General features: G+C 63.2%; 49 protein-coding genes and 1 tRNA gene (1 of these 50 cut by a window edge). 26 read left to right on the top strand and 24 right to left on the bottom strand.

What is annotated here, in order from left to right:
* Positions 1-430 precede the first annotated feature (430 nt).
* Together GSQ88_RS36270 and GSQ88_RS36265 are read left to right on the top strand one after the other, a co-directional pair.
* Complete coding sequence (locus tag GSQ88_RS36270; protein WP_502706788.1) at positions 431-703, top strand: Imm42 family immunity protein; 273 nt, start codon at positions 431-433, stop codon at positions 701-703.
* Positions 704-760: 57 nt separating this feature from the next.
* Complete coding sequence (locus tag GSQ88_RS36265; RefSeq protein WP_159012553.1) at positions 761-946, top strand: hypothetical protein; 186 nt, start codon at positions 761-763, stop codon at positions 944-946.
* A 200-nt stretch (positions 947-1,146) separates the two neighbouring features.
* Here the strand turns inward: GSQ88_RS36265 and GSQ88_RS33675 are convergent, their stop codons facing one another.
* From GSQ88_RS33675 to chpT, 6 genes are all read right to left on the bottom strand, one after another.
* A complete protein-coding gene (locus GSQ88_RS33675) occupies positions 1,147-2,016 on the bottom strand; it encodes a CheR family methyltransferase (protein WP_159012552.1) in 870 nt (289 codons plus the stop codon).
* On the bottom strand, positions 2,013-3,170 hold the full coding sequence (locus tag GSQ88_RS33670; RefSeq protein ID WP_159012551.1) for a protein-glutamate methylesterase/protein-glutamine glutaminase: 1,158 nt from the start codon (positions 3,168-3,170) through the stop codon (positions 2,013-2,015). The genes GSQ88_RS33675 and GSQ88_RS33670 overlap by 4 nt, the downstream gene beginning before the upstream one ends.
* Positions 3,171-3,316: 146 nt before the next feature.
* The gene (locus GSQ88_RS33665) at positions 3,317-3,682 is read right to left on the bottom strand and encodes a response regulator (RefSeq protein ID WP_159012550.1); all 366 of its coding nucleotides are present in this window, start codon (positions 3,680-3,682) and stop codon (positions 3,317-3,319) included.
* Between the two features lie 76 nt (positions 3,683-3,758).
* Complete coding sequence (locus GSQ88_RS33660; protein ID WP_159012549.1) at positions 3,759-4,229, bottom strand: chemotaxis protein CheW; 471 nt, start codon at positions 4,227-4,229, stop codon at positions 3,759-3,761.
* Positions 4,230-4,247: 18 nt separating this feature from the next.
* Complete coding sequence (locus GSQ88_RS33655) at positions 4,248-6,998, bottom strand: hybrid sensor histidine kinase/response regulator (RefSeq protein WP_159012548.1); 2,751 nt, start codon at positions 6,996-6,998, stop codon at positions 4,248-4,250.
* 196 nt (positions 6,999-7,194) lie between these two features.
* Complete coding sequence (gene chpT / locus GSQ88_RS33650) at positions 7,195-7,842, bottom strand: histidine phosphotransferase ChpT (RefSeq protein WP_159012547.1); 648 nt, start codon at positions 7,840-7,842, stop codon at positions 7,195-7,197.
* A 209-nt stretch (positions 7,843-8,051) separates the two neighbouring features.
* Between chpT and GSQ88_RS33645 the strand changes: the two genes are divergently transcribed.
* Positions 8,052-8,882, top strand: coding sequence for a 3'(2'),5'-bisphosphate nucleotidase CysQ family protein (locus tag GSQ88_RS33645; RefSeq protein ID WP_159012546.1), 831 nt, complete (start codon positions 8,052-8,054; stop codon positions 8,880-8,882).
* Between the two features lie 8 nt (positions 8,883-8,890).
* Here GSQ88_RS33645 and GSQ88_RS33640 read toward each other — a convergent pair whose 3' ends face one another.
* A complete protein-coding gene (locus GSQ88_RS33640; protein WP_159012545.1) occupies positions 8,891-9,424 on the bottom strand; it encodes a YHS domain-containing (seleno)protein in 534 nt (177 codons plus the stop codon).
* Between the two features lie 111 nt (positions 9,425-9,535).
* On the opposite strand from GSQ88_RS33640, the gene GSQ88_RS33635 reads away from it, so the two are divergent.
* From GSQ88_RS33635 to GSQ88_RS33625, 3 genes are all read left to right on the top strand, one after another.
* The gene (locus tag GSQ88_RS33635; protein ID WP_159012544.1) at positions 9,536-10,219 is read left to right on the top strand and encodes a DUF1134 domain-containing protein; all 684 of its coding nucleotides are present in this window, start codon (positions 9,536-9,538) and stop codon (positions 10,217-10,219) included.
* 146 nt (positions 10,220-10,365) lie between these two features.
* Positions 10,366-11,667: a coiled-coil domain-containing protein gene (locus tag GSQ88_RS33630; RefSeq protein ID WP_159012543.1), complete on the top strand. Its 1,302-nt coding sequence runs from the start codon at positions 10,366-10,368 to the stop codon at positions 11,665-11,667.
* Positions 11,668-11,788: 121 nt separating this feature from the next.
* Positions 11,789-11,863: transfer RNA gene (locus tag GSQ88_RS33625), tRNA-Val, on the top strand.
* 171 nt (positions 11,864-12,034) lie between these two features.
* Here the strand turns inward: GSQ88_RS33625 and GSQ88_RS33620 are convergent.
* The 5 genes from GSQ88_RS33620 to GSQ88_RS33605 all read right to left on the bottom strand — a co-directional run bounded on the left by GSQ88_RS33620 (position 12,035) and on the right by GSQ88_RS33605 (position 16,160).
* Positions 12,035-12,778 (bottom strand): DUF5131 family protein, encoded by a 744-nt coding sequence (locus tag GSQ88_RS33620; protein WP_159012542.1) that lies wholly within the window; start codon positions 12,776-12,778, stop codon positions 12,035-12,037.
* A gap of 6 nt (positions 12,779-12,784) precedes the next feature.
* The gene (locus GSQ88_RS33615; protein WP_159012541.1) at positions 12,785-13,612 is read right to left on the bottom strand and encodes a three-Cys-motif partner protein TcmP; all 828 of its coding nucleotides are present in this window, start codon (positions 13,610-13,612) and stop codon (positions 12,785-12,787) included.
* A gap of 178 nt (positions 13,613-13,790) precedes the next feature.
* Complete coding sequence (locus GSQ88_RS35095) at positions 13,791-13,937, bottom strand: hypothetical protein (RefSeq protein ID WP_174248174.1); 147 nt, start codon at positions 13,935-13,937, stop codon at positions 13,791-13,793.
* 98 nt (positions 13,938-14,035) lie between these two features.
* Positions 14,036-14,551: a hypothetical protein gene (locus tag GSQ88_RS33610; RefSeq protein ID WP_174248188.1), complete on the bottom strand. Its 516-nt coding sequence runs from the start codon at positions 14,549-14,551 to the stop codon at positions 14,036-14,038.
* Between the two features lie 61 nt (positions 14,552-14,612).
* Positions 14,613-16,160, bottom strand: a complete 1,548-nt coding sequence (locus tag GSQ88_RS33605; protein WP_159012540.1) for an acetolactate synthase large subunit — start codon at positions 16,158-16,160, stop codon at positions 14,613-14,615.
* Between the two features lie 374 nt (positions 16,161-16,534).
* Here GSQ88_RS33605 and GSQ88_RS33600 point away from each other — a divergent pair, with 374 nt between their 5' ends.
* The 4 genes from GSQ88_RS33600 to GSQ88_RS33585 all read left to right on the top strand — a co-directional run bounded on the left by GSQ88_RS33600 (position 16,535) and on the right by GSQ88_RS33585 (position 21,178).
* Positions 16,535-17,101 (top strand): L,D-transpeptidase, encoded by a 567-nt coding sequence (locus GSQ88_RS33600; protein ID WP_159012539.1) that lies wholly within the window; start codon positions 16,535-16,537, stop codon positions 17,099-17,101.
* A 131-nt stretch (positions 17,102-17,232) separates the two neighbouring features.
* Entirely contained in the window at positions 17,233-18,045 is an 813-nt protein-coding gene (locus tag GSQ88_RS33595) for a DUF2927 domain-containing protein (RefSeq protein ID WP_159012538.1), read from the top strand.
* Between the two features lie 256 nt (positions 18,046-18,301).
* Complete coding sequence (locus GSQ88_RS33590) at positions 18,302-19,576, top strand: HlyD family secretion protein (protein WP_159012537.1); 1,275 nt, start codon at positions 18,302-18,304, stop codon at positions 19,574-19,576.
* 15 nt (positions 19,577-19,591) lie between these two features.
* Positions 19,592-21,178 carry a DHA2 family efflux MFS transporter permease subunit gene (locus GSQ88_RS33585; RefSeq protein ID WP_159012536.1) on the top strand — a complete coding sequence of 529 codons (1,587 nt, stop codon included), beginning with the start codon at positions 19,592-19,594 and terminating at the stop codon, positions 21,176-21,178.
* Between the two features lie 314 nt (positions 21,179-21,492).
* On the opposite strand, the gene dctA is transcribed toward GSQ88_RS33585, so the two are convergent.
* From dctA to GSQ88_RS33565, 4 genes are all read right to left on the bottom strand, one after another.
* On the bottom strand, positions 21,493-22,890 hold the full coding sequence (dctA, locus tag GSQ88_RS33580; RefSeq protein WP_159012535.1) for a C4-dicarboxylate transporter DctA: 1,398 nt from the start codon (positions 22,888-22,890) through the stop codon (positions 21,493-21,495).
* A 76-nt stretch (positions 22,891-22,966) separates the two neighbouring features.
* Entirely contained in the window at positions 22,967-24,133 is a 1,167-nt protein-coding gene (locus tag GSQ88_RS33575) for a zinc-dependent alcohol dehydrogenase (protein ID WP_159012534.1), read from the bottom strand.
* Positions 24,134-24,162: 29 nt separating this feature from the next.
* Entirely contained in the window at positions 24,163-25,026 is an 864-nt protein-coding gene (locus tag GSQ88_RS33570) for an IclR family transcriptional regulator (RefSeq protein WP_159012533.1), read from the bottom strand.
* A gap of 247 nt (positions 25,027-25,273) precedes the next feature.
* A complete protein-coding gene (locus GSQ88_RS33565; RefSeq protein ID WP_159012532.1) occupies positions 25,274-26,446 on the bottom strand; it encodes an isovaleryl-CoA dehydrogenase in 1,173 nt (390 codons plus the stop codon).
* Positions 26,447-26,754: 308 nt separating this feature from the next.
* Here GSQ88_RS33565 and GSQ88_RS33560 point away from each other — a divergent pair, with 308 nt between their 5' ends.
* From GSQ88_RS33560 to GSQ88_RS33545, 4 genes are all read left to right on the top strand, one after another.
* Positions 26,755-28,026, top strand: a complete 1,272-nt coding sequence (locus GSQ88_RS33560; RefSeq protein ID WP_159012531.1) for a cytochrome P450 — start codon at positions 26,755-26,757, stop codon at positions 28,024-28,026.
* 36 nt (positions 28,027-28,062) lie between these two features.
* Positions 28,063-29,334: a cytochrome P450 gene (locus GSQ88_RS33555; RefSeq protein WP_159012530.1), complete on the top strand. Its 1,272-nt coding sequence runs from the start codon at positions 28,063-28,065 to the stop codon at positions 29,332-29,334.
* 146 nt (positions 29,335-29,480) lie between these two features.
* Positions 29,481-30,050: a thiamine pyrophosphate-binding protein gene (locus GSQ88_RS33550; RefSeq protein WP_159012529.1), complete on the top strand. Its 570-nt coding sequence runs from the start codon at positions 29,481-29,483 to the stop codon at positions 30,048-30,050.
* The gene (locus GSQ88_RS33545; protein WP_246785193.1) at positions 30,050-30,643 is read left to right on the top strand and encodes a thiamine pyrophosphate-dependent enzyme; all 594 of its coding nucleotides are present in this window, start codon (positions 30,050-30,052) and stop codon (positions 30,641-30,643) included. Before GSQ88_RS33550 ends, GSQ88_RS33545 begins: the two co-directional genes overlap by 1 nt.
* A 216-nt stretch (positions 30,644-30,859) precedes the next feature.
* Here GSQ88_RS33545 and GSQ88_RS33540 read toward each other — a convergent pair whose 3' ends face one another.
* Positions 30,860-31,783 (bottom strand): LysR family transcriptional regulator, encoded by a 924-nt coding sequence (locus GSQ88_RS33540; RefSeq protein ID WP_159012527.1) that lies wholly within the window; start codon positions 31,781-31,783, stop codon positions 30,860-30,862.
* Positions 31,784-31,906: 123 nt separating this feature from the next.
* On the opposite strand from GSQ88_RS33540, the gene GSQ88_RS33535 reads away from it, so the two are divergent.
* The 4 genes from GSQ88_RS33535 to mdlC all read left to right on the top strand — a co-directional run bounded on the left by GSQ88_RS33535 (position 31,907) and on the right by mdlC (position 36,803).
* Positions 31,907-33,070, top strand: a complete 1,164-nt coding sequence (locus tag GSQ88_RS33535; RefSeq protein WP_159012526.1) for an acyl-CoA dehydrogenase family protein — start codon at positions 31,907-31,909, stop codon at positions 33,068-33,070.
* 26 nt (positions 33,071-33,096) lie between these two features.
* Entirely contained in the window at positions 33,097-34,209 is a 1,113-nt protein-coding gene (locus GSQ88_RS33530; RefSeq protein WP_159012525.1) for a CaiB/BaiF CoA transferase family protein, read from the top strand.
* Positions 34,210-34,214: 5 nt separating this feature from the next.
* Complete coding sequence (locus GSQ88_RS33525) at positions 34,215-35,069, top strand: HTD2 family dehydratase (protein WP_159012524.1); 855 nt, start codon at positions 34,215-34,217, stop codon at positions 35,067-35,069.
* Between the two features lie 114 nt (positions 35,070-35,183).
* Positions 35,184-36,803, top strand: coding sequence for a benzoylformate decarboxylase (gene mdlC, locus GSQ88_RS33520; protein WP_159012523.1), 1,620 nt, complete (start codon positions 35,184-35,186; stop codon positions 36,801-36,803).
* A 194-nt stretch (positions 36,804-36,997) separates the two neighbouring features.
* On the opposite strand, the gene GSQ88_RS33515 is transcribed toward mdlC, so the two are convergent.
* A complete protein-coding gene (locus tag GSQ88_RS33515) occupies positions 36,998-37,744 on the bottom strand; it encodes an SDR family NAD(P)-dependent oxidoreductase (protein WP_159012791.1) in 747 nt (248 codons plus the stop codon).
* Between the two features lie 163 nt (positions 37,745-37,907).
* Here GSQ88_RS33515 and GSQ88_RS33510 point away from each other — a divergent pair, with 163 nt between their 5' ends.
* The gene (locus tag GSQ88_RS33510) at positions 37,908-38,369 is read left to right on the top strand and encodes a MarR family winged helix-turn-helix transcriptional regulator (RefSeq protein WP_159012522.1); all 462 of its coding nucleotides are present in this window, start codon (positions 37,908-37,910) and stop codon (positions 38,367-38,369) included.
* Here the strand turns inward: GSQ88_RS33510 and GSQ88_RS33505 are convergent, their stop codons facing one another.
* The 4 genes from GSQ88_RS33505 to trhA form a co-directional block, all read right to left on the bottom strand.
* On the bottom strand, positions 38,370-39,722 hold the full coding sequence (locus GSQ88_RS33505; protein ID WP_159012521.1) for a nucleobase:cation symporter-2 family protein: 1,353 nt from the start codon (positions 39,720-39,722) through the stop codon (positions 38,370-38,372).
* 339 nt (positions 39,723-40,061) lie between these two features.
* On the bottom strand, positions 40,062-40,592 hold the full coding sequence (locus GSQ88_RS33500; protein WP_159012520.1) for a hypothetical protein: 531 nt from the start codon (positions 40,590-40,592) through the stop codon (positions 40,062-40,064).
* 79 nt (positions 40,593-40,671) lie between these two features.
* Positions 40,672-41,466 (bottom strand): SDR family oxidoreductase, encoded by a 795-nt coding sequence (locus GSQ88_RS33495; protein ID WP_159012519.1) that lies wholly within the window; start codon positions 41,464-41,466, stop codon positions 40,672-40,674.
* Positions 41,467-41,530: 64 nt separating this feature from the next.
* Positions 41,531-42,226, bottom strand: a complete 696-nt coding sequence (gene trhA / locus GSQ88_RS33490) for a PAQR family membrane homeostasis protein TrhA (protein WP_159012518.1) — start codon at positions 42,224-42,226, stop codon at positions 41,531-41,533.
* 213 nt (positions 42,227-42,439) lie between these two features.
* On the opposite strand from trhA, the gene GSQ88_RS33485 reads away from it, so the two are divergent.
* The 3 genes from GSQ88_RS33485 to GSQ88_RS33475 all read left to right on the top strand — a co-directional run bounded on the left by GSQ88_RS33485 (position 42,440) and on the right by GSQ88_RS33475 (position 45,524).
* Positions 42,440-43,909 carry a YcjX family GTP-binding protein gene (locus GSQ88_RS33485; RefSeq protein ID WP_159012517.1) on the top strand — a complete coding sequence of 490 codons (1,470 nt, stop codon included), beginning with the start codon at positions 42,440-42,442 and terminating at the stop codon, positions 43,907-43,909.
* Positions 43,906-44,943 (top strand): YcjF family protein, encoded by a 1,038-nt coding sequence (locus GSQ88_RS33480; protein ID WP_159012516.1) that lies wholly within the window; start codon positions 43,906-43,908, stop codon positions 44,941-44,943. The genes GSQ88_RS33485 and GSQ88_RS33480 overlap by 4 nt, the downstream gene beginning before the upstream one ends.
* Positions 44,944-45,191: 248 nt before the next feature.
* Positions 45,192-45,524: a GIY-YIG nuclease family protein gene (locus GSQ88_RS33475; protein ID WP_159012515.1), complete on the top strand. Its 333-nt coding sequence runs from the start codon at positions 45,192-45,194 to the stop codon at positions 45,522-45,524.
* On the opposite strand, the gene GSQ88_RS33470 is transcribed toward GSQ88_RS33475, so the two are convergent.
* Complete coding sequence (locus GSQ88_RS33470) at positions 45,516-47,297, bottom strand: glycosyltransferase family 39 protein (RefSeq protein WP_159012514.1); 1,782 nt, start codon at positions 47,295-47,297, stop codon at positions 45,516-45,518. The genes GSQ88_RS33475 and GSQ88_RS33470 overlap by 9 nt on opposite strands.
* 171 nt (positions 47,298-47,468) lie before the next feature.
* Here GSQ88_RS33470 and GSQ88_RS33465 point away from each other — a divergent pair, with 171 nt between their 5' ends.
* Together GSQ88_RS33465 and GSQ88_RS33460 are read left to right on the top strand one after the other, a co-directional pair.
* On the top strand, positions 47,469-49,205 hold the full coding sequence (locus GSQ88_RS33465) for an adenylate/guanylate cyclase domain-containing protein (protein ID WP_159012513.1): 1,737 nt from the start codon (positions 47,469-47,471) through the stop codon (positions 49,203-49,205).
* A 424-nt stretch (positions 49,206-49,629) separates the two neighbouring features.
* On the top strand, positions 49,630-49,830 hold the full coding sequence (locus GSQ88_RS33460; RefSeq protein ID WP_159012512.1) for a cold-shock protein: 201 nt from the start codon (positions 49,630-49,632) through the stop codon (positions 49,828-49,830).
* Between the two features lie 270 nt (positions 49,831-50,100).
* Here GSQ88_RS33460 and GSQ88_RS33455 read toward each other — a convergent pair whose 3' ends face one another.
* Positions 50,101-50,787: a hypothetical protein gene (locus GSQ88_RS33455; protein WP_246785192.1), complete on the bottom strand. Its 687-nt coding sequence runs from the start codon at positions 50,785-50,787 to the stop codon at positions 50,101-50,103.
* 103 nt (positions 50,788-50,890) lie between these two features.
* Between GSQ88_RS33455 and putA the strand changes: the two genes are divergently transcribed.
* Together putA and GSQ88_RS33445 are read left to right on the top strand one after the other, a co-directional pair.
* Positions 50,891-53,899, top strand: coding sequence for a bifunctional proline dehydrogenase/L-glutamate gamma-semialdehyde dehydrogenase PutA (gene putA, locus GSQ88_RS33450; protein WP_159012511.1), 3,009 nt, complete (start codon positions 50,891-50,893; stop codon positions 53,897-53,899).
* A 354-nt stretch (positions 53,900-54,253) separates the two neighbouring features.
* Positions 54,254-54,345, top strand: partial view of a CaiB/BaiF CoA transferase family protein gene (locus GSQ88_RS33445; RefSeq protein WP_159012510.1) — the beginning only. Its footprint extends 1,114 nt past the window's final position; only the first 92 of its 1,206 coding nucleotides appear in the window; its start codon is at positions 54,254-54,256; its stop codon lies off the right edge, out of view.

The raw sequence follows: 54,345 nt of genomic DNA, 5'->3' as shown, positions 1-54,345 counted from the left end.
TCACGCGCTGTTCGTCAAAAGCGCATCGGCGTCCATCGCTCCCCGCCCCAACGTCAGTGACGATGGCCAACGCCCCCTCTCTCGGGACGGGATGGCAAGGATTAGGCAAGTGATTTGGGTCTGGAGTCAAGGATAATTTCTGAAAATCAGAAATGCCGCAGAGATGTAAAGAGATAGACAGGGCAAAGCAGATTGAAACGCTTCAACAAATTCGATTTTGCGCGCCAGGGGCTTTGCCCATCGCGCGGCGCCGCAATCCCGGCGCACGGTGCGAAACTATCGTCGTGCATCGATACCCGGAGGATGACGCAGCGACTGTAACGGCGGACTACGCTCCGCTAATCTACCCACAGACCGAGCGGAGGGGGCACTTCAGTGGGATCATGCCGGAAACACAGATACCTGCGGAAATAGCGAGAGGACGACGGTAATGCCTTTGTTAGGTGAGCCTCTTCGATTTGCGGTCGAGTATGACTTGAAGGAGAACCATGGCGGGGATTGGATGTTCGGGCGTTTCTGCTACTGGTGCGAGGGCCGTCGCATCGGCGACTACGAGTTGGGCACATCTCTCCGAGACGTCCTATTTCAGCTTGAACAGCTGCCGCGAGACCGGCACCTCCGGGTTGGCCAGCGCCTCAATTCCAAGTCAGCCATTGATGTCTTTCGCTGCTTAATGCAGCTCTGTTTGGCACCGCCGATTTGAACAATCGCCAGAGTAGCCGAACAGGAGCAATGGGCGCGGCATAATATATTACCGCCGGTGGACGTATTTGATTCTTGGAAGGGCTTTCTTCTAGAAGACCAGCAGACTGCTCGCTTCATCTTCGCGCACGATCCGTACTTAGACGTCAATGAATTTTTGCTGAAGCCGGGTGAAGTGGATTCGGTCTTGGATGCGGCGCTCAATGCGTTGAGCGAGATCTATGAGCGGGTACGCGGTCGATAGAAGCTCGTAGGGCGGATTAGCCGTAGGCGTAATCCGCCGCTCAGTGGCGATATCATTCCGCCGCGACATCGACGCAGGATTGTTTGCGGAAGATTGGACCGGTGACTGCAAACGAGCGTTTAATTCGGCGAACGACGGTGATCGTGCAGTGGCTGTGCGAAAGCGGCGGATTACGCTTCGCTAATCCGCCTTACGATCTACTACCGTGCCGCAACTATCCGCAGCGGCATCGCGGACGCAGCACCGGCATGCGCGGTTCGGGCGGTGTTCGCCACGTACAGCCCGCGCCGGTCCGGATAGGGCTTGAAGGCGTCGGTCAGTCCGACCACGGTTTCCGCGGCACCGAGCATCAGGAAGCCGTCGGGCTCGATGCGCTTGGCGAGGCGGCCGAACACATTCGTCTTGGTGTTCTGATCGAAATAGATCAGCACGTTGCGGCAGAAGATCACGTCGAAGCCGCCGAGGTGGGAAAAATCCTGCAGCAGATTGAGTTGCTTGAACTGCACCATGGAACGGATGTCGGCGTTGAGCTGCCACAGCTCGCCCACTTGCGTGAAGTGCTTGACCAGCAACTGGATCGGCAAGCCGCGCTGAACCTCGAACTGGCTGAACAGACCGGCGCGGGATTTATCCAGCACGCCGTGCGACAGATCGGTCGCGACGATCTCGACGCGCCAGCCCGCCAGCGTCGGGCCGAGTTCCTTCAGGCACATCGCGATCGAATACGGCTCCTGCCCGGTGGAGGAAGCCGCGCACCAGATGCGCAAGGCGCGGCGGCTGGCGCGTGCCCGCAGCAATTCCGGCAGCACCGTCGCCTTCAGATGATCGAACGGAACCTTGTCGCGGAAAAAGAACGTCTCGTTGGTGGTCATCGCCTCGACCACTTCGGCCGCCAGCGGCTCCGTGCCGTTCTTTAGCTTCGCAACCAGTTCGCCAAGTCCCGGCAGGCCGGCCTTCCGCGCCAGCGGGATCAGCCGGCTTTCCACCAGATATTGCTTGTCGGCGGACAGATCGAGGCCGGAGCGATCCTTGAGGAACTTACGCAAAAACTCATAGTCCGACGGCGTCACGAACGATCTCCCGAAAACACGCGAACCAATTTCGACGCGATCTGATTGAGCGGCAGGATGGCGGCGCAAATACCCGCATTGGCGGCGGCGCCCGGCATTCCCCACACCACACTGCTGGCTTCGTCCTGGGCAATCACGCTGCCGCCGGCCGCCACGATCTCCTTGCCGCCGCGCATGCCGTCCGAGCCCATGCCGGTCAGCACGACCGCGAGCACGCCGCCCTGCCAGACATCGATCGCCGAGGTGAACAAGGGATCGACGGCGGGCTTGCAGAAATTGACCGGCGGACCGTCATCGAGCGCGATCGCGGTCTCAGCGCCATGACGAACGACGCGCATATGGCGTCCTCCCGGCGCAAGATAGATGGTGCCTGGCTTGACGATCTCGCCGTCGATGGCCTCGTGCGCCGGGCGATGGCTGGCGCGCGCCAGATGCTCCGCCAGAATCGTCGTGAAGGTCGGCGGCATATGCTGGGTGATGAGCACCGGAAAGCGATCGATCACGGCGCCGATCTCGGCGACCAGCGCCATCAGGGCTTGCGGACCGCCGGTCGACGAACCGATCAACAGCGCGCGCGGCGCCTGGTGGCTGAAGGCGCGGCGCAGCAGTTGCGGTTGTGCGACCGGCGCCGGCGGCAGGCGGGGCGATCGATCGAGGCTCGGCGCCAACGGCGGGCTTGCCGGGGCCGTCGCGCTGCGGCGCACCTTGGCGCCGAGCGAGCGGATCTTCTGGATCAGATCGTGGTGAAACGTTTCGGCCGCGGTCGCCTCGCGGGTGCTTTCGGGTTTCGGAATGTAATCCGACGCCCCCAGCGACAGCGCCTTGAAGCTGATCTCCGCGTTGCGGCGGGTCAGGGTCGAAGCCATGATGATGATGAGATTGCGCTTCTTGGCCAGCAGCAGCGGCAGCGCCGAAATGCCATCGAGTTCCGGCATTTCGATATCGAGCACCGCGACATCCGGATTGATGCGCTCGATCTGGTTGACGGCGTCGAGACCGGTACGCAGCGATGCTGCGACGACCATGTCCGGCTCGGCTGCAATCCAGCGGGAGATCAATCCCCTGATGACGACGGAGTCATCGACCACCATCACCCGCAGCGGCTCCTGCTGCGTCGAATTCGGGCGTGCAGTACTTGTCAACGCAATACTCATTACTCACCGGGGTACGGTACATCAGGCACGACGGAAACAACAACGCCGAGAACTGTTCGGCGGCCGGGACTGGAACGCAAAGACGCAAGGGCTACTAACAACCGAGAACGACTAACAATCACGAAGCAACCAACAACCACGCAAGATCAGATCAGACCGACTTCCTGGAATTTGGCGGTGACGATGTCCTTGTCGAACGGCTTCATGATGTATTCGTTGGCGCCGGCGTGCAGCGCGCGCGCGATATGGGCGACGTCGTTTTCGGTGGTGCAGAACACCACCTTGGGCTGATCGCCGCCGGGCATGCGGCGCAGATTGCCGAGGAACTCATAGCCGTCCATCACCGGCATGTTCCAGTCGAGCAGGATAGCTTCGGGCAATTCCCGCTTGCAGATTTCCAGCGCCTTTTCGCCGTCCTCGGCTTCCACGATCTGGAAATCCAGTCCTTCCAGGATGCGCCTTGCGACTTTGCGGATGACGCTTGAATCGTCCACCACCAGACATGTTCTCATTTTAGCCTCTGTTTCTTCAATGACCGAAAAGGGAGGTGTCCAGGGTCAGTCGGACACGCGAGCCCTTGTCGTTGAGTTAAGCTGCCAGCTGCGTCGGCAGCAGTTCGAGGACACGATCGACATCGAGCACCACCATGAGCTGGCCGTCGAGACGGTGAACGCCGCCGGCAAGCTTGGCCATGCGGGGATCGAGGTTGACGGGGTTTTCCTCGCGGCTGTCGTCAGCCAGGGTCAGCACCTCGCCGATCTGGTCGATCAAAAGGCCGTAGGACTCGCCGCGGAGGTCGACGCCGACCGCCATCGCCGGCTTGCCGTCGTCGTTCTTCGGCAAACCCAAACGGGCGCGCATATCCACCACGGTGACGATGCGGCCGCGCAGATTGAGCACGCCGGCGATCTCGCTCGACGACAGCGGCACCCGCGTCAGCCGCTCCGGCATGAACACGTCCTGCACCCGTGAGATCGGCAGCCCGAACAACTGGCCCCCGATCATCGCGGTGACGTATTCGGCGACCGAGCCTTCGGCGATCTGGGTCTTGCTGGTCATGTTGGCTTCCTTCGACATTTAAGCCGCCCTGCTCAGTTCGGCGGTCTGTTCCTTGAGCGCCGCGATCAGGCCGGGACGGTCGAACTTGGCGACGTAATCGTGGAAGCCGGCGAGCCGGCCGCGCTCGATCGCCGCCGGCGACACCATCGAGGACAATGCGATGATCGGCATCGCGCCGAAATGCTGGTCGGCCCGGATGGTCTCGGCGAACTCGAAGCCATTCATGTCGGGCATCTCGATGTCGGTCAGCACCACGTCGAACGCCTGCCCCGAACGCAGCGCGGCGAGGCCCTCTTGCGCGTTCGGCGCCACCCGCACGCGATAACCCGCGGCCTTGAGAACCGGCGCCAGCATGTTGCGGAAGAACGCGCTGTCGTCGACCAGCAGCACCGATTGCGCCGATTGCGAGGGCCGCATCTCCTTGCGGGAGAACCAGTCCGCGAACGCCATCGGCAGGAAGTGACCGACATCGATCACTTCGGTGGCGTGGCCCTTGATCACGGCCGAGCCGAGAATGCCTTCCTGGCTGCCCGCGACTTCGATGTGGAGCTTCTCCTCGACGATGTCGATGATCTCGTCGACCACCAGCCCCATCGAGCGGCCGTCGTCGGCGAACACCAGGATCGGCTGGGCGCCGGAGGTCTGGACACTGACCCCGGCCATCTGCACCAGCGGCATCAGTTGCTCGCGGTATTGCACCATGTAACGGCCGTTGGAGAGTTCGATCTTGTCGGCGGCGATCTCTTCCAGCCGGGTGACGAGGCCAAGCGGCACCGCCTTCGGCTGGCTGGAGCCGGCGCGGAACACCAGCAGCGAGGTCAGTTGCTCGGCCGCATTGGCGCGCGAGGCCGCGTTTTCGTCCGCGATCTCATGGGAAGCGGAACCGGACGCGCCCAATGCCTTGGCGATCCCGTTGGGATCGATGATCATGATGACGGCGCCATCGCCCAGGATGGTGTTGCCGGAGAACATGTCGATGTGACGCAACTTGGTCGACATCGGCTTGACCACGATTTCTTCGGTGTGGAATACGCCGTCGACCACGATACCAAAAGTCTGGCTGCCGACTTGGGTCACGACGATAAAGCCGTTCTCGGGATCGCTTGAGGTGCCGTCGTCGATCTTGAGCAGCTTCTTCAGGTGCATCAGCGGCAGCAGCTTGTTGCGCAGCCGCAAGACCGCGGTGTCCTTGATGCGCTCGATGCGGTGCTCGGAGTTGGCACGGGCCCGCACCAGTTCGACGACAGCCAATTGGGGTATCGCAAAGCGGTCGCCGGCGGCTTCCACGATCAGCGCCGAGACGATCGCCAAGGTCAGCGGGATCTTGATGGTGACGGACGAGCCCTCGCCGGCCACCGACTTGACGTCGATGGTGCCGCCGATCTGGTCGATATTGGTGCGCACCACGTCCATGCCGACGCCGCGGCCGGAGACCGAGGTGACGGCCGCCGCGGTCGAGAAGCCCGGCGCGAAGATGAACTTGTGGATCTGGGCTTCCGTCATCTTATCCAGTTCGGCCTCGGTGACGAGACCGTTCTGCAGCGCCTTGGCCTTGATCCGCTCGGTGTTGAGCCCGCGGCCGTTGTCGGCGATGCAGATGATGATGTGGCCGCCTTCATGATAGGCGGACAGGCGGATGGTGCCCTGCTCCGGCTTGCCATTAGCCACCCGCTCGGCCGGGGTCTCGAGCCCATGATCGGCCGAGTTGCGCACCATGTGGGTGAGCGGGTCCTTGATCAAATCGAGCACCTGGCGGTCGAGCTCGGTGTCGGCGCCGTGCATCTCCAGTTCGATCTGCTTGTGCAATTCGCCGGAGAGGTCGCGGACGATTCGTGGCAGCTTCTGCCAGGCATTGCCGATCGGCTGCATCCGCGTCTTCATGACGCCTTCCTGCAGTTCCGCCGTCACGTTCGACAGCCGCTGCAACGGCACCTTGAACTCGGTGTCCTCGTTGCGACGGGAGATTTCCAACAGCTGATTGCGCGTCAGAACCAGCTCCGAGACCATCGTCATCAGATGTTCGAGCGTGTCGACATTGACGCGGATCGACTGGTTGGCGATCTTGTCGCCCTCGGCCACCACCTCCAGATCGGCGGATGGCCTTTTCGCGGCCGGCTTGCTGGCCTCCTTGGCTTCCTTCTTAGGAGAGGCGGCGCGGGGTTCGGCTTCCGGCGCGGATGATGGCACCAGTGCGGGGGCAACCACTTCGATCGCGGTCTCCTGGAAGGCGCGCTCCAGATCATCCAGCGATACTTCGCCCGGACGCAGCGCGCGCTCCAGGGTCTGCGGCACAAGCGTGCCTTCAGCGACCGGGATCGCGGCGACGGGCGCCGCGGGTTCCGGCGCAGCCGATGCCGACGCGACCAACGGAGCTGGCGCGGACATCGCGGCCATCCCGTGCTCGACCATCTCGTGCAATTTTTCGATCAGATCCTCATCGGAGCCTTGCGGCTCGGTCTCGGTGGCCTCGAGCCCCGCGAGGATTTCCTTGATGCGATCGATACTCGCCAGGATCAGGCTGACCGCATCGCCGGTGACCGGCATGCCGTCACGGAATTTGCCCATCAGCGTCTCGCCGGCATGGGCCAGCGCTTCCAGCCGCGGCAATCCCAGAAAGCCGCAGGTGCCTTTGATGGTATGGACGAGGCGGAAGATGTTATCCAGAATCTTGGCGTTGTTCGGATCCTGCTCGAAGCGCACCAGTTGATTGTCGACCGTGTCCAAACTCTCGCTGGTCTCGGTCAGGAACTCCCGCAATAAATCATCCATGAAATCGACCCTGATACGCACGGGCGCGCCACATCGACACGCCATTCGTAGTTTGGGCAGCTTCTATGCAAAGCGTTTAATATTGGTTGAGTAATTGGAAAAGAACGCTCTCAACAAAGAGATAAGGACGCTCCCGGGATTCTACGGGGCGCCGTAAACGCTTGGTTAACCGGAAAAGGGCGCCCTGAACGCGCCTTTACGAAGCGGTCACGACGATCGAATCGCCCTCGGGTGCGAGCACCACCTTCAGCCCGCAGGACTGTGCCAGCAGGCGGGTGTAATAAGGTTGCACGGCATGGGCATCGACACCCGCGGCCTCGGTCGAAGCCAGGAGATCGGCGATGTTTTGCGGCATGCGTGCGTTTAGTCCGCTGGCCGCGACGCGGAAACTCAGTGCGTCGCCTTCGCCGATCGGATCGACCGTGATCACGCCGCCGCGCGGAATGGTCTGCTGCGCGATCACCATCATGTTCAACAGCAGCTTGACGCGATTTTTGGCCAGCAGCACCCGCGGCAGATTCCAGGTGATCTTGGTCTTGGCATCTTCCAGATGACCGCGCGCCATATTCTGCGCGTCGCCGATGTCGATCTGCGCGCCCGCCGAGCCCGCCGCGCCGAACGCCAGCCGGCAGAACTGCAAGCGCGCCGAGGCGGTCTTGGCGCTCTTGCGGATCAGGTCGAGGGCAAACTCGCGATCTTCCGGCTTGGGATTGTCGTCGAGCACCTCGAGCCCGTTGACGATCGCGCCCACCGGACTGATGAGGTCGTGGCAGACCCGCGAGCACAACAGCGCCGCCAGTTCGAGGGCGTCGGGGGCGGGACCGGGAGACGAGGTGCCAGACATGAGATGCTCCCTGGGGATCTGCGCGGTGCGAACCAAGGCGAATCACGCCTGCTTCTTGGCTTGATACACTGCGGATGCGCGTGGTGCCAACACAAGGCCTTGTCGCGCCTTGCCGCCGCATGCCCCTTTTCACGACCTGCGAGAAACGTATAGGTAATGTGAGACCGCATCTGAGGCACGTCCAAGAATATCCGCCCAGGAATCCGCCCATGAATGAGGCACGCTTGTCAGGATCTGTGATCGATTGCGCTACTGCGGCCTCGCTGATGGCGCCCTTGACCGATCTCGTGATCCGGGCCGGCGCCGCCATTCTGGCCGTCGACCGCCTTGCCATGAAGGTCGAGGGCAAGACGGATGGATCGCCGGTGACGCAGGCGGATCTGGCCGCCGACCACATCATCGCCGAGGGTCTGGCCCACCTCATTCCGGAGATCCCGGCGATTTCGGAGGAGCGCGCGCATCTGGCGAAGTCGCCCTATCACGGTAGCTTCTTCCTGATCGACCCGCTGGACGGCACCAAGGAATATGTCGCCGGCCGCAACGAATTCACCGTCAACCTCGCGCTGGTCAGCGACGGCACGCCACTATTGGGCATCATCGGGGTGCCGGCGCTCGGATTGATCTGGCGCGGGCTGGTGGGGCAAGGCGCACAACGGCTGACGACCGGTTCAACCGCGGCGGCGGCCGAGCCGATCCAGACCCGTCGCATGCCGCCGCACGGCAGTCCCTGGATCGCCGCCGTCAGCCGCTCGCACGGCGATGCCAGGACCGAGGCCTTCATCGAGAGACGGCCGGGCGCGACCCGGCTGGAACTCGGTTCGGCGGTCAAGTTCGGTCGGATCGCGGAAGGGGCTGCCGATATCTATCCGCGCCTGGCGCCGACCTGCGAATGGGATGTCGCGGCCGGCCACGCCATCGTCACCGCCGCCGGCGGCAAGGTCACGGATATGGAGGGTGCCGCGTTGCGCTTCGGCACCGGCGCCAAGGACTTTATCGTGCCGGGGTTCATTGCCTGGGGCGACCCGGCCGCGACCCGGTAACCCGCGCGCTATTCCGCCAGGCTTTGCTCGAGCCCCGGCCAGCGCTGGGTCGCGTTGCGCAGCACGCCGGCGGGCGCTGCCGCAAAGGCATCCCGGCTTTTCTCGCGGCTGAACAGATAAAGCCGCTGCCCCACCACCAGCCAGAACCGCGGACTTCCGGCCACCGTCACGCCGCGGGCCAGATCGATCGGGTCGTAGCCGCCGAACTGGGGCCCGTAAATATCCGGATGGGCGACGAACGACGCGCGATTGCCGGCGTTGCGGAAGCGCCAGACCGCGCCGGCCTGCGAGGCCTCGAATTCCTCGCGGCCGAGCATGGCTTGCGCATCGGTGAAATAGGCGACGGGGTCGAAGCCCTCGATGGCAAGGCCGGAGAAGCGGTTCACCACCACCCGTTCGGTGGTGGAGGCCTGCGCCTGTGGCAAGCCGGCCGGCCCAGCAACGCCCAGCAACCAAAGCACCGCCAGCCCGATCAAGGCAATTCCGGGGCGACCGGCCTTTCCGGACGAACGGCCGTTTCTTTCCTGCCGTGGTGCCGTCATAGTTGATGCCGATAACATTCGAGTCGGGGGACAATGGACGCAACCTAAAGCCGTGTTTGTTGGCATCAGGTTAAGGCGGCGCCCATGATTTCAATACCCAGGGGTTTCTTCATGGTTTTCGCCTCTCGCCTTGCCGCGGTGACGCTCGCTGGCGTCATGTGCTGGACTGTGCCGGCTTTCGCGCAGCAACAGCAGCAGCCCTACCCGCAGCAGGAGCAACCGCAGCAGCCGTATGTGCAGCCGGCGCAGCCCTACGCGCAACCCGATGCGGCACCGCCGCCGGCGCCGTCCCCGCGCGCCCAGCAGGCTCCGAACACCTACGCACCGGACGAACTGGTCGGCGCCGGGCACCGGTTTTTCGGTAACGTCTCGCGCGGCCTTGCGTCCGTGATCGAGCGCGCGGTCAGCCAATGGGGCCTGCCGAACGGCTACGTGCTGGGCGAGGAAGGCAGCGGCGCCTTTGTTGCCGGCCTGAGATACGGCGAAGGCACGCTCTACACCAAGAATGCCGGGGACTTGCACGTCTACTGGCAGGGACCATCGGTCGGCTTCGACTGGGGCGGCGACGGCGCGCGCACCATGACGCTGGTCTACAACCTGCCCGCCACCAACGCGATCTATCAGCGCTTCGGCGGCATCGACGGCTCCGCCTACATTATCGGCGGCTTCGGCATGACCGCGCTAACCGCCAACAGCATCGTGCTGGTGCCGATCCGCTCCGGCCTCGGCCTGCGCCTCGGCGCCAATATCGGCTATCTCAAATACACCCCACGCCCGACCTGGAACCCGTTCTGAAACGGTCGCGAACGCCGATTTACGTTAACGCGGCATTGGGCTGGCATTTACCCCGCCGCCCATGGCAATGTGATTAACGAAGAGTTTCCAACACGGGAATTCTAAGGTTTTCACAGCTTTTGCCGCGCTAGCGGGGAGTTTCGTCGATGGTCGAACCGATCATGTATCTGGCGATCGGTTTTCTGGTCTCGATGCTGTTCGGGCTGATGATCGTGCCGCTGGTTCACAACCGCGCGGTGCGGCTGACCACCCGGCGCATGGAGGCGGCGACGCCGCTGTCGATGGCCGAAATCCAGGCCGACAAGGACCAGTTGCGCGCGGAATTCGCGATGTCGGCGCGACGGCTCGAAATGAACGTCGACCAGCTCAAGAACAAGACCACGAGCCAGCTCGCCGAACTCGGCAAGAAGTCCGATGCGATCAATCGCATGAAGATCGAGCTCGGCGAGAAGAACGCCGCGATCTTTGCGCTCGAGGCACGCGAGAAGGCGGTCAAGGAGCAGTTGCGGGCGACCGAGGAGGAATTTGCCGCCAAGACCGAGGCGCTGCGCGGCGCCGAGCGGGCGCTGGCCGACAAGCAGAGCGAGCTTGCCAAGATCAATACCGAACTGTCCGACCGTTCGATGATGGCGGACAGCCGCCAGGTCGAGCTGGTCGCGGTGCGCGCGCAGATCGAGGACCTCAAGAATCGCGTCGGCGACGCCGAGAAGGAATTCGCCGCGACCCAGACCCGGCTGGCCCACGAGCGCGGCGAATCGGAGATCGCGAGCCGCGAGCTGACCGAAGCGCGCGGCCGGGTCGAGAATCTGAGCCAGCGCGTGACCGATCTCGATCGCCAGTTGATCGTCCAGGTCAAGGAAGCCGAAATGCTCGGCAACCGCGTCACCGATCTGGAAGCCCGTCTTGCCACCCAGGGCAAGCTGTTGGCCGAGCGCGATTACGAAAACAATCAGCTGCGCCAGCAGAACGCCGCCGCCGAACGCGCCGTCAGGGAATTGCACGACGAAATCTCCGGCATGAGCGGCGGCAAATTACCCGCCATCGAGAAGCTCCGCGCCGAGAAGGCCGCGGTCGAGGAACAGCTCGGCATCGCACGCGACGAGCGCGCCAAGCTGCAACGCGACATCAATGCGATCCAGCAGCAGGCCGAGAGTTCCTGGGCGACCGAGCGCATGGAAAACGCCCTGTTGCGCGAGCGCATCAACGACATCGCCGCCGAAGTCGCCAAACTGGCGATGACCTTGGAGGGGCCGAATTCGACGATCGAGGCCATGCTGGCCGCGGAACCCGTGATCCCGGCCAAGGCGGCTAGAGCCGCCAATGGCACGGCTGCCAACGGATCCGCCGCCAATACCAACGGCAACCTGGCCGAGGGCGGCGGCACGCTCGCCGACCGCATCCGGGCCCTGCAATCCCACGCCTCGCGGGCCCGCCAGCAGGGCGCCTGAGCCCTCGCCGCATTTGGGCCGCACGATTTAGCCTCCAACGGGGTTTGGCAAGCTTGACACCAGTACCCCGCACTTCGTAAATCCCGGGCTCTGACGGGGTGCCTGTTTGCACCACGATCCCGGGCGCATAGCTCAGCGGGAGAGCGTTCCCTTCACACGGGAGAGGTCCAAGGTTCGATCCCTTGTGCGCCCACCATCAAAAGCCTCTGTTTCGAGAGGCTTTTTGCATTTTGGCCCTTCGCCTGTTCGGCAGTTATCAGCAGAACAATACCGAAACTCGCACCAAGAAGCGGGGAATATCCGGGGATTTTGTTCGCGGCCCGTTCCAGCCTTAATGCCGGCGCCAATCCAAAGCGGCGGCACTCCGCTAGTTGGCCAGCGGCATCTCATCGAACGTTTGATCGCGATAGGTCCGCCCGGTCGCTTTCTTCCTTACACCGCCCCACTGCTTGAAAAAGAACGCCGTGCCGAACTCTCGGCAGGCGGCCTCGATCTCGTCAACCCACTCTTTCATCATCGGACGCGATCGCGGCCCGCTCTCGCCGCCGACGATCGCCCAATGAATGCCCGTCAAATCGGCATCCATCACCGATCCTAATAGCGGTTCGAACGAAATGAAGCGCACCGTCGCATTCACCTTTCGCAAATTGTCAATTCGATCGAGATAGTCGCTGCTTTCAACGCTTGCACCAAGCCATACGTTCGAAAGCATGGGCAACTTGGCCGTAATGGCCGCCATTCTGTCTGGCCGCTTTGTCAATATCTGATACGTGTGCCAGGGCGTCGATTGCATCACGGACCAAACCTCTTCGACAAACTGTGGAGACACAGCATCGTGAAACAGGTCCGACATAGAATTTACAAAAATGCGTCGCGGCTTCCGCCATTTTGCGGGGACGCTCAACGCCGCGCGGTCGAGACGCACTTTGCCGGTCCATTTCGCTCGGCCGCCGCTCTTGCGCGTCAAGCCTCGATATTTTTCCATACCCATGGCATCGAGGCGCGCAGCCATCCGCATGGCGTAACAATTGGTGCAGCCTGGCGACAGCACGGTGCAGCCGGCGACAGGATTCCAGCTCGCATCGGTCCACTCGATCGAAGTATCAGCCATGCTGCCTCATAGTAATCGTCCTTGATTGTTCACGTTGCTGATATCATTCCAAAGCTTGCGGCCTAGTGGGTGAGCACTAACGAAAACGAGCCAGTACAAACGCTGCCCACCAGTCGCCGATACCAGTTCAATACCATCCGCTGGAGTGGTCCCCAACCCTTTGATCAGACCGAGCCAATGGCGCAGCAAGGCAGTTCGAACGGCTTGGTCACCGCGATTCACATCGACAGCATCATGCCATCCGGGCATGAATGAGTCTAAAACGCGCCGCTCATTTAGATATCGCCTAAGGTTCCGCTGCAGATCGAAAATGCTAACATGGATCAACATGTCCATACGGCTCAACGTAGCCAACTTTTGAATGATCGAGAAAGGCAGGCTTTCTAAATTGTACGGATCAAGAAAGGCGAAGTGCAGGCCCGTAGGATTGAGCGCATAAGTGATCCGATCGACCGCCGTTGACGCCGCTTCGTTATAAAACTGGGCTGCCCCACCTAGTTGTGCAATTCGCTGGCGAAGCGCGTCAATGTTTTCGGAGTCCAGATCGTTGAAATGCAGTTCGGAGAATTTTGTGCCGCTTAGCTGTGCCGCTTTGAAGGCGACAAGCGGGCTCCCGTCAATGAAGTATCCCGCACCTTCAACCAGCGATCGGCCGGGGCCCGAGAACAGTTCGATGTATGCGGCTCCCCCCGTGCCTTTCGGCGGCAGAAACATCGCACGCGCACTACGGTAGGAATCTACATATTTGCTTAGCCGCTCGTGCTTCTCTGACGCCCATGGGCCGACAATATCGGCGAGCAGAACATCGCTCGGGTCAATCGCTTTTTGTGCCACATTCCACCCCAATCATGGGGCATCGTAGCACCAGCGAAATCCAATATACCACCACTGGTTGCTAATAATTTTAATGATAGTTAATGCGTGCGTTTGTTGACAATGAAGCCACTTAATCGACGGCACCCGACCGCTCGCGCCAAAATGCGCGCTCGCGGCGTCTTCGCTGTCGCCAACCTCAAATCGCGAAGATCCAGACCGCGACGATGACGCCTAATGTCGCAAGACCGCTGATGGTCCAGCCGGCGACGTAGGCGGCTTCGTCTTCCGCGGTGTCACGCCGGCCGTCAAACCGGTCGGTCGAATTGATCCAGTGATCCGACATGATCGCCTCCTGAGCGCATCAGGAACACAATCGCCGACGGCGCCCGCCGGTTCCCTCGCACCTTACAATATTGGCCTCACGCCGCCGCCAGGCCGGCCTCACGCCGCCGCCAGGCCGGCCTCCCGCAGCCGCCCGGCCAGCCAGCCCGACAGCGGCCCGTCGACCACGCCGCCGAGATAGACTTCGGACGCCGCCAAATTGGTTTTCGCAAGCGTCAGCAACACCCCGAGCCGATAGGCGTGCCACAGATGCGGATCGGTCATCGCCCGCAGCTTGTGGCGGTCATGTTCGAGCGGCTGATGGTTGGCCGCCTTGCGGACTTCGATCGCCAGCAGGTTTTCCGGGACCGTCCTGCGGTGCACCACGATATCGGGATAGACCGATTTGCCGCTATCGTCGTCGGTGGAGACGATCGCGCCCTTCGGCAGCCGCAGCCGGCGCTCGCCCAGCCGGTTATAGTCGCAATCGACATCCCAGCCGGCGAACCTGCTTTCCAGATGCACCGCGAGGCGGTGCGTCAGGGTCCGCTCGCCGAGATCCTGCTCAAGCAGATGGGTCTCGCGTGCATAGAATTCACCGAGGGCTGCGACCACCTTGTCCAGTTCGGCCTGCATCGCGGCTTGCATGCATTCTCCGCCGGCAACGTCCCGCCTCGCTCTGAAGCGCTCGTCCCGTTTACATCTGCACTTCGATCAGCCGCGGCCCCTTGTCCGCGACGCCTTCGGCCAGCGCCTTGACGAAATCGTCGACATTGTCGACCGAGCGGGCCGGCACGCCCATGCCCTTGGCGAGCGAAACGAAATCGATGGTCGGGCCATCGATCTTCAGCATGTCCATCGCCCGCTGGCCGGGATCGCCAGCGCCGACGCCGTCGAATTCGCCGCGCAGGATCTGGTAGATCCGGTTGGCGAACACGATGGTCAGCACGTTGAGCCCTTCGCGGGCCTGCGTCCACAGGGACTGGATGGTGTACATCGCGCTGCCGTCGCCGACCATGCAGATCACCTTGCGATCCGGACAGGCGACCGCCGCTCCCGTGGCAACCGGCGTCGAGAAGCCGATCGAGCCGCCCATGTTCTGCAACCAGTCATGCGGCTTGGAGGCCGCCGTCGGCGGAAAGAAGCCGCGGCCGGTGGTGATGGATTCATCGACCATGATGGCGTTTTCCGGAATAGCCATCGCGATCGCCTGCGCGATCGAGGCGTGGGTCAGCGCGCCGGTCGGTTTTGCCAATTCCATCAATTTCTGCGGCTTGACGTCGGACGGCTTGGCGCCGACCGCGCCGGCCAGCGCTTCCAGCGCTGCGACCGAGTTCTCGCCCCAGGAGGTCATGCGGTGGACGTCGGTGCCTTCCGCCTTGAGCATGCTGGGCTTGTTCGGATAGGCAAAGAACGCGACCGGGTCGTTGGCCTCGACCAGCACGATATGCTTGAAGTTCTTCAGGATCGGCAGCGCCAGTTCGATCACATAGGGAATGCGGTCGATCGAGAACCGGCCCTGCCCGCGCGCCATGCGCGGATGATAGGTCTGGCCCATCACCTTGCAGCCGGTCTTGCCGGCGATCTGCTCGGCCAGCGCCAGCGCCTCGGCGGTCAGCGCACTGCCGGTCATCAGCACCAACGTGTGGGCCGGATCGTCGCGCAGGATCCGGGCCGCTTCATCGACGGCTTTGGCGGAATAGCTCACGCGCTGGCTGTCGACCGGCACCTCGGCGATGCCGTCGGCCTCGTTCCAGGCGGTGTCGGCCGGCAGGATCAGGGTTGCGATCTGAGGGGGCGCGCTCTTGGCCGCGGCGATCGCCGCGGCGCCGTCGGCGGCGATGGATTTGGCATCCGGCGAGGTGCGCACCCAGGCCGACATCGGCCGCGCCAGGCCCTCGATATCGGAGGTCAGCGGCGCGTTGAAACCGATGTGATAGCCCGCGTGCTGGCCGACGATGTTGACGATGCCGGAATGCGCTTTCTTGGCGTTGTGCAGATTGGCGAGGCCGTTGGCGAGGCCGGGTCCGAGGTGCAGCAAGGTCGAGGCCGGGCTGCCCTTCATGCGGAAATAGCCGTCCGCAGCCCCCGTTACCACGCCCTCGAACAGGCCGAGCACGCAGCGCATGCCCTCCACCCGGTCCAGCGCGGCGACAAAATGCATCTCCGAGGTGCCCGGATTGGCGAAACACACATCAACGCCACCCGCCACCAGGGTCCGCACCAGACTTTCCGCACCGTTCATCATTCCACTCCCGTTCGCGATATTTTTCACAGCTGGCGAAGATCAATCATTCCTGACGCGTTTCGTCAAAGGGTCCGCAGGCATTGCTGCCATCGCGGGAGTTCTCCCTCCCCCCTTGCGGGGGAGGGTTGGGGTGGGGGGTGGCCGCAAGCACAGTGCTTGGAGACCCCCACCCCCAACCTCGAGAGCGAGCTCCGCTCGCCTCGGACCCCGCAAGGGGGGGGAGTCGAAGCGCACTCGATGTTGCACGAACAACATCTGTGTCTCTCTTAACGCAATATTTGAAAATCCCGGCCCTCACGGGCTCGTTGCTTGCGAAATCGGCGCGATTATGGCCTGTCTCGCGGCAAGTCGATTTTTCATGAGGATGAATAATGACGCGCGCCCTTGCCTGTTTGTTCGCCGCGGTGACCTTGCTGGCCGGTGCCGGCCACGCGCAGGCCCAGAACTACGACATCATGAGCGGCGGCCCCAGTTTCTTCGGCGGCGGCGGCTCCGGCCCGATCGCGCGCACGCTGGTCAATTTCGACAGCGGTTATGCGCCGGGGACCATTTACATCTCTACCGCGGAACGCCGGCTCTATCTCGTGCTGCCGGGCGGCCAGGCGTTGCGCTACGGCATCGGCGTCGGCCGCGACGGTTTTCGCTGGGGCGGCGTGCATAGGGTCTCCGCCAAGAAGGAATGGCCGAGCTGGACCCCGCCGTCGCAGATGCTGCGCCGGCGCCCTGACCTGCCGCGCCATATGGCCGGCGGCATCGACAACCCGCTCGGCGCCCGCGCGATGTATCTGGGCTCGACGCTCTATCGCATTCACGGCTCGAACGAGCCGGAAACCATCGGCCAGGCGGTATCGTCCGGCTGCTTCCGCATGACCAATGACGACGTGACCGATCTCTATAACCGCGTCTCGGTCGGCGCCACCGTGGTGGTGAAGAACTAATCCGAGAGATCGGCGCGTCATGGTGGGTGGGCAAAGGCGCGCTTGCGCCGTGCCCACCCTACGGCTTGCTGACGGCAACCGCGCCGGATCAAGACTTGCGAACGCGCGCCAATTGCGGCAGCGTCGATGCAATGCGCGCATCTTTCCGGCACCAACCTTTGTTGCGGACACTCGCGGTCGTGCTGGCCTGCGTCGTCACCGTCGACGTCGCCCGAACCGCGGCCACGGAAATTCCCGCCATCGCCTCGCGTCAGCGCGCCGAAAAGAAGACGTTCACCGACAGCGAGATCACCGAAGGGTTTTTCAAGACCGCGTTCGGCGCCGAATATCATCTGGCGGGCCGGGTCGACCGCATCCGCAAATACGACATGCCGGTGCGGGTGTTCGCCGATAGCGCGGGCCGCGCCGATCGCAAGGCGCAACTCGCCAAGGTGGTCGACGACATCGGCTTGCGCATTGCGCACCTCGACATCGCGATGACATCGAGCAGCGACGACGCCAATGTCGTCGTCAACCTGGTGCGCGACCGCGACCTGTCGCGCACCATCACCAATTTTTACGGCAGCGAGCGCGCCAAGGAGATTCGCTCTTCGCTCGATCCGCAATGTCTGTCCGGCTTCCGCAAGAACGAGAACTTCGAGATCCAGCATTCCGACGTCATCCTCACCGTCGACAGCGGCGACTTCGTCTTCCTCGACTGCGCCTATGAGGAACTGCTGCAGGCGCTGGGGCCGATCAACGACACCAGCTCGGTGCCCTGGACCATGTTCAACGACCAGGTGTCGATGGGCTTCTTCGACGTCTACGATCAATACATCCTCAATCTGCTCTACGACCCCCGCATCAAGGCCGGCATGACCGTGCAGGAGGTCAAGGCGGTATTGCCCGAGGTGCTGACCGACGTGCGGGCCTGGGTCGCCAAGACCAACAATTTGCCGCAGTGAGGGGACGTCGCCGCCAATGAGCGCCACGGCACTGATCCACTCAGATCCTTAGGAGCTCTTCCTTAGGAACTCTGCTCGCCGAAAGCCGTTGGTTCGCGGCCCGGGTGCGAGCTTCCGAAATTTAAGCTTCAAAATTGAAGTTTCCTTCGGCGTTGGACGCAGAAATAGGAACAAGTTCCGCGCCGGTCCGTTTCCGACCCTTGACCCTTGGGCATTGCACAAGCGCCGGTCGCGACGACGGAATGAGTTAGCGAACATGAGTTATGCCGATCCGACAGACGTTGGTGCTCCGCCCCCGACTTCGAAGGATGTCTTGCATATCGGCAGGTCATCCGAACTGAAATCGAAGGATGCGCCCAAGGATACGCCTAAGGAAGCTTCGCAAGAGGACGCGGACCTGCGGGCGGAAAAGCCGCAACCGAGACCCGACACCGGAAAACCAAATCCCGACGATCCGAAGAAAGATCCCGCATCCGATCAAACCGAGGCGCAGGGTCCGAAGGGTATCAAGGGCGCGTTTCAGAAGCATCCGATCGCGATGATCGTTTGCCTTGGATTGATCGTCGCAGGATTCATTGCCGGGATCGCATGGTATCTTCATGCCCGGCACTATGAAAGCACCGACGATGCCTTTATCGACGGCCGGTCGGTGCTGGTCAGCCCGCAAATCACCGGCAACATCATCAGCGTCAATGTCACCGACAACCAGATCGTTAGGAATGGCGACCTGCTCGCGACCATCGACACGCGCAACTACAAAGCCGCGCTGGATCAGGCGGAAGGACAGATCCACCAGGACGAAGCGTCGACAAAAAACATCGATGCCCAGATCGCGGCCCAGAGAGCCCAAATCGATCAGGCCACGCAACAGGTGACGGAAGCCCAGGCCGCGCTCAAATTCTCGACCGACGAAAATACCCGATACCAGGACCTCGTGCAGAAGGGTGCCGGCACCGTTCAGCGCGCGCAACAGGCCTCCTCCGACTTCACAGGCAAGCAGGCTGCGCTTGACGCGGCGACCGCGGCCAAGGTGGTCGCCGAACGTCAGATCGACGTGCTGAACGCACAAAAAATCGGCGCCGCGGCGCAGCTCGATCAGGCCAAGGCGCAAAAGGATCGCGCCGACGCTGATCTGCAGCGCACCGAGCTGCGCGCCACCGTCGATGGCCGTGTCACCAAGCTGACCGCCGCCGTCGGTGCACTGGCCGCACCCGGACAGTCGATCATGGTCGTCGTGCCGACGGATATCTGGGTCACGGCCAATTTCAAGGAATCTCAACTTCGCGACATGCGCGTCGGACAATCGGTCGATATCAGCGTCGACGCCTTCGGCAGAACGTTCCCCGGCCGGGTCGACAGCGTTCAGGCCGGCAGCGGCACCGCCTTCAGCCTGTTGCCGGCGGAAAACGCCACCGGAAATTATGTGAAAGTGGTGCAGCGCGTCCCGGTCAAGATTACGTTCGACAAGCGTCCTGAAGTCGAACTGGGACCCGGCATGTCGGTGGTGCCGACCGTCACCGTGCGTCCCTGAGCGGGATCGCGGCCGATGCCCGACACAACAGCCGATAAGGGCGAATACGGCAACGCCAATCCCTGGCTCATCGCGGTCCTGGTTGCGGTCGCGACCTTCATGGAGGTGCTCGACACCACCATCGCCAACGTGGCGCTGCGTTACATATCCGGCGGACTGGCCGTCAGCAGCGACGAAGCCTCCTGGGTGATCACGACCTATCTGGTCGCCAATTCGATCGTGCTCTGCGCCAGTGGCTGGATCGCGCAAATGTTCGGGCGCAAGAACTTCTTTCTGGTCTGCATCACCTTGTTCACGGTGAGCTCGCTGCTGTGCGGCTTTGCCTGGAATCTGCAGGCGTTGCTGGTCTTCCGCGTAATGCAGGGCCTCGCCGGCGGCGGCATGACGCCGGTGGCGCAGTCTATACTGGCGGCGGCCTTCCCGCCCGCGAAGCGCAGCCAGGGATTTGCGCTCTACGGCATCGCGGTGGTCGTCGCACCTGCCGTCGGGCCGACGCTCGGCGGCTGGCTGAGCGACAATCTGTCCTGGCACTGGTGCTTTCTCATCAACGTGCCGATCGGAATGATCTCTGTCGTGCTGATCTATCTGATCATTCCCAGCTCGCCGGAAAAGGCGAAGGAGCGTGCACAGCTCTGGGCCAAGGGGCTGAACTTCGACTTCGTCGGCTTCCTGCTCATCGCGACATTCCTCGGCGGCCTCGAGGTCGTACTCGACCGCGGCCAGATCGACGACTGGTTCAGTTCGCCGTTCATCGTGACCTTCGCGGCGATTTCCGCCACCTCGATGTTGCTGTTCATTCCGTGGGAGTTGAATCGGCCGCAGCCGCTGATCGACATCAAGATGCTGACCGGCCGCCAGTTCGGCACCTGCTTCCTCATCATGCTGGTGACAGGCGCGTTGTTGATCGCCACCACGCAGATCCTGCCGCAACTGCTGCAGGAGGAATTCGGCTACACCGCGACGCTGGCCGGGCTCGCGATCTCGCCGGGCGGCGCGGTGACGATGGTGATGATGGTGGTGGTGGGCCGGCTTGGGTTCGTCCAGCCGCGCTATCTGATCGCGGCGGGCGGCGCGATCGCATGCTACGCCATGGTCGACCTGCTGCGGATGACCACCGACGCCGACTTCTGGTACTTCGCCTGGTCCCGCATCTATCTCGGCATCGGCCTGCCGCTGGTGTTCATTCCGATCACGACCGCGTCCTATGACGGCATTTCGCCTGCGAAGACCGACCAGGCTTCGGCGCTGATTAACCTGGCGCGAAATTTCGGCGGGTCGATGGGGGTGGCGCTGAGCCAGACCGTGCTGGCGAGACGCGAGCAGTTTCATCAAAGTCGCCTGGTCGAGCACATCGGCTCGTGGAATCCCTTCTATAACGACAGCCTGGGCCGCATCCAAAGTTACCTCAACGGCCGCACGGCCACCGGCAGCCCGTCCGGAACCAGCGCCGCGGTGGTCGGTCAATTGGTTCAGAGCCAAGTGACGATCCTCGCCTATATCGACGTGTTCGTTGCGCTGGGATTGATCGCCGCGGTGATGGTGCCGCTGGCCCTGACGCTGCGCTCGGTCAACCGCAGCGCCGGCGCGAAGCCGGCGCATTGAGCGGGTTGAGCGTTGATAGCGTGGCGAAAGCGTCTCGACGTCGTCATTGCGAGCGCCAGCGAAGCAATCCATCGGCCGCGAGGGAGGAGCCGGATTGCTTCCGCCTTCGCCAAACGGGTACGGCGGACAGGTCGTCGCAAGAGGCTGCTCGCAATGACGCGCAACAGAAGGCGTCATCCTGAGGTGCGCGCACTTGCGCGCCTCGAAGGATGGTGTTCACCGCCGTGCGTGCGGCCATCCTTCGAGGCTCGCCGAAGACGGCGAGCACCTCAGGATGACGGCCGGATGATGGCGGCGTGCGCGTCGGGCAGCCGTCATCTCCTTGCCACGGGCACCGGCTCGTCGTCATGCAACTCCCAGGCCCGGGTCTCGTCGGTTTCGACAAAGCCCGCCTGCAATTCGCGCTCAGCTGTGGCCATGTCGACCGCGCCGACCCAGCGTCCGACCACCAGGGTCGCGATGATGTTCGATGTCAGGTTGGTGGCGGCGCGGATCTCGGCCATGAAGCGGTCGACCCCGAGCAGCAGCGCGATGCCGGCCACCGGCACCGCATCCACCACCGGCAATGTCGCGGCCAGCGCGATGAAGCCGCCGCCGGTGACGCCGGCCGCGCCCTTCGAGGTAAACAGCATCACGAACAGCACCGCGAGCTGACGCCCGATCGATAGTTCGACATTGAAGGCGTGGGCCAGGAACAATACCGCCATGGTCATGTAGATCGCGGTGCCGTCCATGTTGAAGGAAAATCCGCCCGGCATCACCAGGCCGACGACTTCCCTGGAGACGCCGATCTTTTCCAGCTTCTGCATCGATCGCGGCATCATGGTCTCCGCGGAAGTCGCGGCGAACACGAACAGGATCTCGTCCTTGAAGTAATTCAGCACGCGGACGATGCGAAAGCCGCAGATGCGCAGCAAAGCGCCGAGCACCAGGACCACGAACAGAATGCTGACGACGTAGACCGACGCAACCAACTGGCCGAGGTCGAGCAGCGTCCGCAGCCCGTATTTTCCGACCGTGAACGCCATCGCGCAGAGCGCTGCGATCGGCGCGAAAATCATGATGATCCGCACCATGCCGAACAACGCGACCGACGCAGAATCAAGCAATGCGACCATCGGCTTGCCGCGCGGGCCGGCCAGCACCAGCGCAAGCCCGAGCAGCACGGCGATGAACAGCACCGGCATGATGTCGCCCTTGACGAAAGGCTCGACAAAGGAGGTCGGGATCATCGACAGGAAGAAGTCCGACAGCGTGATGTCCCTGGCGACCTTGGCGTAGGCCTCGACCGCCTTGGTGTCGAACGCTGCCGGATCGGCGTTGAGACCGAGGCCGACCTTCCAGACATTGCCCACGATCATGCCGATGATCAGCGCCAGCGTGGAGGCGACCTCGAAATAGACCAGCGCCTTGATGCCGACATCGGCGATACGACGGAGATCGCCCATCCGGGCGATGCCGACCACGATGGTGGTGAAGATGATCGGCGCGACCACGACCTTGATCGCGCGCACAAAAGCGTCGCCATACGGCTTGAGCGACGCCGAAAATTCCGGATAGCAATACCCCAGCCCAGCGCCGATCGCGATCGCCACCAGCACCTGCAAATAGAGCTTGCGATAAAACGGCGTGTGGGCCGCCGCGACTTTCGCCAGCGGCGTCCGGCTCAGCGGGATTTCGGACGCCGCGCGGTTGGCATCGATCGCTGACATGGTGCTGTCTCCCGTCCGCCATTCACCGATGGCTTATGACTTACGGCACTTTGCGGCAGGTGCGAGTTTTGTCAGGCTATTCGGCGGCGACGCTGTTTATCGCCGCATGGCCGTGGGTTTTGACCACGACCTTGATGGCGTCCTCGATGCGCTCGCGGGCGTAACGCAGCGCGGTGGGGAGATCTTCCAGCGCGAAGGTGTGGGTGTGGACTTTGGTGGCGTCAAAACGCTTCTGCGCCATGAACGCCTCGGCGCGATGGGTGGCGCTCTTGCCCTCGCCGCGAATGCCGAACACATAGATGTTGTTGCGCACCAGATAGGCGATGTCGACCAGGGCCGGCTCGTGCGGGAACGCGGCGAGGCAGATCTTGCCGCCGCGATTGACCATACGCGCGGCTTCGTTGACCGCATCGGGCGCGCCCGAGCATTCGACGACATAGTCGACGCCCTTGCCGCCGTTGAGCCGCCTGACCGCGGCGACCGGATCTTCCGCCTTGGCATTGATGACGTGATCGGCGCCGAGTTCGAGCCCGATCTTGAGGCGGTTGTCGCGGGTGCCGGTCAGGATCACCGGATGGGCGCCGAGCGCCTTGGCCACCGCGACGCCGAGCAGCCCGATCGGACCCGGACCGGTCACCACCACGCTTTCACCGGCGACGAGGCCGCCGAGTTCGGTCAGCCCGTACATCGCGGTGCCGGCGGTCACCACCAGGGTGGCCTCCTCGTCCGACATCGCATCCGACACCCGCACCAGGGTGTTGACATGATTGATGGCATATTCGGCGAAGCCGCCATCGGTGGTGAAGCCGTTGGCGCGGTGGCCCTTGTCGACGTCGCCGTAGTTCAGGCCGTAGTTGTGGCAGGCTGTGTACATGCCCTCGCGGCAGCGCTTGCACTGGCCGCAGCCGGCGTGAATTTCCACGGTGACGCGTTCGCCGATCCGGTATTCGTCGACGCCGGGTCCGAGGGCGGCCACCGTGCCCATATATTCATGGCCCGGCGTGAAATTCTTGTTGTAGGGCAGACCGCCCTGGATCATCGCCGGCGGCCCGTGGTGAATGATCTCCAGATCCGTGGCGCAGATCGCTACCGCGTCGATCCGCACTAGCACTTCCGCCCGCTTCGGAACCGGCACCGGCTTGGTGGTCAGCGTCAACTGGTCGGGATCGCCCAACACCCAGGCGCGCATGGTCTCCGGGACCGGAACATTCGCCGACGTCCTGACATGGTCATGCTTGTACATGGCTCGCTCCTCGAGGCTGATGGCGTGAACTATTTTGCGATTTCTTTCTTGACCGATCCGCGAAGGGTGGCGCCCGGCGCGCCGAGCTCCATCGACAATTCATCGGTCGCGGCGATCAGATGCAGCTTGATCTGATCGAGATAATCGGTTGTGGCCCGGAACAGCGGCGCCGACACGCTGATCGATCCGACCACCGCACCGGCGTGGTCGCGGATCGCAGCGCCAATGCAAACGACGCCGAGTTGGAACTCCTCGCGATCGATCGCAAAGCCGTTGCGCCGGACCAGCCGTAGCTGCTCTTTCAGTTCGTCCCTGTCGACGATGGTATGAGCCGTGAACGCGGTCAGTCCCTTATCGGCAATGATGCGGTCCAGTTCGCGCGGCGGCAGCCAGGCCAGGATCGCCTTGCCGGTGGCGGTGGCGTGCGCCGCGTTGGATTCGCCGCCGAGCCCGCCGCCGACCCGCACCGCATGCCGCGCGTCGCGCCGCAGCACATTGACGAGGCTGGTATCCTGCATGATCGCGAGTTGCACCGCTTCGCGGGTCTGGTCGTTGAGCCGGTCGATATAGTCCTGCGCGCGCCGCGGCAGATCGACCTGACGCAGGCACGCCGCGCTGAGATAGAGGATGCGCGAGCCCAGCACATAGCTCTTGCTGCCGACGCCGCGGGCGACATAGCCCCAATTGCACAACGTCGAAATCAGATGATGGCAGGTCGAGACGTGCAGGCCGGCGCGCCCGCTGATCTCGGTGAGCTTCGCCTCGCCGCCGGCGTCGGCGATGATATCGAGGATCAGAAAGGCGCGATCGAGCGCCTGGATGCCGCCCTTGTCCCGCCCCATCGGCGGGCGAGCCGGCATCACGCTGTGCGTTTCCTCGACGCTGAGATCCATCGGCGCGCTCCGCGCGTTGTCGGTTCTTGCTTGTTGGCTGGATTGAGCGGTATCCGGCCGGGTTAATCAAATGAATTTTCACATTGCAGATCGATTTTTTATTAGGTGAAAATCATGGAATGGCCTTCGCCGTGGTACGGGCGACGCAAAGCCCCGGCGGCGGACCGTTGACGTTCCGCCGCTCGCAACCAACGAGAGGAAGTGAAAATCCGATACAAGCCGCGCTCGAAAGCGCGATCGGCTTGCGTCACGCGGTCTTGTCGAACAGTTCCCGTCCGATCAGCATGCGGCGGATTTCGCTCGTGCCGGCGCCGATCTCGTACAGCTTGGCGTCGCGCAGCAGGCGTCCGGTCGGATAGTCGTTGATATAGCCGTTGCCGCCGAGCAACTGGATGGCATCGAGCGCGCATTGCGTCGCCTTCTCGGAGGCGTAGAGAATGGCGCCGGCGGCATCCTCGCGGGTGGTCTCGCCGCGGTCGCAGGCTTTGGCCACCGCATAGACATAGGCACGCGAGGCGTTCATCGTGGTGTACATGTCGGCGATCTTGCCCTGCACCAGTTGGAAGGTGCCGATCGGCTGGCCGAACTGCTTGCGCTCATGCACATAGGGCAGCACCACATCCATGCAGGCCTGCATGATGCCGAGCGGACCCGCGGCCAGCACCGCGCGCTCGTAATCGAGGCCCGACATCAGCACATTGACGCCACGGCCGACCTCGCTCAGCACGTTCTCTTCCGGTACTTCGCAATTGTCGAACACCAGTTCGCAGGTGTCGGAGCCGCGCATGCCGAGCTTGTCGAGTTTTTGCGCGGTGGAAAATCCCTTGATGCCCTTTTCGATGATGAAGGCGGTGAGGCCGCGCGGTCCGGCGGACGGATCGGTCCTAGCATAGACCACGAGGGTGTCGGCGACCGGGCCGTTGGTGATCCACATCTTGCTGCCGTTGAGGACGTAACGGTCGCCCTTCTTGTCGGCGCGGGTCGCCATCGACACCACGTCGGAGCCGGAATTGGGCTCCGACATCGCCAGCGATCCGACATGCTCGCCGGAAATCAGTTTTGGGAGATATTTGCGCTTCTGCGCCTCGTTGCCGTTGCGGCGGATCTGGTTGACGCACAGATTTGAATGCGCGCCATAGGACAGGCCGACCGCCGCCGACGCCCGCGAAATCTCTTCCACCGCGAGGCAATGCTCGAGATAACCGAGCCCGGCGCCGCCATATTCCTCCTCGACGGTGATCCCATGCAGGCCGAGCGCGCCGATCTTGGGCCAAAGGTCGCGCGGAAACTGATTGCTCTTGTCGATTTCAGCGGCGCGCGGCGCGATCTCCTTCTGCGAAAAGCTCTGCACGGTTTCGCGGATCGCGTCGGCGGTCTCGCCGAGATCGAAATTGAACATCCGATGCGCATTGGGGATCATGGTCGGGGCGGCCTCCGAAATATTGGCTTGGTTGCGCACAGCCTTATGCGCTGCCAACAGGCTTGGCAAACAAGCTTGTCAGACAGCTTGTCATGGGCCGCCGGGCCTGAGAAGGGCCCCGGATTGGCGGCGCGGGGCCACGCCAATCCGCGGCGGAGTATCCAGTATTCCAGGGCGTTTGACCGCCGGTGACGGGTCCGGACGGGCGACGACGGGCCTTGCCCTTGGCGGCGCAACGGGATGTAATTCGCACCAAATCACCCTCCGGAACCAACCACGGCGGGGACAACACCACCAGGAGACGCCCGATGCACGGAACAATCGATCTCGCCGGCTTGCCCCATCAAAGGGCCGCGCGCGAGCAGGCGCAGTCGCTTCCGCTTGAAGCGTTCGATGTCGCCAACCCGGAGCTGTTCAAGACCGATACGTTCTGGCCGTATTTCGACCGGCTGCGCCGGGAAGAGCCGGTGCATTACTGCAAGGACTCGATGTTCGGGCCGTATTGGTCGGTGACCAAATACAACGACATCATGGAGATCGAGACCAATCATTCGGTGTTCTCGTCGGCGGCTTCGCTCGGTGGCATCACGGTGCGCGACGCGCCGACGGATTTTCGCCGCGAGAGTTTCATCGCGATGGACCAGCCGCGGCATGGCGCGCAGCGCAAGACCGTGGCGCCGATGTTCACGCCGACGCATCTCGACCAGCTCGCGATCAACATCCGCCAGCGTTCGGCCGAATGCCTCGACAACCTGCCGAAAGGCGAAATATTCGACTGGGTCGATCAGGTCTCGATCGAACTGACCACGCAGATGCTCGCGGTGCTGTTCGACTTCCCGTGGGAAGATCGCCGCAAGCTGACGCGCTGGTCGGACGTCGCCACCACGCTTCCGGGTCCGGATGGCCTGGTCGCGACCGAAGAAGAGCGGCAGGCCGAATTGCGGGAATGCGCGACTTACTTCGGCAGGCTCTGGAAGGACCGCATCAACCAGCCGCCGAAGAGCGATCTGCTGTCGATGATGGCGCATAGCGACGCCACGCGCGACATGGACCCGAATAATTTCCTCGGCAATCTGGTGCTGTTGATCGTCGGTGGCAACGACACCACCCGCAACACGCTGTCGGGCAGCCTCTATGCGCTGAACCAGCATCCGGACCAATATGCCAGGCTACGCGCCAATCCGGACCTGATCGACAGCTTCGTGCCGGAGGTGATCCGCTGGCAGACGCCATTGGCGCATATGCGCCGCACCGCATTGTCCGATTTCGAATTCCGCGGCAAGCAGATCAAAAAAGGCGACAAGGTGGTGATGTGGTACGTCTCGGGCAACCGCGACGAAGAGGCGATCGACCGCCCCTACGAGTTCATCATCGATCGCGCCCGGCCGCGCACCCACATCTCGTTCGGCTTCGGCATCCACCGTTGCGTCGGGCTGCGGCTGGCGGAGCTGCAACTGAAGATCATCTGGGAAGAAATCCTCAAGCGGTTCGGTAACATCGAGGTGGTCGGCGAGCCGAAGCGGGTATATTCGAGCTTCGTCAAGGGTTACGAAACCCTGCCGGTACGGATCGCCGGCTGACCAGCGGCCGATGGAACTTTGAGGAATCGATCGATTATGAACATCCAGACCACGATTAAAACCGACAAGGCCGAGCGTCAGCGCCTGGCGCGCGAGGAAGCCTATTCGACGCCGCTGAAGGATTTTCATCCCGGCGCACCACGGCTGTTCCAGGACGACACGCTGTGGCCCTGGTTCGAACGGCTGCGCAAGGAAGAGCCGGTGCATTACTGCACCAACTCCCGGATCGAGCCCTATTGGTCGGTGACCAAATACAACGACATCATGCATGTCGACACCAACCACGGCATCTTTTCCTCCGACGTCTCGCTCGGCGGCATCTCGATCCGCGACGCCCCTCCGGGATTCGACCAGCCGAGCTTCATCGCGATGGATCAGCCGCAACACTCCGCCCAGCGCAAGACCGTGTCGCCGATGTTCACGCCAACGCATCTCGACCAGCTCGCGGTGCTGATCCGCGAACGTTCCGGCAAGGTGCTCGACGCCTTGCCGCGTAACGAGACATTTGACTTTGTCGACCGTGTCTCGATCGAACTGACCACCCAGATGCTGGCGACCCTGTTCGATTTTCCATGGGAGGAGCGCCGCAAGCTGACGCGCTGGTCCGATATATCGACCGCGCTGCCGAAGAGCGGGATCGTGGAATCGATGGAGCAGCGGCGCCGAGAACTCGACGAGTGCGCAGCCTGTTTCGGCGGTCTCTGGAACGAACGCGTCAACGCCCCGCTGCGCAACGACCTGATCTCGATGATGGCCCATAGTGACGCGACGCGGCACATGGATTCCGACAATCTGATGGGGAATATCATCCTGCTGATGGTCGGCGGCAACGACACCACCCGCAACACCATGAGCGGATCGGTGCTGGCGCTGAACGAAAATCCGGATCAATACCAGAAGCTGCGCGACAACCCCGACCTGATCGACACCATGGTGCCGGAAGTCATTCGCTGGCAAACGCCGCTGGCCCATATGCGCCGCACCGCGCTGGTCGACACCGAAGTCGGCGGCAAGACCATCCGCAAGGGCGATCGGGTGGTGATGTGGTACGTCTCGGGCAATCGCGACGAAGAGATGATCGAGAACCCCAACGACTTCATCATCGATCGTGCCCGGCCGCGCACCCATCTGTCGTTCGGTTTCGGCATCCATCGCTGCGTCGGCATGCGGCTCGCCGAGTTGCAGCTCAAGATCGTCTGGCAGGAGATGCTCAAGCGGTTCGACAAGATCGAGGTGGTCGGCGAGCCGAAGCGGGTCTATTCGAGCTTCGTGAAGGGCTACGAGTCCCTGCCGGTCCGCATCAGCTAGGCCTACCCCTCGATCCGGCAGCCGGGCCGCCCTATAGAATTGCGGCATGGCTGCTTGAACCAGATGAGAAGCCCGGGTTGCCGCTTTTCGTTCTAAGGCTTTGATCAACGGAGCGCGTCAGGCGCGCTTCCAAAATCGAGGCCGTGATGGACGATAGCGCGACAACCGAAAGTGCGACCAAGGAAGCCGCGACGACCGGCCCGGATTGGCCGCTGGACATCTACCGGACGCTGAAAGCGTTTGGCGTTTCGCAGATTTCATATGTCCCGGATGCCGGCCACTCCCGGCTGATCGAGCTGTCGCATGGCGACGGCGCCATCAAGACCACGGTCCTGACCACGGAAGAGGAAGGCGTCGCGCTGAGCGCGGGCGCCTGGCTCGGCGGCGATCGCGCGGCGCTCTTGATGCAGTCGAGCGGCGTCGGCAATTGCGTGAACATGCTGTCGCTGTTGGCGAGCTGCCGCATTCCCTTGCTCACGCTGGTGACGATGCGCGGCGAATGGGCCGAGTTCAATCCGTGGCAAATCCCGATGGGCAAGGCCACGCCGCAAGCCTTCGAAATTATGGGCGTGACCGTGTTGCGGCTGGAGCGTCCCGAAGACGCCGCAGAAGTCGTCTCGGCGGCCGCCTCATTGGCCTACGAAAGCGATCAGCAGGTCGCGGTGCTGATTTCGCAGCGCATGCTCGGCCGCAAGAAATGGACGGAGACCCGATAATGGCACGGAATTTCGGCTCGCTCGATCGCCGGCAGGCGGTGCAGACCTTGCTCGCCGACCGTGGCGACCTCCTGGTCGTCAGCGGTCTCGGATCGTCGTCCTACGACGTGTTCGACGCCGGCGACCACCCGGCCAATTTCTATTTGTGGGGCGCGATGGGAGGTGCGGCGATGGTCGGCCTCGGCATCGCGCTGGCACGCCCGCAACGGCCCGTCGCCGTGATCACCGGGGACGGCGAGCAACTGATGGGCATCGGCAGCCTTTTGACCATTGCCGCGCACAAATGCACAAACCTTTCGATCGTCGTGCTCGACAACGGCCATTTCGGCGAAACCGGAATGCAGATCAGCCATTCGGGATTGGGCGCCAGGCTCGATCTGATCGCCAGCGGCGCCGGCATCCGCGAGGTCACCGAGATCACCGACCTCAAGGGCGTCGCGGAATTCCGGGGCGAACTGCACAACATCAAGGACGGACCGAGGCTTGCGATCGTCCGCATCGCCTCGGGCCATGTCGAGCGGGTGCTGCCGCCGCGCGATGGCGTCTATTTGAAGAACCGTTTCCGGGAAAACCTCGGCCTTGCGGTGACGTAGTGCTCCTCCCTCATCCTGAGAGGAGCTATTTCGACGTCATCCTAAGAGCCTGTGAAGGTTTCTCGGACGTCATCCTGAGGTGCGAGCTCTTGCGAGCCTCGAAGGATGGCCGCACGCACCGAGCTGAACATCATCCTTCGAGACGCGGCGAAGACGCCGCTCCTCAGGATGACGTCCGAGAAAGCTTCGCAGCCTCTCGGGATGAGGTCACCAGCTTCACGCGAGCTTGATGTCCCACAGGCCTTCTTCACGGCAGGCGTTGATCTCGTCGCGGAGCAGGCTGGTCATGAGCGTGATCGCGTTGGAGCCCGGATGGTCGATGGGGGATGCAATCGCAAGCTCGCGCATCGGCGCCGGTTTGGAGATCGCGGCAGTTTCCAGCCGGCCTTCGGCGACTTCATGGCGCACCGAAGACGGCGGCAACAACGTGTATCCCAGCCCCTCCTCGACGAGGCTGGTCAGAACCCGAAACGAATCCGCTTCGATCTGGACATTGAGTTTGGATTTTCTCTTTGCCGCCGCACGTTCGATCAGCGCCCGGAGTCCATGCGAATGACTTGGCAGAACCAGCCGCTGTCGCAACAGCCAGCCGATATCCACCCGCTTCTTCTGCGCCAGTCCGCTGCCGCGCGGCCCCACCGCCACGATGTTGTCGCGGCCGAGGCCGTGAACGGTCAGATGCAGATCGACCGCCGGCCCGTAGATCACCGCAAGGTCCATCTCGCCACGGTGCAGCCATTCGATCAGATGTCCGCTGTAGCTCTCGACGATGCAGAGCGAAATGCCCGGGTAGCTTTCGACGGTGCGCCGCGCCAGCCGCGCCGAAATCACGCAACTCACGGTCGGAACGAGGCCCAGCACCACCCGCCCCGACGGCGCGCCGCCGGACGACTGAATGTCGTCACGGATCTGGTCGATCTGCCTGACGATACCGGCGGTCCGCGACAGCAACAGGCGCCCGGCCTCGGTCAGCACCATGCCGCGGCCGTTGCGGGTAAACAGCTCGGCGCGCAATTCATGCTCGAGCAGCTTGATCTGGCGGCTGAGCGCGGGCTGCGCCACGCGCAGCGTATCCGAGGCTTTGCTGAGGCTCCCGAGCTCTGCTACGCAACTGAAGGTCCTGAGCTGGCGGAAATCCATACTTGTCAATCTTGGAATGCAGGTTCATACGCTATAACAATTCAGCATAGGGAGTTGGCGGTGGTTCCACAACACCACGCAGACCTGCAATCATCCATGCATCGCGGCCGCGGATAATTTCGAATGACCGACATCGAACAGGACGACCACGCCGATATCCGCGACGCCGTTGCCAAGCTGTGCGCGCAATTCCCCGGCGAATATTGGCGCAAGCTCGATCGCGAGATGGCCTATCCCAGTGCCTTCGTCGATGCGCTGACCAAGGCCGGCTATCTCTCGGTGCTGATCCCGGAAGAATATGACGGCGCCGGCCTGAAATTGTCGGCGGCGACCGCCATCCTCGAAGAGATCCACCGCGCGGGCTGCAACGCCGGCGCCTGTCACGCGCAGATGTACACGATGGGCACGCTGCTGCGGCATGGCAGCGATGCGCAGAAAGCGAAATGGCTGCCGAAAGTCGCCAGCGGCGATCTGCGGCTGCAGGCCTTCGGCGTCACCGAGCCGAGCAGCGGCACCGACACCTCCTCGCTGAAGACTTTCGCCAAGCGCGACGGCGACCACTACATCGTCAACGGCCAGAAGATCTGGACCAGCCGCGCCGAATATTCCGACCTGATGATCCTGCTCGCGCGCACCACGCCGAAGGAGCAGTCGCAGAAACGCACCGACGGCCTGTCGGTGTTCCTGGTCGATATGCGGCAGGCCAGGAACAATGGGCTCGAGATCCGACCGATCCGAACCATGATGAACCACTCGACGACGGAAGTGTTCTTCACCGACATGAAGGTGCCGGCGGAAAATTTGATCGGCGAGGAAGGCAGGGGGTTTCGCTACATCCTCTCCGGCATGAATACCGAGCGCATCCTGATTGCGTCGGAGTGCATCGGCGACGCCAAATGGTTCATCGCCAAGGCCACCGCCTATGCGAACGAACGCCTGGTGTTCGGCCGCCCGATCGGACAGAATCAGGGCGTGCAGTTTCCGATTGCCAAGGCCTATGCGTCGATGCGCGCGGCCGAACTGATGGTCAAGGAAGCGACGCGCAAATACGAGGCCGGCCTGGACTGCGGCGCCGAGGCCAACATGGCCAAGATGCTGGCAGCCGATGCCTCCTGGGAAGCGGCCAATGCCTGCGTGCAAACCCATGGCGGCTTCGGCTTCGCGGAAGAATATGACGTCGAGCGCAAGTTCCGCGAAACGCGGCTCTATCAGGTGGCGCCGATTTCGACCAATCTCATCCTGTCGTTCGTCGCCGAGCATGTGCTGGGCATGCCGCGCTCCTATTGAAAATTAGCTCTTGCTGAGAACAAAAGATGCTTCCGCTCCAGGGAATAACCGTCATCGCCGTTGAACAGGCGGTCGCAGCCCCGTTTTGCAGTTCGCGCCTGGCCGATGCCGGCGCCCATGTCGTCAAGGTCGAGCGACCCGAAGGCGATTTTGCCCGCGGCTATGATGCCGCGGCCAAGGGACAGTCGAGCTATTTCGTCTGGCTCAACCGCGGCAAGGATTCCGTGGTGATCGACCTTGCGACCAAGGAAGGCCGCCAGCAGCTCGAACAACTGATTGCGGGCGCCGACGTGCTGTTGCAGAACCTCAAGCCCGGCTCGATGGACAAGCTCGGCTTCTCGCTGCAGCGTCTGACCACGGATTACCCGGCGCTGATCTGCTGCACCATCTCGGGCTATGGCGATGACGGCCCCTATGCCGACCGCAAGGCCTATGACCTCTTGATCCAGGCCGAAAGCGGCCTCGCCTCGATCACCGGCGGTCCGGACGGACCCTCCCGCGTCGGCGTCTCGATCGTCGATGTCGCCACCGGCGCCACCGCGCATGCCGCGATCCTCGAAGCCCTGATCGGACGCGGCCGCAGCGGCAAGGGCGCCGATATCCGGATTTCGATGTTCGACGTGATGGCCGACTGGCTCACGGTACCCCTGTTGAACGCCGAAGCCGGCAATCCGCCGAAGCGTATGGGGCTCGCGCATCCCTCGATCGCACCCTACGGCGTGTTTCGCTCCAAGGACGGCAAGGACATCCTGATTTCGATCCAGAGCGAGCGCGAATGGAAGAAGCTCTGCGCCGAGGTGCTGGATCAGCCCGATCTGCCGAACGATCTCCGGTTTTCCAACATGGTCGAGCGCGTTCGCAACCGGGCGCTGACCGACCAAACCGTCGGTGACAGCTTTGCCACGCTGACCCGTGATGAGCTGCTGAAGCGGCTGTCCGATTCCGACATCGCGTTTGCCGAGGTGAACAGCATGGCCGACCTCGCCGTGCATCCGCATTTGCGCCGCATCGAGGTCGACACGCCGAACGGCGTGGTGAGCTATCCGGCGCCGGCGGCCATTTCGGTCGGCGACCCCCGGCATTACGGCGCCGTGCCGGGTATCGGCGAGCGTCCCGACACATCGAAAGACCGGACCTGACCGCCATGGCTGAAACGCTCGACCTCGATCATTTGCGGCAATGGATCGGCCGTACCAATGAGGTTTCCGACATCGTCACCGCGCAACTGACAAAGGGCTTGCGCGCGACCTTGTTTCAGGAGATCGGCGAGCCGAAGCCGGGTGATGCTGCGCCCTTCACCACCCATTGGTGCCTCGGGCAGCCGGTCTATCCGATGTCGGAACTGGGCCCCGACGGCCATCCCACCCGCGGCGGTTTCCTGCCGCCGGTACCGCTGCCGCGCCGGATGTGGGCCGGCGGCGAACTGGAATTCGTCGATGCGCTTCGCGTCGGCGACGTCGCAAAGCGTACTTCGCGGATTTCCGACGTCACCATGAAGACCGGCTCGACCGGCGTGTTGTGTTTTGTCTCGGTGCAGCACGAAGTGACGACGTCGCGCGGCCTGGCGATCCGCGAGCGGCAGGACATCGTCTACCGTGACGTCTCAGGCCCGGCACAGGCCGCGCCCGCCAAATCGCCGCCACCGCAGCCGGTGGCGCAACATCAGGAGAAGCACGTATCCGATCCGGTGCTGCTGTTTCGGTATTCGGCGCTGACCTTTAACGGCCACCGCATCCATTACGACCGCGACTATGTCACCAAGGTCGAGGGCTATCCCGGTTTGATCTTCCACGGCCCGCTGCAGGCGAGTTTCATCGTCGAACTGGCGGCGAAACTTCATGGCGGACAGCCACCAAGGAAGCTCAGCTATCGCGGCGTGCAACCGTTGTTCGAGGGCAGCGAATTCTCGATCAACGCCACCGCGACGGATAACGGCATGGAGCTGTGGATTGCCAACGCCGAGGGCCAGCCGACCATGAAGGGCACCGCGAATTGGTGAGTTACTAGATCGTCATTGCGAGCGAAGCGAAGCAATCCAGTCTTGCTTTTGGGCCCATGGATTGCTTCGTCGCTTCGCTCCTCGCAATGACGTGGAGCACAAGGTCATACCGCGATGTCCCGCACACCAACAAAACCCACCGCCACCACCGTCAAGCACGCCACGCTCGACCTGCTCCGCGCGTTCGGCATCCGGAAAGTGTTCGGCAATCCCGGCTCGACCGAATTGCCGTTCCTGAGCGACTGGCCCGACGACATCGACTATGTGCTGGGCTTGCAGGAGGCCGCCGTGATCGGGATGGCCGATGGCTACGCGCAAGCAACCCGCAACGCCAGTTTCGTCAACCTGCATTCCGCAGCCGGCGTCGGCAACGCGCTCGGCAACATCTATAACGCCTATCGCAACCAGACCCCGCTGGTGATCACGGCGGGCCAGCAGGCCCGCAGCATCATGCCGCTGCAGGCGTTTCTGTATGCCGAGCGCGCCTCTGAATTTCCGCGGCCTTACGTCAAATTCAGCGTCGAGCCGGCGCGGCCCGAGGATGTGCCGACCGCGATCGCGCGTGCTTATTACGTGGCGATGCAGCCGCCCTGTGGACCGACCTTCGTTTCGGTCCCGATCGATGACTGGACCCACCAGACCCAGCCGGTCGAAGCCCGTAACGTGAGCCGCGAGCTCGGCCCTGATGCGAGCGCGATGCAGGCGCTGGTCGCAGCACTTGCCAGCAGCCAACGCCCCGCGCTTGTGATCGGCCCCGCGGTCGATCGCGCGCAGGCGGTCGACCTCGCGGTCCGCGTCGCGGAGAAGGCCAAGGCCGCGGTGTGGGTCAGTCCGTTCTCGGCGCGGTGTTCGTTTCCGGAGCGGCACCCGCAATTCGCGGGCTTCCTGCATGCTTCGCCAGGACAATTATCCAGCGCGCTGCGCGACCATGACGTGGTGGTGGTGATCGGCGCGCCGGTGTTCACGTTTCACGTCGAGGGCCATGCCGAGATCTTCGACGGCGCGACCGCGCTGTTCCAGATCACCGACGACCCGACTGCCGCGGCGGTCACGCCGCACGGCACCAGCATCATCGCCACCATGAAGCCGGCGCTGGCGATGCTGATCGATTTGCTGCCCGATACAAAACGCGCGGTGCCGACGGGTCGGGCGCTGCCGCCCGCGCCGCAAGCCGCCGAACCTATCCCGGTTGAATATCTGCTGCATGCGCTCTCGATCGCGATGCCGGATGACGCCGTGCTGGTGGAGGAAGCCCCATCGCATCGTCCGGCGATGCAAAAGTTCATGCCGATGCGCGGCCAGGACAGCTTTTGCACCATGGCGAGCGGCGGCCTCGGATTTGGGCTGCCGGCCGCGGTCGGCACCGCGCTCGGCCGTCCCGGGATCAGGACCGTGTGCCTGATTGGTGATGGTTCGGCGATGTATTCGATCCAGGCGCTGTGGACTGCCGCCCAACGCAAGCTGCCGCTGACGGTGGTGGTGATCAACAATTCAGGCTATGGCGCGATGCGCTCGTTCAGCCAGGTGATGCAGGTGCGCAATGTGCCCGGCCTCGATTTGCCCGGCATCGACTTCGTCGCGATCGCGCAAGGCATGGGATGCGACGCCGTGCGGGTCAGCCAATCGTCGGAGCTTGCGGGTGCGCTCAAACGCGGGCTCGCGTTTGAAGGCACCAGCCTGATCGAAGTGATGGTGGATTCGGCGGTGCCGCTGCTTTACGCGCACAAGAGTTAGCGGTGGCATCATCTTGAAGGGATGTGAAGCTATCTCCGCCGTCATCCTGAGGTGCGCACCATCTTTGGCGCGCCTCGAAGGATGGTGTTCAGCGTAGTGCCCGCGGCCATCCTTCGAGGCTCGCAAGAGCTCGCACCTCAGGATGACGTCGGGGATGATGGCTTCTGCGCCTCCTCACCATGAGGTATCGTTTTTCATGAAGCCAGAAAGCCCCCGTCCGCGGCCAGCACATGGCCGACCACGTAGGATGCGGCGCCGGAGAGCAGCCAGATCACGGCTTCGGCGACTTCCGTAGGCTCGCCCATCCGTCGCAGCGGCAGCCCTGCCGCGACACTCGACATGTCGCCCACGCCTGAACGCAGCATCATGTCGGTGACGACGCGGCCCGGCGCGATCGCGTTGATGCCGACACCGCGCGGCGCCGCCTCCATCGCCGCCGAGCGCATCAACGACATCACCGCCGCCTTCGAAGCCGAGTAGAGCGACAGGCCAGGATTCGGATTCCGGACGCCGCTCACCGATGCGTTGATGACGATCCGGCCCTGCCCCTGCGCGAACATTACCGGCAGTTGATGCCGAAGGCACAGGAAGACCGAACGCACATTGCTATCGAATACCTCGTCATAGACGGAATTGTGCTGCGCCTCGAGCGGGGCGCGCCGTTCCTGGAAACCGGCATTGTTGAACGCGGCATCGAGCCTGCCGTAATGCGCGACCGTCGTCCCGACCAGACGCGCGACCTCATCCTCTTGCGTGACGTCGGTGCGGACCGCCAGCGCCTGCGCGCCGAGCGTTCGGCATTCGGCGGCGGCCGCTTCAATCTCCGCCTCACGCCGGCCCGCGATCACGACCGCCGCGGCGCCCTCTTCGGCCATCTTGAGGGCGGATGCCCGGCCAATGCCGCTGCCGCCGCCCGTGACTAAACAGACCTTTCCGGTCATCCGGCCCATGCCCGTATTCCGAGGCCTGTCCGCCACCAATGTCTCGCTCATGACACCCAACTCCTGGAAGCCGCGCAACTCCTGGAATCCTCCAGCTCCCACGGGCCGCGCTGCTTGCCCGCCATATAGTTGTATGGTACAACTATTTCATTGGAGTCAATCGATGCTTTCCGCAGAGCTGCCCCTGATCGACGATATTCGCGCCGCTTCCCGGCAGATGGTCCGCGAGTTCGGCTTCATGCAGCAGACGCTGGCCGCGACCGATTATCCACCGTCGGCCGTTCATTCCATCCTCGAGATCGGCACCAGCGGGCCGATGACCTCGGGTCAACTGGCCGAATTGCTGCACCTGGAGAAATCCAGCGTCAGCCGGATGGTTCGAAAGCTGATCGAATGCGGCGAACTGAAAGAGACGTCCGATGCGGACGACGCCCGGATCAAGCCGCTGTCGCTGACTTCAAAGGGACGGCGCACCCTTGCCGCGCTTCATGATTTCGGCCGGCGGCAAGTTTCCGACGCGCTCGCGCGGCTGCCCGAGGCCGAGCGCAAGCTGGTGCGCCAGGGACTGATGATCTATGCCCGCGCGCTGGCGGCAGCGCGCGTCACCGAGGCCGAAGCAGCGTAGCTAGATATGTTCCGCCGCGTGCGCGGCGAGCAGGGTATCGGCTTCGGCTTGTTCGCTGCTGGTCTTGTTGAAAAAGGCATTGAGCAACACGGCCGTGATCGACGTCAGGATGATGCCGTCGCCGAAGATCGGCTTCAACGTGTCCGGGAAGACGTGGAAGAAGGTCGGCGACACGATCGGGATCAGGCCAAAGCCGATCGAGATCGCGACGACAAGCACGTTATTGCGCTGACCGGCGTAGTCCACACCCGCCAGGATCTTGATGCCGGTCGCCGCCACCATGCCGAACATGATGAAGCCGGCTCCGCCGAGCACGCATTGCGGCACCGACGCGACGATAAAGGCGAGTTTGGGAATAAGGCCCAGCACCAGCATGATGACGCCGCCGGCCACGCAGACCCAGCGGCTGTAGACGCCGGTGACGCCGACCAGGCCGATGTTCTGCGAATACGACACATAGGGAAACGTGTTGAACACGGCCCCGATGATGGTGCCGAGCGAGTCGGCGCGGAGGCCGCGCTTGACGTCCTGGGGTTCGACCTTGCGGCCGGTCATGGCGCCGAGCGCGAGAAACATTCCGGTCGCCTCGATGAAGACGATGGTCATGACGAGGCACATGGTCAGGCAGGGGATCAGATAGAATTCCGGGAACCCGAATTGCAGCGGCAAAACGATCCGGACCAGCGGCTCGTTTTGAATGCCGGAAAAATCAGTCCAGCCGAGCGCGATGGTGACGAGATAGCCGACCGTGATTCCAATCAGCACGGCCATGTTCTGCAGGAAACCGCTGGCGAATTTGATGACGGTCAGAATGACGGCCAGCACCAATGCGGCGATCAGCAGATAACCCGCGGCGCCGAAATCCGCCGATGCCGCGCCGCCGCCGGCCCAGTTAACGCCGACCCGCATCAGCACCACGCCGATCATGGTGATGATGGTTCCGGTCACCACGGCAGGAAAGAACCTGAGGACATGTCTGACGAACGGGGCGACGCAAAGCCCGAAGATGCCGCCGACGAGAACGGCGCCATAGATCCCGGTCAGGCCGACGCCGGGCATCGCCGCCATGGCCAGCATCGGCGAGATCGCCACCGCGGTGACGCCCATGATGATGGGCAGGCGAATGCCAAAAGGACCAAAACCGATGGTCTGGATCAGCGTCGCAATTCCGCAGGCGAACAGGTCGGCGTTGATGAGCATCGCGATCTGGTCCTTTGGCAGGTGCAACGCCCCGCCCAGGATCAACGGCACCGCGACCGCATTGGCGTACATCACCAGCACATGCTGGAGGCCGAGGGCAAACAGCTTTGGCAGGGGCAACATTTCGTCGACAGGATGGACAGACGTCGTCATCGGAGCTCTCCATGCGTGCAATATTTTCATATTGCATGCAGTTTTGCTCCTTTGCATGCCCATGTTATTAGCTGACGTTGCACAAAAATGCTTCTACCCGATGCCGGCTCGCGGATTAGCTCGCAGCCTCATCCTGAGAGCCTGTGAAGCTATCTCGACCGTCACCGTCATCCAGAGGTGCGAGCTCTTGCGAGCCTCGAAGGATGTTGTTCAGCGCCGTGCGCGCGGCCATCCTTCGAGACGGCGCTTCGCGCCTCCTCAGGATGACGGAGGTTACGAGCCTCATCCTGAGGAGCGGCTTCTTGGCCGCGTCTCGAAGGATGGCCGCACGTTCTCGCGTCAGGCCTTATCTGAAACCTTGACGGGTTTGCGCGAGCCACCTTTTTTAGGCGGCGCCGCTTCTGACCGCAGCGTGAAGCCGGTCATCGGAATATGGGCGTATCGAAGTTCAGGCTTACCGCCATGCTTGAACCCGAGTTGCGACATCAGGAGTTCTTCCGCCATCGTTATCAAGACCGGCGGGTATTCGCCAATGATCAAGGCGGCGCGTTCGAGGGTCATGGTACTTCTCTCGTCCAACAGCATTTGATACATCACGCTGATGGGGCGCACGTGCTCGAATGTGACGTCCTTCTTCCAGTATTTTTCGCCGGAGTCGCGCACCACTTTGGCGGCGTCACTGACGCGGGGGTACGTTCGCCAGTTCTCCCGGCTGAAACTTCCGCATTCCAGATAAAGCGAGATCCCGCAGAGCATTTTATTGAGAGAGAAGCTCATCCTGGCGCCCACTTTGGCACAATCGATCAGCGCATTGATCAAGATGCGCGCCTTCTTCGAATCGAGCGAATCGCCGTGGATCGAGTATCGCATGGCTTCAGGTTGTCAGTTTGAACGCGATTGAGGGAGCGGCTGTTTTGGAATGTTCTTCACTGATGCCCGCTATCTTCATTCACTTCCCGTAGGCTTCGCGCATCTTGGCCTGGATCTTCGCCATGCCGGCGATCCAGCGATCGTAGTTTTCGGTCTTCTTGCGCATATAGCCAAGCACTTGCGGGTGCGGCAAAATGACAAATGTCTCCTGCTCCAGCCCCGCCAACACGTCTTGCGCGACCTGTTCCGGCGTCAGATCGCCGTCGCCGGATTGCGGGCCCTTTGGGATAGACCGGAGCATGTTGGTGTCGACGCCCTGCGGGCACAGGATCGACACCTTGATGCCGTCGGCGCGGTGGGAGATCGCGAGGTTCTCGGCAAATCCGACCGCGGCGTGTTTTGTCGTGGAATAGGCCGGGCTGCCGACCTGCGACAACAGCCCCGCCGCCGAGATGGTGTTGAGGAAATAGCCGCCGCCGCGTGCCTTCATGCGCGGGATCAGATGCCGCGCGGCATAGACATGCGCCATGACATGAACGGCCCAACTGCGCGACCAGGGTTCGTCGGAGCTGCCCCCGGCATTGACCGACATCGGATCGAAGCCGCCGCCGATGCCCGCGTTGGAGCAGAACAGCGCAATCGGGCCAAACTGATGTTCGGTTTCCTCGATGACGTGAAGGACATCCTTCTCCTTCCCGACATCGCATTTGAAGGCGGCGCCACCGATCGGCGTGGCAACGGCGCGCGCGCCGTCGGGATCGATATCGACCACCACCACCTTGGCCGCGCCGGCGCGATGGAAGGCTTCGCACAGCGCCTTGCCGATGCCATTGCCACCTCCGGTCACGACCACGACTTTACCGGCGACCTGCATCGTCACGCTCCCTGGTGAGGTTTATCTTCGTTGCTTCGGTCTGGATCGGCGGAGCTTGCAAGGCTCAGGTCATGACCAGATCGAGCACGGCCGTATAATGGCACGCCGCGCCCAGAAGCACAAAACAATGCCAGATCGCGTTCTGGAACCGCAACCGCTGCCAGGCATGGAAGATCACGCCCAGGCTATACAGCAACCCGCCCGCCGCCACGAAGCACAGCGCAAATGTCGGCAAGGTGGCGACGACGCGGCCCGAGAGCATGATGCCGCTCCAGCCCATCGCCAGATAAAGCCCGACCGACAAGCGGTCGAAGCGTCCCGGCAGCGTCAGCTTGAGCGCGATGCCGACGATCGCGACGCACCAGACGCCGGCCAGCAGCACCATGGCCATGACGCTGTCCTTCAATTCCATGATGACCGGCGTGTAGGTCGCCGCGATCAACAGATAGATCGCCGAATGATCGAACCGCCGCAGCACCCATTTGGCGCGCGAGACCGGCCACAGATTATAGGTCGCCGACAGCACCAGCATCGCCAGCAAACCCGCGACGTAGACCGATACCACGGCGACATCGAGCGCGGTGGCATAGACCGCCGTCAGCACGATCAGCACGGTGGCCGCGATCAGCCCGCCGAACACCCCGATCGCGTGCACGATGCCATCGGCGATCAACTCAGCGCGGTCGTAATTCCAGCGCACGGCACCCGCCACCGCGTGGGCGGAGGTCGAGGCCATCTGCTTCAGTCTGAAGATCGTCATGGCGGCCGGATCGACTTTCGCAAGGAAACGCTGAATAAGTGAGCAGCGGAATATAGGGTTCTAAACATAGGTCTCGGAGGGTCAACGAACCGTTCAAAGGCCCCCTCAGAAATCCTCGCACGACAATCGGGTCGGAAGTGTGAAGCTTGATTTTACCCGCTTTATCGCCATTTTTTAGCTCACCCGCTGCCTCCGCTTCGAGCACCCTCCCTGATGGCCCCTAGGTTTTCCAAAATTGTCGAGGAAGCACGCCTGTCGGCGCGGGCGCTGCTCGACTATGGCGAGCATTTGTTCAACCCGACGGTCCGGCTTGGCGTCACCGGGCTGTCACGCGCCGGCAAGACCGTGTTCATCACCGCGCTGGTTCACGGCCTGACCCGCGGCGGCCGCTTTCCGGTATTCGAGGCCTTCGCATCGGGGCGCATTGCCCGCGCCCGGCTCGCGCCGCAGCCCGACGACGCGGTGCCGCGTTTCGATTACGAGAACCACGTCCGCACCCTGATCGCGGATCGGCACTGGCCCAGTTCCACCGTCGACATCAGCGAACTGCGGCTGGTCATCGATTATCAGCGGCACAATGGCGCCGACCGCACGCTGACGCTCGACATCGTCGACTATCCCGGCGAATGGCTGCTCGATCTGCCGCTACTCAACAAGAGCTACCAGCAATGGTCCGCCGAGAGCCTGGCGCTGTCGCGCGAAGGCCCGCGCGCGAAACTGGCGGCGCCATGGCACGCCCAGCTTGCGCCCTTGAAGGCCGAGGGTCCCGCCGACGAGCAGGCGGCGCTGGCCTCGGCGCGGCTGTTCACCGAATATCTGCGCGCCTGCCGCGACGAACGCTTTGCCATGAGCCTGCTGCCGCCGGGGCGCTTTCTGATGCCGGGCAACCTCGCGGGCTCGCCGGCGCTGACGTTCGCGCCGCTCGATGTGCCGGCGGATGACGCCGCCCCCGACGGCTCGCTATGGGCGATGATGGTGCGGCGCTTTGAGGCCTACAAGGACGTCGTGATCCGGCCGTTCTTTCGCAATCATTTCTCGCGGCTCGATCGCCAGATCGTGCTGGTCGATGCGCTGGCGGCCTTCAATGCCGGCCCCGAGGCGCTGCACGACCTCGAAGCAGCGCTGGCGGGAATCCTGGATTGCTTCCGGATCGGGCGCTCGACGCTGTTCAGCAATCTGTTCCGGCCGCGCATCGACCGGATATTATTTGCGGCGACCAAAGCCGACCATCTGCATCAGTCGAGCCATGATCGGCTGGAGGCGATCCTGCGACGAACGGTCGCAAAAGCCGTGAGCCGCGCCGAATATGCCGAGGCCGAGATCGACGTGGTGGCGCTGGCCGCGGTGCGTGCCACCCGCGAGGCGATGGTGGCGCGTGGCCGCGACAGGCTGCCCTCGATCCTGGGCACGCCGGCCTCAGGCGAGCGCGTCGATGGCGAAACCTTCGACGGCAGCACCGAGGTCGCGACCTTTCCGGGCGACCTGCCCGCCGATCCGGAACAGCTTTTCAGCGGCGAAGGCGCCTTTCACGGCCTCTCCAGCGCCCCCCCGGAGAAGACCGATTTTCGCTTTCTGCGCTTTCGGCCGCCGCTGCTCGACCATCCGGGCACTGAGGCTCCCGCTCTGCCTCACATCCGCCTTGACCGCGCCCTCCAGTTCCTGATCGGAGACAAACTGCAATGAGCGAGCGATCGCCTCATCGGCGCCCCCAGACCTTCAAGCTCGACGATCCCGATGTCGTCGTGATGGACCCCGATGACCAAAGCCGCCCGGCCCGCGGCGCCATTCGCGTCACGCCCGAACCGGACCCTGCACTGCTGCCGGTGCCGCTAGAACCTATGCCGATGCTGCCGGCGCGCCCCGGTCTGCGCTGGGGCGCGGTGTTCTGGACGGCGTTGGGCGGACTGGTGCTGCTCGGGCTCGGCCTCAGCCTCGCGCATCTGATCGAGGATCTGTTCGCGCGCAGCGAGGGCCTTGGTTTCCTCGGGCTGGGTTTTGCCTTTGTCGCAGCGCTGGCGCTGACCATCGTGATCGCGCGCGAAGCCTTCGGCCTGGCGCGGCTCGCCACCATCGAGAAGATGCATCTGCGCGCCACGGACGTGCTGCGCAGCGACGACCGCGCCGCCAGCCGGACCATCGTCACGGAGCTTCTCAAGCTGGCGCACCAGAACCCGCAACTGGCGCGCGCCCGCGCCACCTTGCAAGGCCATGCTGACGACGTCATCGACGGCGCCGACATGATCAAACTGGCCGAGCGCGAATTGATGGCGCCGCTCGATCAGGAAGCGCGCCGCCTGGTCTCATCGGCAGCCCAGCGCGTCTCGGTTGTCACCGCCGTCAGCCCGCGCGCGCTGATCGATATTCTCTTCGTATTCGTGGCGTCGTTGCGGATGATCCGGCAACTGGCGCGGCTCTATGGCGGCCGGCCGGGCACGCTCGGCATGATCCGGCTATTACGCCACGTCATCGCCCATCTCGCCGTCACCGGCGGCATGGCGGCGAGCGACAGCATGATCCAGCAGATGCTGGGCCACGGCATCGCGGCCAAATTGTCCGAACGCCTCGGCGAGGGCATCCTCAACGGCCTGCTTACCGCCCGGCTCGGCCTCGCCGCCATCGACGTCACCCGCCCACTACCGTTCACCGCCCTGCCACGCCCCGCTTTGACCGATCTCGCCAAGGATTTGCTGCGCAAGCGCGACGATGGCGAGGGGTGAACTGAGCAGTCATGGTTCGAGACGGCGCGCCGGACAACGCAAGTGCACTGCCGGGAGGGTGCCTCCTCATCATCAGGCCGAAGAGCGGCGCGCCGACGCCTAAACATCCGCCACCCTCATCCTGAGGAGCGGCGTTTTCGCCGCGTCTCGAAGGATGGCCGCAAGCACGCATCTGAATTGACAAATGTGCCGATCGATCCATCATGAGGCCTGCGCTTACTGAACGTTTCAAACGCGAGCATTTCGCAATGAACGACGGGGCCTACCTTTATATCCTCCGATGTGCCGACGGCAGTTATTACGTCGGAACAACTCGCTCGACGCTTGAAATTAGGATCGCCCAGCACAACGACGGAACATTCGGGGGATATACGCAGGCGCGCCGGCCGGTAGAACTGGTGTTCTCGCAATGGTTCGATCGAGTCACGGATGCGATCGAAAACGAGCGCAAGATCAAGAAATGGAGCCGGGCAAAGAAGCAGGCGTCCATCCGAGGCGACATAGCCGCGTTGCAGGAGCTGTCGCGGCGCAAAACTCTTCATCCTTCGAGACGCCCGCCAATCGCGGGCTCCTCAGGATGAAGGCGTCGGACGTTTCGCCATCGGCGCTCCGTTCTTCGGCCTCATGGTGAGGAGGCGCTCTTGCGCCGTCTCGAACCATGACTGCTCTGCATCATCGCTAGCGCCCCTGGTACTTGCGGCCATCCTTCGAGACGCGGCCAAGGGGCCGCTCCTCAGGATGAGGTTCCCATCGGCATCGATCGGAAAATCGCCGGCCAGCACGCGCCAGCGGAACAGCGGCGAATCCGGAGGCGGCGACAGTTCCGGGGTCCAGCCGGTTAGTTTTTCCAGCGCGTAGGTATCCATCACCAGCCCGCGCCAGGCCCGCTGGACCTGTTCGAGCGGCTCGCGCACCGCGGTGGTGGAAGCCCATACCGGATTGGCGTTGTCGGGCTCGCGCGCGACATAAATCCCGGCATGCCCCCTGATCAAATCCATCCCGGGATCGCGAAAGCCCATGAAGCGGCCGCGCTCGTTGATCTGGACCACCGGCACCTGGTCCTTGAAATACCAGCGCATCATGGCGTAGGTCCGGTAATCCGTGGTCGCAATCCAGCTCGCGCCGGTCTTGCGCAGTTCGGCCTGCGCCCGCTCCGCGACCTGCTCGTAACCCGCCTCGCCGCCGATCGGATCGTTGCGGCCGATGAAATTCCAGGGAATGGCGACGTAATAAAGAAACACCCCGACGACGAAGACGATCCCGGTCACCACCGCGGCCCTGACCCAGAAGATCGTCGCTCTGACCATCCATGCCGGCCAATCTTCGCTTGGCGGCATCGCGATATTGATCGCAGTGGCGGCCAAGCCGGCCGGCCACAGAAACGCCGGCCAGGTATCGCCGACCCGCAACGTCGTCGACTTCCAGAAGAAATAGCAGAAGGGAACGATGACGCAGGTCGACAGCAGGATCGGCACCGCCTCGCGCCGGCGATATCCGCGCCAGGCCGTCAGCACCACGCCCGACAACACCACCGGTAGCATCACGAACCCGACCAGCCCAAACTGGATGCCGATGAACTCGCCGACCGTGCGAAGCGACCATTCGTGGGTCGCCACCGCGCGCACGAACTGGAATCGGAACGACGCCCAGTCGTGCTCGCTGTTCCAGATCAGCACCGGCAGGAAAATCGCGACCGCGATCAGCGCCGCGAGCCAGGGCAACGGGCTCTTCAGCCAGCGCCATCGCCAGGCCGGCACCAGCGTGAAGGCCACGACCGCCGGAAGCAGCATGATGAACGTGAATTTCGACAATAGCGCCAGCCCCGCGAACAATCCCGCGGCCAGCCACCAGCGCGCATCGCCGCTCGCGCTGAGCCGGACCAGCGCCCACAGCGTCGCCACCGCGAACGGGATCATCGCCACGTCGGGCGAGACCTTGGCCATCAACAGCCCGTAATAAAGCGCGGCCTCAGGCATCAACAGCGCCAGCACGACGGCCCTGGCGTCGCGGGTCATGCGCCGCACGATGTCGGCGAGCAATAGTTGCGTGACCAGCATGGCCACCACGCCGGCAAACCGCACGCCCAAAGTGGTGTCGCCGAAGATCGCGGTGCCGAAACGGATGAACCACGCGATCATCGGCGGATGATCGAGGAACGAGAGCACGTTCTCCTTCGACCAGGTCCAGTAATAGGCCTCGTCGGTCCGCAGATCGATCACGCCGGCGAAGATCAGGCGCATCGCCGTCATCGCGGCAATCAGCGTGACGACGCCCGGCCATGATTCAAGGAACGAACCCAGCCGACGGGCGGCACGGTACGGCCTGACGCTGGTATCGGGCGAGGCAATCGTCATGGGGCCTTCTCGCCCGCTCCGAATGGGGTGTCAACGTGCGGACGATTAAACGTGGAGGGTGTGGATCAAGTTGCGTCGCGTCATTTTGCGTCGGGCGCCGGGACGACGGCGAAAAGCTGTTCAGTCCGGGAATAAAACTCTACCATCGCCGATATCCATTAACTGAATCAGATGATCGCAGCCGTCCGCTCCCAGTTCGCAAGATCTTTTCGTGGCATCGGCCTCCGGCAGATTCGCTTGGCCTGTGGCCTGGTGCTGTTTACCTATCTGCTCAGCCATTTCCTCAACCACGCGCTTGGCAACATCTCGATGGCGGCGCTGGCCAAGGGGCTGCATTACCACATCCTGTTCTGGCGATTTCCCCCGGTTGCGATCGTGTTCTATGGCGCGGCTCTGGTTCACGCCGCATTGGGCATCTGGGCGCTGTACCAGCGCCGGCAATTTCACTGGCGCGCGATCGAGCCGCTGCAGCTCGTTCTCGGTTTGAGCATCCCCGCGCTGATCGTCGCGCATGTCGTCGGGGCGCGGCTCGGCCAGTCGCTCTTCGCCCATGAAAAGCTCTATCCGCAGGAGCTTTATTCGTTCTGGGTCGCACGCCCGTACCGGGTATGGCTGATGTCCGCGGTGCTGGTCATCGCCTGGGTTCACGGCAGTATCGGGCTTTATTTCTGGCTGCGGATGAAGGCCTTTTTCAAACGTGCCGCGCCGTTCCTGCTGGCCGCGGCGGTGCTGGTTCCGACGCTGGCGCTGTTGGGCTTTTATCAGGGCGGCCGCAGCGTCGCAGCCGACAGCAGCAATCCGGACTGGCGGACCAGCAATCTTTCCGAGCGCCAGGTCGGCACGCCGGCCCAGCAAAAGACGCTCGACGATATCGCCGATGACCTGTTGATCGGCTATCTCGCTTTGATCGCCCTGGTGCTGCTGGCAAAGGGCGCGCGCGCGCTGTACGAGCGGCGCGGCGGCATGATCACCCTGTCCTATGGCAATGGCCGCGCGGTTCGGGTGCCGAAGGGCCTCAGCGTGCTGGAAGCGAGCCTGCGCCACAACGTACCGCACGCCAGTGTTTGCGGTGGCCGCGCCCGCTGCTCGACGTGCCGCATCCGGGTGATCGGCGACTATGGAACATTGCCGGAACCGTCGCCGCGGGAAGCCTTCATCCTGAACCGCGGCCGAACCGCCGATCCGTCGGTCAGGCTCGCCTGCCAGTTGCGTCCGACCGAAGACCTGTCGTTCTTCCAGCTCTTCATGCCGCATTTGATGTCGGCCAACGCCCACGCCTCGCAGCCGCAACGGATCGGCCAGGAGCGTTATCTCGTCAGCATGTTCGTCGACATGCGCGGCTCGACAAAACTCGCGGAACAGCGGCTGCCGTTCGATACGGTCTTTATCGTCAACCGGTTCCTGAGCGCGGTGTCGCAGGCGGTGATCGAATGCGGCGGACAGCCCAACCAGTTCATCGGTGACGGAGAGCTGGCGCTGTTCGGGCTGCAGACCAGCCCGCAGGTCGCCTGCCGCCAGGCGCTGAAGGCGGCAGCGTTGATCGCCGTCAATATCGAGGAATTGAATCGATTCCTCAGCCACGATTTGCACGAGCCGATCGGCTTCGGCATCGGCATTCACGGCGGCGAGGTGATCATCGGGGACATCGGCTACCGTGAGCACATGGTGTTCACCGCGCTCGGCGACGCGGTCAATGTCGCGGCGAGGTTGCAGGACATGACCAAGAGCCTGGCTTGCGAAGCGATCCTCTCCGAAGAGGTTCGCATCACCGCCGGGCTTGCGGCAGAGAGTTTGCCCGAGCAGGAAGTTGCGATCCGCGGCCGCTCCGGTCCGATGATCGTGCGCACCGTCAGCGCCGCGAAGACATTGTCCGCGCTGATCGACGACCACGCCATCGTCGCGGCGTAGCTTTTATTTTTGACGCGTTACGGCTACCGCCTGCGCACCTTCAACGTCTGCTATTGATCGTAATTAGGACGCTTCGTTCCAAACTCCCCGGCCGTCGTGCACGGTCGGGGGGTTTTGTTTTTTCGCAACGCAGCATCGGCAAAATGCCGCCGGGTGCGCGAGGCGCGCGCGGGATGTTGGGTAAGTTTTTCCTTAAAACCGGGCGGCCGAGCGTTTCGCCGTGGCTAAAAAAATGCCTCGGGACGGGTAAAATCGGCAAAAAGTGCGAAATGCGCCGCGATTATGATCGTTTTCCGCCAGAATCGGGATGTCGTTTAAGCTCTATCAAGGCTCGCGCAGACCGCGTATCGTACGCTGGTCGGGCATGCCGGTTTGCGGGGACTGGCAGCTCGTGATCAATTTTTGATCCCGCGGAGACGACGTGATGGCTAAAGGTACTGTGAAGTGGTTCAACGCGACCAAGGGTTATGGGTTTATCCAGCCTTCAAGTGGCGGCAAGGACGTTTTCGTTCATATTTCGGCAGTCGAAAAAGCTGGCCTGTCAACGCTCAACGAAGGACAGACGGTGGAATACGAAGAGGTAGCCAATCGCGGCAAGACCTCGGCTGAGAACCTCAAGGTTTAGGCCAAAGACTGTAGTGTCGGGGCTTTAAGTTCGCGACTGTCAGGTCAAGACTTCAACTTCGAGACTTTAAGTTTAAAAAATTGAGATCACGGCGGCACCCTCTCGGACGTAATCCGGGAGCGGGGCTTGCGGGTACATCTCCCACAAACACAACGCCCGGCAGGAGCAAGCGCGTGCTCTTGCACGCATGGCCAGTCGCGTGCTCTCGCACGCATGTCATCGCCTGTGCATTGCGTTGTATCTGGCGCAATTTGCGAAGCGCGCGGTTTTTCAATCTTCCTTCATCCACTGGACCAGCGTCATGACATCCGGCGGCTGCGCATAGCCGCGCGGCCACATGTCCACCACCCACTCGACCTTGGTCGCGCGCTCGACCAGCACCGCGGTGTTGTGCGGCAGCTGCAACACCAGCGGATTGCCGCGATAATGCGGGTCGCCGACCGTATGAAACTTGAACAGTCCCCATTCCTGCAACACGAGCAATAGGCTGGTGGTGTTGCGGGTGGTGTCCCAGCAATCGTAATTATGCTTGTCGTCCATCGCGCGCACGTCGGCATTGGCGACGCGTTTGTTGGTCCCGAGGATCGGGCCCATGCGGCGATCGAACCAGATCACGGCCTGCTGTACCGCCGCCCGTTCCGCCGCGGCCGAGGCGCGGCCGGCGGCGAGGATCCGCGTCAGGGTGCCACGGTCGCCGGGCGTGAAGGCGAGGATTTCGCGGCGCCGGCACACGAAGCTGTAGCAGACCGTCATCGATGCCGCCGAGGGCGGGTAGATCGACACCGTGCTGTACAGCGCCGCCTGCGGGGCCGTCAGTTCGGTCGCGCCCGCCGGCAGCGGCACAACGGCCAGCACCGAGCCGATCAACGGCAGCACGAATCCACGAATCGCAAATCCGCCAAACGCCGTGCGTCCGCCCCGTCCGCTGGATCGCTTTCGCCTGTCCGAGAATGTCATCCGCCGCCGCGTTTCCCATCAAAAAATCGCGCGAAATCTATCGCAGCGGTTTGGCGATTGAAAGCCAGTGTCCATATAGAATGAGGAAACTTCAGGTCGTGCCATGACGTCTGATGCAGCATCCTCGGTCCCATTCAAGGCACCCTATGCGCCGGACGATCGCCTGATCGCGGCCCGGTTGCTCGAAACCGCTGGGCTGGACGCAGCGCGGGAAAAGCGGATCGACGCCACGGCCACGTGCCTGATCGGGGCGATCAGGGCCAATGACGACCCGCTCGGCGGCGTCGAGGATATGCTTCGCGAGTTCGCGCTGTCGACCAAAGAGGGCCTCGCACTGATGGTGCTCGCGGAAGCCCTGCTGCGCGTGCCCGACAGCCGTACCGCCGATCGCTTCATCGAGGACAAGCTTGGCCAGGGCGACTTCGTCCACCACGAAACCCGATCCAGCGCGTTCCTGGTCAACGCGTCGGCATGGGCCCTCGGTGTATCCGCCCGTGTGATCAAGCCCGGTGAAACCCCACAAGGCACCATCGGACGGTTGGCCAAGCGCCTGGGCGTGCCTGCGGTGCGCGCGGCGACACGGCAGGCGATGCGGCTGATGGGCAGCCATTTCGTGCTCGGCGAAACCATCGAATCGGCGCTGGCGCGGGCGCAGCCGCACAGGATGCCGGCGCCGCGATATTCCTTCGACATGCTCGGCGAAGGCGCGCGTACGGCAAATGACGCTGCGCGCTATTTCTTGTCCTATGCCAGCGCCATCGAAGCCATCGGCCGCGGTGCCGGCGAACGGCCGCTGCCCGACCGGCCCGGCATCTCGGTCAAACTCTCGGCGCTGCATCCGCGCTATGAAGCGGTGAGCCACGCACGCGTGATGAGCGAATTGGTGCCGCGTCTGGTCGAACTGGCGCGCCAGGCCAAGACCTATGACCTGAACTTCACGGTCGATGCCGAGGAAGCCGACCGGCTGGAACTATCGCTCGACGTGATCGCGGCGGCGCTCGGCGACGCATCGCTGGCGGGCTGGGACGGTTTTGGGCTTGCAATCCAAGCCTATCAGAAACGCGCCGGCGACGTCATCGACTATGTCGACGGCCTCGCGCGAACGCTGAACCGGCGGATGATGGTGCGTCTGGTCAAGGGCGCCTATTGGGACACCGAGATCAAGCGCGCGCAGGAGCGCGGTCTCGACGACTATCCGCTGTTCACCCGCAAGGCGATGACCGACCTGAACTATGTCGCCTGCGCCCGCAAACTGCTGGCGCTGCGGCCGCGCATCTTCCCGCAATTCGCCACCCACAACGCACTGACGGTTGCGACATTGATCGAGCTTGCGGACGGCAGCGACGGATTCGAATTCCAGCGCCTGCACGGCATGGGCGAAGCGCTGTACGCCCAATTGAGCGGGGATCGCCCGGATCTCGCTTGTCGCACCTATGCGCCGGTCGGCAGCCACCGCGATCTGCTGGCCTATCTGGTGCGGCGGCTGCTGGAGAACGGCGCCAATTCGTCCTTTGTGGCGCTCGCCGCCGACGACAAGGTGCCGGTGGCAAATTTGCTGCGCCGGCCGGCCGATATCATAGGCTCCGCGGACCATGCGCGACATCCGGAGATTCCGCTGCCGCGCGATCTGTACCGGCCGCAGCGGATCAATTCGCGCGGCATCGAGTTCGGTGAACGCACAGCGTTGAGCCAATTGACATCAGCCATTGCCGGCGACCCTACGGCGGTCGATCGCGTCAGCGAGACCAGTGCGGACGACGCAAGCCGCATGGTCGCGATCGGCCGCGCGGGCTTTGCAACATGGAGCCGGACGCCCGCCGAAAGGCGCGCCGCGATCCTGGAGCAGGCGGCCGAGCTGCTCGAAGCTCGCTCGGCGCATTTCATCGCGCTGCTGCAATCCGAAGGCGGCAAGACGCTCGACGACGCGCTCTCGGAAGTCCGCGAGGCCGCTGATTTCTGCCGCTACTACGCCGCCGAAGGCCGCAAACAGTTCGGCGCGGGCGAAGCGATGCCGGGCCCGACCGGGGAAAGCAATGTGCTGCGATGGCGCGGCCGCGGCGTGTTCATCGCGATATCGCCGTGGAATTTCCCGCTGGCGATCTTTCTGGGGCAAGTTACGGCGGCGCTGATGGCCGGCAATAGCGTGGTCGCCAAGCCCGCCGAACAGACGCCGTTGATCGCGGCGGAGGCCGCCCGTGTGCTGCACGAGGCCGGCGTCCCCACTTCAGTGCTGCATCTGGCGCAAGGCGACGGCCGAATCGGCGCGGCACTGGTCGCCGATCCCGCCATCGCAGGCGTGGTGTTTACCGGTTCAACCGAGGTGGCGCGATCGATCAACCGGGCATTGGCGGCCAAGGACGGCCCGATCGTGCCGCTGATCGCGGAAACCGGCGGCATCAATGCGATGATCGTCGATGCCACCGCGTTGCCCGAGCAGGTCGCCGACGATGTCGTGACCTCGGCCTTTCGTTCGGCCGGCCAACGCTGCTCGGCCTTGCGGCTGCTATACGTACAGGACGAGGTCGCCGATCGCATGATCGAGATGATCGCGGGTGCCGCGCGCGAACTGAAGATCGGCGACGCGCGCGACCCGTCGGTGCATATCGGGCCGGTGATCGAAGCGGAAGCCAAAGCGCGGCTGGAGGCCCATATTGCCCGCATGAAGCGAGAGGCTCGCGTGCATCTCGCAAGCGCCGCGCCCGACGGTAATTACGTTGCACCGCATATTTTTGAATTGTCGGACGCCGTTCAGCTCACCGAGGAAGTGTTCGGCCCGGTGTTGCATGTGGTGCGCTACCCGGCGGACGGACTCGATGCCGTCCTGCGATCGATCGAGCGCACCGGTTACGGATTGACGCTCGGCATTCACTCGCGGATCGACGATACCGTCGAGGACGTGATCGACCGTCTCCAGGCCGGCAACGTCTATGTCAACCGCAACATGATCGGCGCGGTGGTCGGCGTACAGCCGTTCGGCGGCCATGGATTGTCCGGCACCGGCCCGAAGGCCGGCGGCCCGCATTATTTGGCCCGCTTCGCCACCGAACAGACCGTGACCATCAACACCGCCGCCGCCGGCGGCAATGCGGCGTTGCTGTCGGGCGGGGAGTAGGAAGCGCAACGGTCGTCATCCTCGGGACGAACGCAATTGCGTTCACCCGTGAGGTACGCCCGCAACGGGTTCGCCGTCATCCTGAGGCGCGAGCTCTTGCGAGCCTCGAAGGATGCTGTTCAGCGTCATGCTTGCGGCCATCCTTCGAGGCGCGCAAGAAAGAGCGCGCACCTCAGGATGACGGTGAAGTTGTTGCGCGGATGACGAGTGGTTGTAGTTATGCCGTCCCGCGATGCAGCAAGTGCCGTTGCATCTGCTACCCAACATGGGTCAAATGGCCGTCACACAGAACATCAGACCGCGAAATTCCGGCACACGGACAAAACCAACAAACGTCACGGGAGCGATCTCACTATGGAAGACGGCATCTTCGAAGGCCTCAAGGTTCTGGACTGCGCGAGCTTCATCGCAGCGCCGGCGGCTGCAACCGTGCTGTCGGATTTCGG

Source organism: Bradyrhizobium sp. S69 (assembly GCF_009766005.1).
Taxonomy (GTDB): Bacteria; Pseudomonadota; Alphaproteobacteria; order Rhizobiales; family Xanthobacteraceae; genus Bradyrhizobium.
Note: the sequence above shows the minus strand (reverse complement) of the source record. Positions and strands in the feature narration are given on the sequence as shown.

Excerpts from the sequence above, each read along its gene's own strand:
- trhA (WP_159012518.1), bottom strand. The coding sequence starts at position 42,226 with ATGACGATCTTCAGACTGAAGCAGATGGCCTCGACCTCCGCCCACGCG.
- GSQ88_RS33510 (WP_159012522.1), top strand. The coding sequence starts at position 37,908 with ATGCTTTCCGCAGAGCTGCCCCTGATCGACGATATTCGCGCCGCTTCC.
- GSQ88_RS33480 (WP_159012516.1), top strand. The coding sequence starts at position 43,906 with ATGAGCGAGCGATCGCCTCATCGGCGCCCCCAGACCTTCAAGCTCGAC.
- GSQ88_RS33595 (WP_159012538.1), top strand. The coding sequence starts at position 17,233 with ATGCGCGCATCTTTCCGGCACCAACCTTTGTTGCGGACACTCGCGGTC.
- GSQ88_RS33605 (WP_159012540.1), bottom strand. The coding sequence starts at position 16,160 with ATGAACGGTGCGGAAAGTCTGGTGCGGACCCTGGTGGCGGGTGGCGTT.
- putA (WP_159012511.1), top strand. The coding sequence starts at position 50,891 with ATGACGTCTGATGCAGCATCCTCGGTCCCATTCAAGGCACCCTATGCG.
- GSQ88_RS33545 (WP_246785193.1), top strand. The coding sequence starts at position 30,050 with ATGGCACGGAATTTCGGCTCGCTCGATCGCCGGCAGGCGGTGCAGACC.
- GSQ88_RS33585 (WP_159012536.1), top strand. The coding sequence starts at position 19,592 with ATGCCCGACACAACAGCCGATAAGGGCGAATACGGCAACGCCAATCCC.
- GSQ88_RS33640 (WP_159012545.1), bottom strand. The coding sequence starts at position 9,424 with ATGACGGCACCACGGCAGGAAAGAAACGGCCGTTCGTCCGGAAAGGCC.
- GSQ88_RS33565 (WP_159012532.1), bottom strand. The coding sequence starts at position 26,446 with ATGATCCCCAATGCGCATCGGATGTTCAATTTCGATCTCGGCGAGACC.
- GSQ88_RS33455 (WP_246785192.1), bottom strand. The coding sequence starts at position 50,787 with ATGACATTCTCGGACAGGCGAAAGCGATCCAGCGGACGGGGCGGACGC.
- GSQ88_RS33610 (WP_174248188.1), bottom strand. The coding sequence starts at position 14,551 with ATGCAGGCCGAACTGGACAAGGTGGTCGCAGCCCTCGGTGAATTCTAT.
- GSQ88_RS33540 (WP_159012527.1), bottom strand. The coding sequence starts at position 31,783 with ATGGATTTCCGCCAGCTCAGGACCTTCAGTTGCGTAGCAGAGCTCGGG.
- GSQ88_RS33635 (WP_159012544.1), top strand. The coding sequence starts at position 9,536 with ATGGTTTTCGCCTCTCGCCTTGCCGCGGTGACGCTCGCTGGCGTCATG.
- GSQ88_RS33460 (WP_159012512.1), top strand. The coding sequence starts at position 49,630 with ATGGCTAAAGGTACTGTGAAGTGGTTCAACGCGACCAAGGGTTATGGG.
- GSQ88_RS33575 (WP_159012534.1), bottom strand. The coding sequence starts at position 24,133 with ATGTACAAGCATGACCATGTCAGGACGTCGGCGAATGTTCCGGTCCCG.
- GSQ88_RS33665 (WP_159012550.1), bottom strand. The coding sequence starts at position 3,682 with ATGAGAACATGTCTGGTGGTGGACGATTCAAGCGTCATCCGCAAAGTC.
- GSQ88_RS33505 (WP_159012521.1), bottom strand. The coding sequence starts at position 39,722 with ATGACGACGTCTGTCCATCCTGTCGACGAAATGTTGCCCCTGCCAAAG.
- chpT (WP_159012547.1), bottom strand. The coding sequence starts at position 7,842 with ATGTCTGGCACCTCGTCTCCCGGTCCCGCCCCCGACGCCCTCGAACTG.
- GSQ88_RS33670 (WP_159012551.1), bottom strand. The coding sequence starts at position 3,170 with ATGAGTATTGCGTTGACAAGTACTGCACGCCCGAATTCGACGCAGCAG.
- GSQ88_RS33530 (WP_159012525.1), top strand. The coding sequence starts at position 33,097 with ATGCTTCCGCTCCAGGGAATAACCGTCATCGCCGTTGAACAGGCGGTC.
- GSQ88_RS33600 (WP_159012539.1), top strand. The coding sequence starts at position 16,535 with ATGACGCGCGCCCTTGCCTGTTTGTTCGCCGCGGTGACCTTGCTGGCC.
- GSQ88_RS33645 (WP_159012546.1), top strand. The coding sequence starts at position 8,052 with ATGAATGAGGCACGCTTGTCAGGATCTGTGATCGATTGCGCTACTGCG.
- dctA (WP_159012535.1), bottom strand. The coding sequence starts at position 22,890 with ATGTCAGCGATCGATGCCAACCGCGCGGCGTCCGAAATCCCGCTGAGC.
- mdlC (WP_159012523.1), top strand. The coding sequence starts at position 35,184 with ATGTCCCGCACACCAACAAAACCCACCGCCACCACCGTCAAGCACGCC.
- GSQ88_RS33590 (WP_159012537.1), top strand. The coding sequence starts at position 18,302 with ATGAGTTATGCCGATCCGACAGACGTTGGTGCTCCGCCCCCGACTTCG.
- GSQ88_RS33550 (WP_159012529.1), top strand. The coding sequence starts at position 29,481 with ATGGACGATAGCGCGACAACCGAAAGTGCGACCAAGGAAGCCGCGACG.
- GSQ88_RS33660 (WP_159012549.1), bottom strand. The coding sequence starts at position 4,229 with ATGACCAGCAAGACCCAGATCGCCGAAGGCTCGGTCGCCGAATACGTC.
- GSQ88_RS33495 (WP_159012519.1), bottom strand. The coding sequence starts at position 41,466 with ATGCAGGTCGCCGGTAAAGTCGTGGTCGTGACCGGAGGTGGCAATGGC.
- GSQ88_RS33470 (WP_159012514.1), bottom strand. The coding sequence starts at position 47,297 with ATGACGATTGCCTCGCCCGATACCAGCGTCAGGCCGTACCGTGCCGCC.
- GSQ88_RS35095 (WP_174248174.1), bottom strand. The coding sequence starts at position 13,937 with ATGTCGGATCACTGGATCAATTCGACCGACCGGTTTGACGGCCGGCGT.
- GSQ88_RS33465 (WP_159012513.1), top strand. The coding sequence starts at position 47,469 with ATGATCGCAGCCGTCCGCTCCCAGTTCGCAAGATCTTTTCGTGGCATC.
- GSQ88_RS33500 (WP_159012520.1), bottom strand. The coding sequence starts at position 40,592 with ATGCGATACTCGATCCACGGCGATTCGCTCGATTCGAAGAAGGCGCGC.
- GSQ88_RS33515 (WP_159012791.1), bottom strand. The coding sequence starts at position 37,744 with ATGACCGGAAAGGTCTGTTTAGTCACGGGCGGCGGCAGCGGCATTGGC.
- GSQ88_RS33655 (WP_159012548.1), bottom strand. The coding sequence starts at position 6,998 with ATGGATGATTTATTGCGGGAGTTCCTGACCGAGACCAGCGAGAGTTTG.
- GSQ88_RS33475 (WP_159012515.1), top strand. The coding sequence starts at position 45,192 with ATGAACGACGGGGCCTACCTTTATATCCTCCGATGTGCCGACGGCAGT.
- GSQ88_RS33525 (WP_159012524.1), top strand. The coding sequence starts at position 34,215 with ATGGCTGAAACGCTCGACCTCGATCATTTGCGGCAATGGATCGGCCGT.
- GSQ88_RS33620 (WP_159012542.1), bottom strand. The coding sequence starts at position 12,778 with ATGGCTGATACTTCGATCGAGTGGACCGATGCGAGCTGGAATCCTGTC.
- GSQ88_RS33630 (WP_159012543.1), top strand. The coding sequence starts at position 10,366 with ATGGTCGAACCGATCATGTATCTGGCGATCGGTTTTCTGGTCTCGATG.
- GSQ88_RS33570 (WP_159012533.1), bottom strand. The coding sequence starts at position 25,026 with ATGGATCTCAGCGTCGAGGAAACGCACAGCGTGATGCCGGCTCGCCCG.
- GSQ88_RS33535 (WP_159012526.1), top strand. The coding sequence starts at position 31,907 with ATGACCGACATCGAACAGGACGACCACGCCGATATCCGCGACGCCGTT.
- GSQ88_RS33555 (WP_159012530.1), top strand. The coding sequence starts at position 28,063 with ATGAACATCCAGACCACGATTAAAACCGACAAGGCCGAGCGTCAGCGC.
- GSQ88_RS36270 (WP_502706788.1), top strand. The coding sequence starts at position 431 with ATGCCTTTGTTAGGTGAGCCTCTTCGATTTGCGGTCGAGTATGACTTG.
- GSQ88_RS33485 (WP_159012517.1), top strand. The coding sequence starts at position 42,440 with ATGGCCCCTAGGTTTTCCAAAATTGTCGAGGAAGCACGCCTGTCGGCG.
- GSQ88_RS33560 (WP_159012531.1), top strand. The coding sequence starts at position 26,755 with ATGCACGGAACAATCGATCTCGCCGGCTTGCCCCATCAAAGGGCCGCG.